Source organism: Dietzia aurantiaca, from assembly GCF_021033825.1.
Taxonomy (GTDB): Bacteria; Actinomycetota; Actinomycetes; order Mycobacteriales; family Mycobacteriaceae; genus Dietzia; species Dietzia aurantiaca.
Genome location: NZ_JAIFXZ010000023.1, coordinates 1 through 48,652 on the forward strand (window position 1 = coordinate 1; position 48,652 = coordinate 48,652).

The 48,652-nt window shown below is 64.6% G+C and carries 40 protein-coding genes and 3 pseudogenes; 19 read left to right on the top strand and 24 right to left on the bottom strand.

What is annotated here, in order from left to right; translation table 11 throughout:
- The 9 genes from K3888_RS16870 to K3888_RS16910 all read right to left on the bottom strand — a co-directional run.
- The coding region (locus tag K3888_RS16870; protein ID WP_230931450.1) for a DsbA family protein at nucleotides 1-593 on the bottom strand (593 nt) is incomplete at its 3' end.
- 125 nt (nucleotides 594-718) lie between these two features.
- Nucleotides 719-2,686 (bottom strand): heavy metal translocating P-type ATPase, encoded by a 1,968-nt coding sequence (locus K3888_RS16875; RefSeq protein WP_230931451.1) that lies wholly within the window; start codon nucleotides 2,684-2,686, stop codon nucleotides 719-721.
- Nucleotides 2,686-3,048 carry a Cd(II)/Pb(II)-sensing metalloregulatory transcriptional regulator CmtR gene (cmtR, locus tag K3888_RS16880; protein ID WP_230931452.1) on the bottom strand — a complete coding sequence of 121 codons (363 nt, stop codon included), beginning with the start codon at nucleotides 3,046-3,048 and terminating at the stop codon, nucleotides 2,686-2,688. The genes K3888_RS16875 and cmtR overlap by 1 nt, the downstream gene beginning before the upstream one ends.
- 177 nt (nucleotides 3,049-3,225) lie before the next feature.
- Complete coding sequence (locus K3888_RS16885) at nucleotides 3,226-4,083, bottom strand: cytochrome c biogenesis CcdA family protein (protein ID WP_308282014.1); 858 nt, start codon at nucleotides 4,081-4,083, stop codon at nucleotides 3,226-3,228.
- Nucleotides 4,080-4,652 (bottom strand): TlpA disulfide reductase family protein, encoded by a 573-nt coding sequence (locus K3888_RS16890; protein ID WP_230931453.1) that lies wholly within the window; start codon nucleotides 4,650-4,652, stop codon nucleotides 4,080-4,082. Before K3888_RS16890 ends, K3888_RS16885 begins: the two co-directional genes overlap by 4 nt.
- A 416-nt stretch (nucleotides 4,653-5,068) precedes the next feature.
- A complete protein-coding gene (ccsB, locus tag K3888_RS16895; protein ID WP_230931454.1) occupies nucleotides 5,069-6,073 on the bottom strand; it encodes a c-type cytochrome biogenesis protein CcsB in 1,005 nt (334 codons plus the stop codon).
- Entirely contained in the window at nucleotides 6,070-7,761 is a 1,692-nt protein-coding gene (resB, locus tag K3888_RS16900; protein WP_230931455.1) for a cytochrome c biogenesis protein ResB, read from the bottom strand. The genes ccsB and resB overlap by 4 nt, the downstream gene beginning before the upstream one ends.
- 513 nt (nucleotides 7,762-8,274) lie before the next feature.
- Nucleotides 8,275-9,210: a cation diffusion facilitator family transporter gene (locus K3888_RS16905; RefSeq protein ID WP_230931456.1), complete on the bottom strand. Its 936-nt coding sequence runs from the start codon at nucleotides 9,208-9,210 to the stop codon at nucleotides 8,275-8,277.
- Nucleotides 9,211-9,263: 53 nt separating this feature from the next.
- Entirely contained in the window at nucleotides 9,264-9,665 is a 402-nt protein-coding gene (locus K3888_RS16910; protein ID WP_230931457.1) for an ArsR/SmtB family transcription factor, read from the bottom strand.
- A gap of 800 nt (nucleotides 9,666-10,465) precedes the next feature.
- Between K3888_RS16910 and K3888_RS16915 the strand changes: the two are divergent.
- Nucleotides 10,466-10,860: pseudogene (locus K3888_RS16915) on the top strand (PaaI family thioesterase); the annotation flags it as partial.
- A 90-nt stretch (nucleotides 10,861-10,950) separates the two neighbouring features.
- Here the strand turns inward: K3888_RS16915 and K3888_RS16920 are convergent.
- The gene (locus K3888_RS16920) at nucleotides 10,951-11,640 is read right to left on the bottom strand and encodes a TetR/AcrR family transcriptional regulator (RefSeq protein ID WP_204719062.1); all 690 of its coding nucleotides are present in this window, start codon (nucleotides 11,638-11,640) and stop codon (nucleotides 10,951-10,953) included.
- Between the two features lie 117 nt (nucleotides 11,641-11,757).
- On the opposite strand from K3888_RS16920, the gene K3888_RS16925 reads away from it, so the two are divergent.
- Nucleotides 11,758-13,329, top strand: coding sequence for an MFS transporter (locus K3888_RS16925; RefSeq protein ID WP_204719063.1), 1,572 nt, complete (start codon nucleotides 11,758-11,760; stop codon nucleotides 13,327-13,329).
- Between the two features lie 131 nt (nucleotides 13,330-13,460).
- Here K3888_RS16925 and K3888_RS16930 read toward each other — a convergent pair whose 3' ends face one another.
- The 3 genes from K3888_RS16930 to K3888_RS16940 all read right to left on the bottom strand — a co-directional run bounded on the left by K3888_RS16930 (nucleotide 13,461) and on the right by K3888_RS16940 (nucleotide 15,719).
- Complete coding sequence (locus tag K3888_RS16930; RefSeq protein ID WP_230931458.1) at nucleotides 13,461-14,273, bottom strand: recombinase family protein; 813 nt, start codon at nucleotides 14,271-14,273, stop codon at nucleotides 13,461-13,463.
- A 495-nt stretch (nucleotides 14,274-14,768) separates the two neighbouring features.
- Nucleotides 14,769-15,449, bottom strand: a complete 681-nt coding sequence (locus tag K3888_RS16935) for a hypothetical protein (RefSeq protein WP_230931459.1) — start codon at nucleotides 15,447-15,449, stop codon at nucleotides 14,769-14,771.
- A 114-nt stretch (nucleotides 15,450-15,563) separates the two neighbouring features.
- The gene (locus tag K3888_RS16940) at nucleotides 15,564-15,719 is read right to left on the bottom strand and encodes a hypothetical protein (protein ID WP_159981229.1); all 156 of its coding nucleotides are present in this window, start codon (nucleotides 15,717-15,719) and stop codon (nucleotides 15,564-15,566) included.
- A 356-nt stretch (nucleotides 15,720-16,075) separates the two neighbouring features.
- Here K3888_RS16940 and K3888_RS17955 point away from each other — a divergent pair, with 356 nt between their 5' ends.
- Nucleotides 16,076-17,617 carry an N-6 DNA methylase gene (locus tag K3888_RS17955; protein ID WP_230931460.1) on the top strand — a complete coding sequence of 514 codons (1,542 nt, stop codon included), beginning with the start codon at nucleotides 16,076-16,078 and terminating at the stop codon, nucleotides 17,615-17,617.
- Nucleotides 17,618-18,064, top strand: a pseudogene (locus tag K3888_RS16950) (transposase); the annotation flags it as partial.
- A 271-nt stretch (nucleotides 18,065-18,335) separates the two neighbouring features.
- On the opposite strand, the gene cydB reads toward K3888_RS16950, so the two are convergent.
- Nucleotides 18,336-19,385, bottom strand: coding sequence for a cytochrome d ubiquinol oxidase subunit II (gene cydB / locus K3888_RS16955; protein ID WP_096907666.1), 1,050 nt, complete (start codon nucleotides 19,383-19,385; stop codon nucleotides 18,336-18,338).
- A 20-nt stretch (nucleotides 19,386-19,405) separates the two neighbouring features.
- Nucleotides 19,406-20,986: a cytochrome ubiquinol oxidase subunit I gene (locus tag K3888_RS16960; RefSeq protein WP_096907664.1), complete on the bottom strand. Its 1,581-nt coding sequence runs from the start codon at nucleotides 20,984-20,986 to the stop codon at nucleotides 19,406-19,408.
- Between the two features lie 143 nt (nucleotides 20,987-21,129).
- Between K3888_RS16960 and K3888_RS16965 the strand changes: the two genes are divergently transcribed.
- Both K3888_RS16965 and K3888_RS16970 read left to right on the top strand, forming a co-directional pair.
- Nucleotides 21,130-21,489 (top strand): BlaI/MecI/CopY family transcriptional regulator, encoded by a 360-nt coding sequence (locus tag K3888_RS16965; RefSeq protein ID WP_070719688.1) that lies wholly within the window; start codon nucleotides 21,130-21,132, stop codon nucleotides 21,487-21,489.
- A 14-nt stretch (nucleotides 21,490-21,503) separates the two neighbouring features.
- Complete coding sequence (locus tag K3888_RS16970) at nucleotides 21,504-22,295, top strand: M56 family metallopeptidase (RefSeq protein WP_096907662.1); 792 nt, start codon at nucleotides 21,504-21,506, stop codon at nucleotides 22,293-22,295.
- A 33-nt stretch (nucleotides 22,296-22,328) separates the two neighbouring features.
- On the opposite strand, the gene cydC is transcribed toward K3888_RS16970, so the two are convergent.
- Together cydC and K3888_RS16980 are read right to left on the bottom strand one after the other, a co-directional pair.
- Nucleotides 22,329-25,763: a thiol reductant ABC exporter subunit CydC gene (gene cydC, locus K3888_RS16975; protein ID WP_230931462.1), complete on the bottom strand. Its 3,435-nt coding sequence runs from the start codon at nucleotides 25,761-25,763 to the stop codon at nucleotides 22,329-22,331.
- Between the two features lie 266 nt (nucleotides 25,764-26,029).
- A pseudogene (locus tag K3888_RS16980) lies at nucleotides 26,030-26,726 on the bottom strand (IS3 family transposase); the annotation flags it as partial.
- Nucleotides 26,727-27,479: 753 nt separating this feature from the next.
- Here K3888_RS16980 and K3888_RS16985 point away from each other — a divergent pair.
- From K3888_RS16985 to K3888_RS16995, 3 genes are all read left to right on the top strand, one after another.
- The gene (locus K3888_RS16985) at nucleotides 27,480-28,262 is read left to right on the top strand and encodes a ParA family protein (protein WP_230931463.1); all 783 of its coding nucleotides are present in this window, start codon (nucleotides 27,480-27,482) and stop codon (nucleotides 28,260-28,262) included.
- Between the two features lie 614 nt (nucleotides 28,263-28,876).
- Entirely contained in the window at nucleotides 28,877-29,038 is a 162-nt protein-coding gene (locus K3888_RS16990) for a toxin-antitoxin system HicB family antitoxin (protein WP_182657746.1), read from the top strand.
- 990 nt (nucleotides 29,039-30,028) lie between these two features.
- Complete coding sequence (locus K3888_RS16995) at nucleotides 30,029-31,183, top strand: hypothetical protein (RefSeq protein ID WP_230931464.1); 1,155 nt, start codon at nucleotides 30,029-30,031, stop codon at nucleotides 31,181-31,183.
- A 256-nt stretch (nucleotides 31,184-31,439) separates the two neighbouring features.
- Here K3888_RS16995 and K3888_RS17000 read toward each other — a convergent pair whose 3' ends face one another.
- Nucleotides 31,440-31,679 carry a helix-turn-helix domain-containing protein gene (locus tag K3888_RS17000; RefSeq protein WP_182657748.1) on the bottom strand — a complete coding sequence of 80 codons (240 nt, stop codon included), beginning with the start codon at nucleotides 31,677-31,679 and terminating at the stop codon, nucleotides 31,440-31,442.
- A 224-nt stretch (nucleotides 31,680-31,903) separates the two neighbouring features.
- On the opposite strand from K3888_RS17000, the gene K3888_RS17005 reads away from it, so the two are divergent.
- Nucleotides 31,904-32,167: a hypothetical protein gene (locus K3888_RS17005; RefSeq protein WP_230931465.1), complete on the top strand. Its 264-nt coding sequence runs from the start codon at nucleotides 31,904-31,906 to the stop codon at nucleotides 32,165-32,167.
- Between the two features lie 86 nt (nucleotides 32,168-32,253).
- Here the strand turns inward: K3888_RS17005 and mobF are convergent, their stop codons facing one another.
- The gene (gene mobF / locus K3888_RS17010) at nucleotides 32,254-35,874 is read right to left on the bottom strand and encodes a MobF family relaxase (protein WP_308282015.1); all 3,621 of its coding nucleotides are present in this window, start codon (nucleotides 35,872-35,874) and stop codon (nucleotides 32,254-32,256) included.
- A gap of 303 nt (nucleotides 35,875-36,177) precedes the next feature.
- Between mobF and K3888_RS17015 the strand changes: the two genes are divergently transcribed.
- Nucleotides 36,178-36,486: a hypothetical protein gene (locus tag K3888_RS17015; protein WP_230931466.1), complete on the top strand. Its 309-nt coding sequence runs from the start codon at nucleotides 36,178-36,180 to the stop codon at nucleotides 36,484-36,486.
- Nucleotides 36,470-37,042: a hypothetical protein gene (locus K3888_RS17020; RefSeq protein WP_230931467.1), complete on the top strand. Its 573-nt coding sequence runs from the start codon at nucleotides 36,470-36,472 to the stop codon at nucleotides 37,040-37,042. The genes K3888_RS17015 and K3888_RS17020 overlap by 17 nt, the downstream gene beginning before the upstream one ends.
- A gap of 77 nt (nucleotides 37,043-37,119) precedes the next feature.
- Here the strand turns inward: K3888_RS17020 and K3888_RS17025 are convergent, their stop codons facing one another.
- Together K3888_RS17025 and K3888_RS17030 are read right to left on the bottom strand one after the other, a co-directional pair.
- Nucleotides 37,120-37,443: a hypothetical protein gene (locus K3888_RS17025; RefSeq protein WP_230931468.1), complete on the bottom strand. Its 324-nt coding sequence runs from the start codon at nucleotides 37,441-37,443 to the stop codon at nucleotides 37,120-37,122.
- A 141-nt stretch (nucleotides 37,444-37,584) separates the two neighbouring features.
- Nucleotides 37,585-38,145, bottom strand: coding sequence for an ATP synthase subunit B family protein (locus K3888_RS17030; RefSeq protein WP_230931469.1), 561 nt, complete (start codon nucleotides 38,143-38,145; stop codon nucleotides 37,585-37,587).
- A 220-nt stretch (nucleotides 38,146-38,365) separates the two neighbouring features.
- On the opposite strand from K3888_RS17030, the gene K3888_RS17035 reads away from it, so the two are divergent.
- From K3888_RS17035 to K3888_RS17065, 7 genes are all read left to right on the top strand, one after another.
- Nucleotides 38,366-38,647, top strand: a complete 282-nt coding sequence (locus K3888_RS17035) for a hypothetical protein (RefSeq protein ID WP_230931470.1) — start codon at nucleotides 38,366-38,368, stop codon at nucleotides 38,645-38,647.
- Between the two features lie 101 nt (nucleotides 38,648-38,748).
- Nucleotides 38,749-39,795, top strand: coding sequence for a PDDEXK nuclease domain-containing protein (locus K3888_RS17040; RefSeq protein ID WP_230931471.1), 1,047 nt, complete (start codon nucleotides 38,749-38,751; stop codon nucleotides 39,793-39,795).
- Nucleotides 39,796-39,940: 145 nt separating this feature from the next.
- On the top strand, nucleotides 39,941-40,207 hold the full coding sequence (locus tag K3888_RS17045) for a helix-turn-helix domain-containing protein (RefSeq protein WP_230931472.1): 267 nt from the start codon (nucleotides 39,941-39,943) through the stop codon (nucleotides 40,205-40,207).
- 436 nt (nucleotides 40,208-40,643) lie between these two features.
- Entirely contained in the window at nucleotides 40,644-41,408 is a 765-nt protein-coding gene (locus K3888_RS17050; protein ID WP_230931473.1) for a M23 family metallopeptidase, read from the top strand.
- 82 nt (nucleotides 41,409-41,490) lie between these two features.
- Entirely contained in the window at nucleotides 41,491-42,450 is a 960-nt protein-coding gene (locus K3888_RS17055; RefSeq protein ID WP_230931474.1) for an SURF1 family cytochrome oxidase biogenesis protein, read from the top strand.
- Between the two features lie 252 nt (nucleotides 42,451-42,702).
- The gene (locus K3888_RS17060) at nucleotides 42,703-44,697 is read left to right on the top strand and encodes a bifunctional copper resistance protein CopD/cytochrome c oxidase assembly protein (protein WP_230931475.1); all 1,995 of its coding nucleotides are present in this window, start codon (nucleotides 42,703-42,705) and stop codon (nucleotides 44,695-44,697) included.
- Nucleotides 44,698-45,237: 540 nt separating this feature from the next.
- Nucleotides 45,238-45,729, top strand: coding sequence for a M23 family metallopeptidase (locus tag K3888_RS17065; RefSeq protein ID WP_230931476.1), 492 nt, complete (start codon nucleotides 45,238-45,240; stop codon nucleotides 45,727-45,729).
- A gap of 97 nt (nucleotides 45,730-45,826) precedes the next feature.
- Here K3888_RS17065 and K3888_RS17070 read toward each other — a convergent pair whose 3' ends face one another.
- The 3 genes from K3888_RS17070 to K3888_RS17080 form a co-directional block, all read right to left on the bottom strand.
- On the bottom strand, nucleotides 45,827-47,065 hold the full coding sequence (locus K3888_RS17070) for a Dyp-type peroxidase (RefSeq protein ID WP_230931477.1): 1,239 nt from the start codon (nucleotides 47,063-47,065) through the stop codon (nucleotides 45,827-45,829).
- Between the two features lie 6 nt (nucleotides 47,066-47,071).
- Nucleotides 47,072-47,632: a copper chaperone PCu(A)C gene (locus K3888_RS17075; protein WP_230931481.1), complete on the bottom strand. Its 561-nt coding sequence runs from the start codon at nucleotides 47,630-47,632 to the stop codon at nucleotides 47,072-47,074.
- Between the two features lie 260 nt (nucleotides 47,633-47,892).
- On the bottom strand, nucleotides 47,893-48,534 hold the full coding sequence (locus K3888_RS17080; protein WP_230931478.1) for a vitamin K epoxide reductase family protein: 642 nt from the start codon (nucleotides 48,532-48,534) through the stop codon (nucleotides 47,893-47,895).
- Between the last annotated feature and the right edge of the window lie 118 nt (nucleotides 48,535-48,652).

The window sequence follows — 48,652 nt, forward strand, 5'->3', positions numbered from 1 at the left end:
GTCGGCTCGAGGCGTTGGCCATCCAGAAACAGCGTCGGCGTGCCGGTTACTCCGAAGGCTTGCGCGTCTTGTCTGCTCTGTTCGACCCTGGCCAAGGTGGCCGGGTCGTTGACATCTGCGCGGAATTGGTCGGTATCTAATCCCAGTTCATCGGCGTAGCCGACGAAAGTGTCCGCCTGGGAGGTGGATTGGTGGCCCCACTGGTCAACGGAGTCGAACAGTCGCCGATACATGGCCTCGAACTCACCCTGTTCGGCCGCAGCTTCGGCCGCTAGTGCTGCATTGACCGAGTTGTCGTGCAACGGCATGTAACGCACCACGAAGGCAACCCGGTCCCCGTACTTCTCCCGGAGGTCCTCGATCACTGGGTACAGCGCCAAGCACCCTTCACATTCAAAATCGAGGTACTCGACGAACACTGCTTCCTCGCCCTCGGACAATCGGGGGCTGTCCTCACGCATTAGTTGCGCGGTCGGCTCGTCCCCGACTGCCTCAGGGGACGAGTCGTCTTGACTGTTCAAGACCAGCATGCCGGCCAGGACGAGCCCAACAATGCCGATCAGGGCCAAGGACAGTGCCAGGTTTCTACTCACGTGACTTCTCTACTTTCAGAGGCTATGCGACCAGACGACCGGACACCGTCTTACGCAGAACTCTTGGGCTTGCTGTAGGCGTACCAGAGGCTCGCGACCGACTTGTGGCGACGCAGATTGCGCGGTCAGGTATGGGCAGCAGTAGTGGACGGCATCGACGTAGACAGTGTGCCAGCGGGGGCCTGGGACGCGGTAACCCCGGTACGGGCAGCCCGGAGACCGTTGGCGATAACGATGACCTCGGCCACCTCGTGGACCAGGACGACCACAGCCAGCCCCAGCACACCGGTGATCGCCAGCGGGAGCAAGACGATGATGATCGCCAGCGACAGGACGATGTTCTGCATGATGATCGCCCGCCCTCTGCGGGCGTGCTGCAGGGCCCGGGGGATCAGGCTCAGATCATCACCGGTGAAAGCGATGTCCGCGGACTCCACCGCAGCGTCAGAACCCGTGGCCCCCATGGCGATACCGATATCGGCCGAAGCCAAAGCGGGAGCATCGTTGATGCCGTCCCCGATCATCGCCACCGGACCGCGATCGCGCAGTGCGATCACGGCCGCGGCTTTGTCGGCCGGACGTAGCTGCGCCCGGACATCCGTGATGCCAGCCTCATCGGCCAACGCCTTAGCGGTGCGAGCATTATCTCCGGTGAGCATGGTGACGCCGAACCCCTTGGCGGTCAGGGACTCAACGACGGAGAAGGCCTCTGGTCGTAATTCGTCGCGCACACCGATGGCGCCGACTGGCTGGCCGTTTTGGTGGACGATGACGACGGTTTCGCCCCGACTCTCCAGATTCTCGACCTGGGAAGCCAGTGGTCCGGGGGTCAACCAACGGGGGCTGCCGACCGCGATTCGGTCGTCACCAATCACGCCGGTGATGCCCTGGCCCGCAACTTCCGATACCTGCCGGGCCACTGGGGCGTGCGGGGCGGCGGCGGTGATCGCCGAAGCCAGCGGGTGAGTGCTGTGCCCCTCCAGTGATGCAGCCCAGCCAAGGATCTCTGCGTTGCTGGCGTCGCCGACAACGAGCACGCTCGTGACGGTGGGCCGGTTCCTGGTCAGGGTGCCTGTCTTGTCCAGGGCCACATGGCGGATACCTCCGAGGCGTTCGAACGCGGCACCAGATTTGATGACGACACCGAACTTGCTGGCAGCCCCGATCGCCGAGACCACCGTGACCGGCACCGAAATGCCCAACGCGCACGGTGAGGCCGCGACTAGGACGACCAGGGCTCGCTCGATCCACACGCCGGGGTCACCGAGCACAGAGCCGATGACGGCCACCAGGACGGCCAAGATGAGTACGCCGGGCACCAGCGGACGAGCCAAGCGATCTGCGATACGTGCCCGCTCCCCCTTGTCATGCTGCGCCTGCTCAACGAGTGCAACGACAGTGGTCAGTGAGTTATCGGTTCCAGCGGCAGTAGCCTCGACCTCCAAGGAACCGGAAATATTGATAGACCCAGCCCTCACCTGATCGCCAGGGCCGACCTCAACTGGGATGGATTCTCCGGTGATCGCCGAGACGTCCAGACTGCTGCGACCGGCTCGGACGGTGCCGTCTGTGGCCAGTCGCTCACCGGCGACCAGGCGCAACACGTCACCGGGAAGGAGATCCTCCACCGGGACGGACCGGGTTCCGCCGCCAGCGGTGATGATGGTTGCGGTCGAGGGGATCAATGCCAGCAAAGCACGCAGGCCCGATTGCGCCTTGGTCATCGCCCGGTGTTCCAGCGCCTCGGCGATCGAGTAGAGGAAGGCCAGGGCGGCGGCTTCTTCGATAAAGCCGAGCAGGACTGCACCGATCGCGCTGATCGTCATCAGCAGTCCAATACTCAGACGCCCCGATGTGACAAGGCCCCGAAGGGATGAGAGCACGAACTGGGAGGCACCGAGAAGCAGGGACGCCCAGAACACCGCGGTGACGAGCGGGCCTGAGACTGGAGTCAGCCATTCCAGCGCCAGGCCGATCAGTAGGGCCAGACCGGATGCCGCCGGGATGAGGATGGCCGAGTCTTGCCACCACTGGCCGGGATCGTGGTGGTCGGCGGCCTTCGGCGAGGACGTGGGGGAACAGCAGGCATCCATCAGCTGTGCCCATCCTGGTTGTTGCAGCAGCCGGGCACGCCGCATTGCGGGTCGAGACACGCTGCGTTGCCATCGACGGCGAGTGTGGTTTCCACCAAGCCATTGAGCGCGTGCGCGAGGTGGGCATCAGCGATCTCGTAACGGGTGCGGCGCCCCTCGTGCTCGGCGACGATGATTCCGCAGCCCCGCAAGCAAGACAAATGATTGGAGACATTCGTCCGGGTCAGACCAAGATCTCGGGCTAGTTCAGCGGGATAACCCGGCCCGCTGAGAAGGGTAAGAAGTATTCGCGATCTGGTCGAGTCCGCCATGGCGCGGCCCAACCGATTCATCACATCGAGACGGGAAGCAATAGTCAGCATGCACTGACCATACAGTGAACAATGACCAATCGGCCACCGCTCCCCTCGCAGCTCTCACCTCACAGGGCAAGGCCGCTCTCCGAGCTCGCCGGCCAGCCAGCGTTCCCCGTCACTAGAGAGGCCTGCGGCGCACCTGCTCGTAGGATTCCCCCGGGCCGCTAAGCACACGCCTCTGGCTCAGATCGGCAGCGTGGTATCCGAGATGGCAAAGTCGCGGAGCCAGTACACGAACTGAGTCCAGATACCACTGAGCAGCAGCAAGCCCACGATGATGAGCATGACGCCGCCAATGATCTGGATCTTCCGGGTGTGCCGTTGCAGCCACCCCACCGTACGAATGGCCCTCGTCGACCCGAACGCCACCACAATGAAGGGCAGTCCCAGGCCCAGGCAGTACGCCACGATAAGGAGCACCCCGCGTGCCGCATCGATTCCGGTCCCGGCGGCCACCGACAACGCCGCTGCCAGCGTAGGGCCGAGGCACGGGGTCCAACCCAAGGCGAACACTGCGCCGAGCAATGGTGCGCCCGCCCAGGTCGACAGCGCTTTCGGCTGCATACGGGTGTCCCGCTGAAGCACGGGTACGACCCCGATGAACACCAGCCCCATCAGGATCGTGACCACCCCGCCGAGCCGCTGCAATAGTTCCTGTTGGGGGGCGAGATACTGCACAGCGCCCAGCACCATCGCCGATAGCAACACGAACACCACTGTGAAGCCTGCGACGAACAGGATCGCGGCGAGAACAACTCGCCGCCGAGAGGAAACCTGTTGCTGCTTCTCCTCGAGAGTGAGCGTGCCCGATTCGGCGCGACGTTGTTCTGCCGCTTGCACTGTGGCCGCCGGGCGCTCTGCGCCGACGACGCTTGCGAGATAGGCCAAGTAGCCGGGCACGAGCGGAACCACGCAGGGTGAGGCGAACGACACGAGCCCCGCAAGAAGGCAGGCACCTAGCGCGAGCAAAAGTGGGCCGGAGGCCGCTGTTTGCTGAAAGGTTTCGCCGATGGATTGCGCGAGCAACACCGTAGTCGTCAAGCTTCGCTCCCGGTCGGCTCCGCGAGGAGCATTTCAATGAGCGGCTCCAACTGATAGTCGGTGACCTCCGCCAGAAACACCGCAGCCACCCGATGTTGCTTGTCGAGAATCAGTGTCGCCGGCACCACCGACGTGGGAAAACCGTGGAGTGCCGCCACAGCGGCCTGGGACGGATCCCAGATCGAGGGATACGTGACGCCGTTGTCCTTGATGAAGTCAACCGGCTTGTCCCGATTCGGATCACGTAGATTGACGCCGATATTGGTGAACCCTCGGGGTTCGTATTTCTCCTGCAGTCGCTGCAGATCGTCGATCTCGGCTCGGCACGGCCCACACCACTGGCCCCACAGGTTGATCAGTACCACCTCGCCGGGATAGTCAGCGACGGCCACGTTCACCTCGGGGTCGAGCACGTTTGGCCCAGACATCGGAGCAATCTTCTCACGCTCCTCGGGAGGGTCATAGAAAATCTGCAGCTTTCCGTCTGGACTGACGAAATTGAACGTCTCACCGGTAGCGACGGCATCAGTGCCGGTCGCGCAGCCTGTCAGCGCCAGCATGCCGGCCATGACCGCGGCGACTGCTCCGATGGACCTGCGGGCAGGGCGGCTTCGACGATCCCGCACTGCTCTACGCCTTATGGAAACTCTCGCCATGCCAACATCTCTCCGCTTCGAAGACCCCCACCTCGGCTGACCATACTGACCCGATCGATGCTCACCGAACTCGGGCAGCCGGAGTGCTCAACGTCGCCCAGATCGATGTGATGGTCACTGTCCCTCCCCTGGCGGACGAATCCGGTGACCGCCGGGTATAAGGCGGGTCATTCCCATAACAACAAGGGGCCCGAGCTCCCGAACTGATGCTAAACGCGCGCACCGCTCAGGTACTCGCTACCGAACTCCGCATGGCAACGTGAGCGCCTGCTGCGAGTTCTCGCGTGTGGTGTGAGGAGGCAGTGGCGTCTGGGGACGGACAGCGCACGTCAGTTCAGGCCCGCGTACGAGTGCAGGCCTGAGATCACAATGTTGATGAAGAACAGGTTGAAAAGCAGCACCGCGAAGCCGGCGAGGTTGATCCACGCCGCCTTCTTGGGACCCCAGCCCGAGGTTGCGCGCGCGTGCAGGTAACCGGCGTAGAGAACCCATGACACGAAAGACGCCGTCTCCTTGGGATCCCAGCCCCAGAACCGGCCCCAGGCGCTCTCGGCCCAGACGGCGCCAAGCAGGATGCCCACACCGAAGATCGGGAACGCGATGACCGTGGTGCGGTAGGCCAGCCGGTCGAGGGTCTCAGCAGCGGGAAGAGGCCGCGCGATCCTGGCGCCCCAGCCCTTCTCCCGGCCCTGCGGCTGCCACACACGGATGAGGTACATGATCGACGCGACACCCGCGATGAGCAGGATGCCCGAACCCAGCGAGATGATCGAGACGTGAATCGGCAACCAGTACGAACGGAGCGCCGGCACGACCGGGGCGGCCTCGGAGTACAGGTGCGTGCCGCCGAAGAACAGCAGTGCCAGCACCGGCACCAGTACGTACGGCCAGGCCACCGCCATCGCGGGCTTGCGCAGGAAGATCAGTCCGGCACCGACGCCCAGCAGCGTGGTGGCCAGGATGAACTCGTACATGTTGCCCCACGGGAAACGGCTGGTAGCCACCCCGCGCAGTATCAACGATGCCGCTTGGAACAACCACGCGATGATGACGAACAGCTGCGCGATCCGCGCCCACCGCAGACTGCCCGCCGACGAGCGGTCCTCGTCGCCGTTGTCGGTGAGCGAGACCGACTCCGTCAGGCCGGGTCCACCGGCCCCGGCCAGCTCGCGGCTCGACTCGGCCACCTTGGCTACGCGGAATCCCGCGTAGTAGATCATCGACGCGAGCAGTGCCAGCGCATACAGCCCGAACGCCGTTCGGAATGCCAAGTCGCTGTAGTTGGAGAGCGTCTCGTTGACAGGCAGCGCCTGCGCGAGAATCAAGGTGTTCACCGGGTGTCGTCCTTCCGCGGACCGTCGGGGTGTGTGCCGCGACTAGATGCAGTGTCGTCCGTGTCAGCGGTTTCGGGCAAGACGGGTGTGACAGTCACCTCGGCGACGAGCCGGTCGCGAAGACTATCGAACTCACTGCCCCAGCCCGAACGGTCCGTCCGGGCCAGGCCACCCAGGTCGACGCGGGTCACGCCGTCGTCGTCGACACTCACCCGCGCCCAGATCCGTCGGCGGCGCACCATCAGGCTGAGCACCAGGCCGCCCATCATGACCGCCGCGAACACTCCCACCCAGATCTGGGTGGGATCCTCCGAGATCTGGATGTTGATGAACTCCTCGGCGCCGTCGAACCGGACCTCGGTACCGTCGGCCAGCGTCGTGGATTCGCCGGGGAACAGGTTGACTCGGGCCTCGCGGTTGAGCACCCCGGATTCGATGAGGTCCGGCTCCAGCGAGAAGATCGACTGCGGGCGGCCCGTGTCCAGTCCGGCGTCGCCGCGGTAGACGTCGATCGCCACCGCCGGATCGTCCATGCGCGGGAACCGCGAGCTCAGGATGGTGCCGTCGAACTGTGCCGTCGGCGCGAACAGCCCCTGGATGGCGATCTGCTGCGTGCGCCGCTCCGCCAGATCGGGGTACAGACCTGCCGGCGGGTCGAATCGCATGATCCCCGAGGACAGGAACGTCTGCAGCTCCGTCGGCGTCCAGTGCTGGGTGCCCGTGCGGGTCTCACCGTTCGGGAACGTCACGGTGAACGTGGGCGCGAAACCGTGTCCCTGCAAGTACACGCGGGTGGAACCGACACGCAGCGGGTGGTTGACCCGCATCTCGTAGGGCTCCCACGTGTCGGGGTCGGTCGTTGCGATCTCGTCCGTGTAGCGCGCGTTGGAGGTGAACATCTCGGCCTGGCCGTTCTCCAGATAGTCGGCGCGGAAGTCCTCGATCTTGATGCAGAACTGCTCGAGGTCCGTGCCGTCGACCAGGATCCCTGCGCGGAACGAGTCGTAGGCGCTGGGGGTGGTGTTGCAGAACGCGGGCGATTCCTCGTTGGCCACGATCACGCGCATGCCCTCGGCGTACACGAACTTGCCGGCCGCGAACATGATCAGCAGTGCGAGCAGTGCGAAGTGGAAGACGATGTTGCCGACCTCGCGCACGTAACCGCGCTCGGATGAGATCTCGATGGTGCCGGCCACCCGACCGTCGCCGTTATTGCGGCGTACCCGCCAGCCCCGCAGGGACTTCTGCACCTGATCCGCCGCCTGCTCCGGCGTTGCGGTGGTGCGGTAGGCCGCGTGGTGCGGCAGTCGACCGAGGTTGCGGGGGGTGAGCGGCGGCGCCGTGCGTAGCTGCTTAAGCAGCTCAAAGCAGCGCGGAGTCAGGCAGCCGACGAGCGAGATGAACAGCAGCACGTAGACGGCCGTGAACCACCAGCTGGAGAACACATCGAACAGCTGGAGCTTGTCGTAGGCCTCGCCCAGCCAGCCGTTCTCGGCAATGTACTCATTGACGTTGCCCTCGTTGAGGCTGCGCTGCGGCAGAAGCGCGCCGGGGATGGCGGCCACTGCGAGGAGGAAAAGCAGGATGAGCGCCGTGCGCATCGCGGTGAGAGTGCGCCAGGAGTTCCGGAGGAACGCGATGACTGCACCCAACGATGAGCAGGCAGCAGTTGTTCTGAGCTCTGACATGAGGTCCATCTGCGGATCGCGGTGCGCCGACCAGGTGCAGACAGTGCATGTGACGTGGTCGCGCCCCTGATGTGAATCCGGGGCACACCTGGTAGAGCGCTGATTTTGTAACAGACTAGACGGGCGCGCACCAGCAGCTTCATTGAGGTCCCGGAAGTTGGCGACGGCAAGCGGTGCGCAGACCTGAGCGGACCCACCGCTACCTCAAGAACCCGTCCGCACTTCGGTCATAAGTCTTGAGGGGAGGTTCCGCCCTCGCTCGAAGCAGTCGTGACGACCGGCACCGAGTACTTGACGAAACCGTGCGACAAGTGGGTGGGACCACTAGCTCCGCACTTGGCGCGGTCGCTGGCCTTGGCGGAGGTCGCTCTCGCGGTCAATGAGCCCGCCCGACGAGAAGTACACGGCGCCACTCCGCTGACCACTTCGATGGCGACAGCCTGGGAGTCGAACTTCTCGCGCCTCATTGCCGCCAATTCCCCTGAAATTGCGGCAAGACCACGGGTCGTGGATTCAAGGGTGCCGTATGTCCGGGGGCTCATGATCTCGGTGGAACCCGGTCTCGAGCTGGAAGGTGGCGTGCTCGATATGGAAATGCTCGGCGACACAATGACGCACTGTCTCGAGGATTTGCGGGGCATGACCGTCCTCGAAGCACTCATCGTCAAGGACGATATGGGCGGACAGCGTGGGAAGCCCGGTCGCGACGGTCGAAGCGTGGAGGTCGTGGACCTCCCGTACATGGTCGATCGCAAGGATGTGGGCTCGGACCTGGTCGAGGTCAAGACCGGCAGGCGTGAACTCCATCAGGACGTGGGTGGTCTCCCGGATCAGCAGGACCGCCCGGGGAATGATCATCAGTGCGATCGCGACAGCAGCGATAGTATCGGCACGCTGGAACCCAGTGGTCATGATGAGCACGGCTGAGACGATCACCGCCAGCGTTCCCAGCGCATCCATGAGAACCTCCAGGAACGCGGCACGCATGTTGAAGTTCGCACCGCGGCTCGACGCGAGCACGAGCGCGGCGGCGACATTGAGGGCCAACGCGACGACACCGAAGATCAGCAGCTCTGCGCCCGCGACCTCTGGCGGATTGGACCAACGCTGGACAGCTTCGACCAGGGCGTAGACGCTGACGCCGGCCAGCAGCAGCGCCTGGCCGAGGGCCGCTAGCACTTCGATGCGGCGAAAACCCCAGGTTCGCCGCTTGTCGGAGGGACGAACCATCAGGATCGCCGCGACGAGTGCGACGAGCAACCCGATGGAATCGGTCAACGAGTGGACGACGTCGACGAGCAGTGCGAGGCTGCCGGTGATCCAGGCGCCGACGCCCTGGGCGAGGACGATGGAGAATACGAGCGCGAAGGCGATGCCGAGCTTTCGGCGAAAATCCGGTGCCGTCGCGGCTTCGTCGGCACTCGGTCCGTGACTGTGTCCAGCACTCATGATGGGCTCAACCTCTTCTCCACTGGTGAATGACTGCAGCGATCGGGGCACACTCATGTCAGTTCCAGGCCGCTCAGCTCGTCGCGATCATGGCGATCGCGGTGCTCACGCAGCGAAAGCGAGACACCCGATGCACTCAGCAGCACCGCCGCGGACTCGACCAGGGCCTCCAACCGAGTTGGATCGGCCAACGCGAACCAGGACGCTCTACCTTCGGTCCGGAGCGTCACAAGTCCGCAGTCCCGAAGGCAGGCAAGATGCTTACTCACCGTGGACTGCGCCAAGTGCATATGGTCGACCAAATCCCTCACCCGGTGTTCGCCACTAACTAGATGTTCGAGTATCGCCAACCGGGTCGGCTCCGCCAGGGCATGGAACAGTGCCGCGTACACACTGCGATCTTCTAGCTGGAGAGATTCGTTGGTCGACGCATCAGAGTTCATCAGAATCGCCATATGGCGATATTATCACCATATGGCGTTGTTCGCGTCCGGGGCGGCATGCCGCCGCACTGGGCAGGGAGAAACTATGCAGTCGCCACTTCAATCACGCCGAAGGTGCCGACCCTTGCCACTCTCATCCAGATATCTTCATCACCCGTCAGGAACGAGATCACTCTCGAACCCCGCCCACCCAATCTCATCTGACGATCCTCCACTGCGACACACTTGGGCACGCTCCGATCAATGCTTCCCCCTGTCGGAGCGTTGCGCAGACGTGTCGCACCAGCAAGTCGCACGAAGTACGACCACGTGCGACACACGAATCCGGTGCGCTCTCCCGCCAACTCGCCCCGGGCCGGCGATGATGCCCTCCAACAAGCGGCCCCCGACGGGCTCTCGAGCAGCGCCGAGAACCAGACGTTATGACAAGTAAAAGGTGTCGAGGTGTCGATTGTGCGAACTCGACACCTCCCCGAATGGCTCGCAGCTCGTTCGAACTCGGGCTGCGCCTGACCTGCGAGCAGGTGCGCATCGCGCAGATGATCCGAGGTCTGTCCGACATGGCGAACCCGGGCCGCAGACAGTATGCGAACTACTGCTCTGACCTGCGGTCCTTCATCAGGATTCGCATTTCCTGCGACACATTCGCAAATTCTGCGAAGCACATAAAAATCAGCCGGAACCCAAACCCGCCCCCACTCCCAGGGTCGGCGTAAAGGAAGCCGTGCGCCATGGCGTCTTGGCCGGGCCACAGCCGGGAACTCGACACCTCGCAACCCGGCACTTGATCAGTAGGCGTGGTGGGCGCGACTGGACCAGAGAACCCGAATGGACATTTCCTCTCGGTACGGCGTGACGGAGACGGCGTCGTCGCACACCACCAGTTCGACCAGCGTCACGTTGGGGCACCCGGCATTGCACACGGCGGCGCGGTAGCGACCGTGATTGACGACCTATTCGGCTTCTTGCTGTATTCGGTCGGCGAGCTCGCCGTGACGCGCCGTCTCGCGCTCGACTATCTTGCGCCAGCATTACTCGACACCCCGTACATCCTGCGCGTGCAGTTCGGTCTCGCGATGGCCGGAAATTGGACCTTAGGTCCACGATGGAGGATGCAGAGGGCCGGACTGTTATTACTGCCACTGCCCTGTTCATCGCGGTCGAGGTTGAACACTTTTTGCAGTCACAGAGAAACTCGAGGACTTAGGCCAAACTCACCGCCGCGGGAGGCCACCTCCGAGTCGGCGACCTCGGCGGCGAGCGGTCCCACCTATCGAACAACAAGGACCGCCTTGATTCAGCAAGGTCCGCCGACGGCGCCTGGGCGGTTCAGATCGTGGCCGAACTCGGCCGGGATGGGTTTGTCTCCCTGCTTGCGGGCAGCAAGAAAATCATCAACAAGTTGCACGCATCCGTCGTGGTCGACCGTGCAGAGCCCAGTAAGGCGAGCGAACACGACGGGGCCCAGGAGTTGAACGATCGCGAAGGTGGTGTCGATGTTGCCGAGCTGTGCCTGTACGTCAGGCTGTGTGAGGATGCGGTCAAAGGGCTGCCGGTACTCCTCGATGACTCGACTGCGCAGTGAGGTGATCGCGGCCGAATCGGCAGGATCGCCGCCGACTGATCCGATTGACAGCCAAGCCAGAGTCGTAATGTTCAGCGGCGCCTGGTCAATCAGGTCGGCTTGGGCCGTGAGAAGCGCGATGAGTTGGTCTCGTACCGACCCACTGTCGGCAGAGACCTCGACGCGAGGCAACAGCCGCTCGAAGGTCGCCGCAAGCAACTGGGCGGTCCCGCCGAAATGCCGATAGAGCGTGGCCCGCGCAACCTTTGACATTCGAGTGACCGCCTCGACGGTAACCGCCTCTACACCACCAGTGCTCAGGAGATGCGTGGCAGCGTCGAGCAATCGTTTTCGTGAGCGCAGCAGTCGCGGATCGAGCTGATCGTCGTCCGTAGCGGGCCGGTCAGCACTCCAGTCGTTCACGCTCTCCCCTTCGGCCGACGGTCACTTCTCGTCCAAGCTAACCTGTCCAGCCAGCCGGATACTGTGATACTACTTGTCTCAGACCAAGACCGATCATCTCACAGCAAGGGGCCGGCGATGCACTCACCCCAACAGACCATCACCGAGTCATCCCGGTGGACCCGAGCCGAATGGTGGATGCTCACGGTGTCGTGCCTAGCCGTGGCGTTGGTGGTCGCGGCCATGGCCGCGCTGTATTCGGCATTACCGGAGATTGCGGTAGAGACTGGAGCGACGCAAGCCCAGCTGACCTGGATCGTCGACGGCTACACGCTGGTACTGGCGTGCCTGGTCCTGCCCGCTGGAGCGATCGGTGACCGCTATGGCAGACGCGCAGTTCTCGTAATAGGCCTGGCGATATTCACCATGGCATCCGCACTTCCCCTGCTGCTGTCTGACCCGGCCTGGTTGATCGCTGCGCGAGCGATTGCCGGGGCGGGCGCTGCACTGGTAATGCCCTCGACGCTATCGATTCTGACTGCTGGTTTCGCCGCCGTTCATCGCGGCCGAGCAGTAGGTGTGTGGGCTGGAGTCGCCGGCTCCGGAGCAGTGTTAGGCATCCTCGGCGCCGGGGTGCTGCTTGAGCGCTGGTCGTGGGTGTCGGTATTTGTCGGACTGACCGCAGCGGGAGCCCTACTGGCCGCGCTGGCATGCACGATCGCTGAGTCCAGCCAGCATGATCACCCTCCCGTGGACTGGGTGGGCGCGGCGGCAGCTGCAGTCGCGGTTGCGGGAATCGTATTCGCCACGATCGAGTTTCCCGCGCGGGGCTGGGCCGACCCGATCGTTCTCGCCAGCGCCGGGGCCGGCATGTTGGCGACAGCCTTTTTTATCCTGATTGAGCTGCGATCCTCGGCCCCCTTGTTGGATGTTCGGTTGTTCGCCAAGCGCGGCTTCAGCGCCGGCTCGTTGTCGGTGGCCATCCAATTCTTGGTCACTTTCGGGGTATTCCTACTCCTGGTGCAGTACCTGCAACTGATCCTGGGATACGGACCGCTGGCCTCGGCGTTGGGATTGGTGCCGATGACGGTCCCCCTGATCGTGATCTCTGTGATCGCCCCCCGACTGTCACAGCGATTTGGACTACGAGTGATGACCGTCGCCGGTCTGGTGACCATCGCAGTTGGCCTGATGCTGGTCAGCCGGATGACCGTCGACGCACGTTACCTCGACCTGCTATGGCCGCTGTTGATCATGAGCGCAGGGCTCGGACTATGCACAGCCCCAGCGACCTACGCGATCATCGCCGAAACTCCGGAGAGCAAACACGGGGTCGCCGCCGCAGTCAACGATGCGGCCCGCGAGATCGGCGCTGCGATGGGGATCGCAGTGGCCGGCAGTGTGCTGGCCGCCGGATACACCCGCCACATCCAACCCGCCCTGCCTCAGTTACCCGAACCTGCCCGCGGTCCGGTCTCCGACTCCCTGGCCGCCGCCCTAGAGATCGCCGCACAAGCCGGACCAATGGCGCAACCATTGGTCGACTACGCCAAAGAGGCATTTGTCAACGGCAGCAGTCAGGCCACACTTACGTTGGCAATCCTCACCGCCGCAGCCGCAGTCTTGCTAGCGATCCTTGCCCCTGGCACTGCTCCGCGTGACCACAAGACCAGTTCCACAGCACCGGCACACCGGGACAGCGTCGGATAGGTGGCCCGTCCGGCTTCCGGCTGCACTGACTCGTGCCTGGAGAAACTGCGCAAGGTCAGCAAGAACCGCGGTCCCTCCCGAGTGCCGAATCTCGGCGGTCGAGCCGCTGTGGCTAGCGATACCCACCATCTTCAGGGCGGGGGCCAGTGGCTGGTGCGTCCACGCCCGCCCGCTTCAACGCGCTGTAGTGCGCGGTAGAGCGTGGATCGGCCAACTCCGAGATTGCGGGCGATCACTGATGGCCCCTCCCCTGCCTCGATGCGGGCCCGGGCTTTGTCGACCTGCTCGGCGGTCAGGACTCGCTTACGACCCTTGTACTTGCCCTTCGCCTTAGCGATGGCAATGCCCTCGGCCTGACGTTCACGAATGATGGCCCGCTCGAACTCGGCGAACGCCCCGAGCAGCGAGAGCATCAGATCGGCTCGAGGATCTTGGGCGCCGGCGGCGTAGGTAGCCCGTTCATGGACAAACTCCACACTCGCGCCCTTGGCAGTGACCTCACCAACGATCTGCTTGAGATCGACCAGGGAACGAGCGAGTCTGTCCATTGACGCGACCACCAGCTCGTCACCGTCCCGGAGATACCTAATGCACTCTTCGAGCTTCACGCGATCGGCACGCGAGCGAGCGGACTGTTTCTCGACGTAGACCCGGTCGCACTCCCCCACCGCCTCGAGCTGACGCGCCTCATTCTGATCCGCAGCCGACACCCGCACATACGCCACCCTCTGCCCGCGCGGACGCGAGGCCCGGCGAACCGACGTCGGATCCGGCTTCGGCTTCTCCTCGACGATGTTCTCCGAGTCCGTTGACTCCACCCGAAGGCTCCAGTCCAACTCGTCTCGGCGACGGAACCGAGTCCGCATCTTCCCGCGGCTGACGATGAGCACCTCCTCGCCACCGTCACCCGAACGGTCAAGCAATGTCCCGATCCGATCAGCCACCAGAAGACCCTTTCGCCGAGCAGATGTATCAATACACCCTAGACCCAACGGGACGACGTTTCATAAATAGCAAAACACACCCTGCGACACAGCGCCGATGGCGGCCTCTCGGCCGTCCCGCACGGGTGTACCCAAAAGGGACGAGGCGGAGCCTCACGTGCCGACGATGTGAACCGAACCGCTATCTGGCGGATGTCTCCGGCGCCAGGTGGCGGTGGAGTGCTCCGGAAGCTCACACTTTCCGCACAAACGCCGATAGGTCCCGCCAGATGCGCGACTCCGGCGGACGCACGGGAACTGAGGTAGTTCCTCAGTAGTGAACGCCGGACGCAACTGGCTCAGGAGTGCGTGCGAACGACGACGTGACAATGCTCCGCAGTTTGGATAACATACAGGTGAGCAATGAGTCGGCCCTCTGGGCTTACGCCCCGACAGTCGGCCAGGCCCCTAGGTGTAGCTACGGCAGCCAGGGGCTGCTCTTTTTTTACACCTCATCTAGTCCCCGGCCTCAAGAAAATGCACTTGAGGCTTCACGATCTCGAAGAGCTCGTCGGTTCCGTCTGTGTGAGTGATGGTTCGGCGGAACGCGGATGACACGAGATCTGGAAGCCACAGCAGCCGCTCGGCACTTGGAGAGGTCTGCAGGAGTCGCGTGTTTCGTGGGACTCGATTTTCGCGGATCAGTTCTTTGTGGTTCTTGTCATCCTTATTCCGGAAGTTGCTCTGGTTGCGCTCTTCGAGGATGAGCAACTCTATAGGGCTCCAACTGCCGGCTCGGCCAGCGGCGAGTTCTTCCGCTAACGATCGATAGCAGGCGCGACGAGCGTCTTCTGCATCATGGTCGACAGGGTCTACGGACACCTGATGGGCAATCACGCAGGTCTCCTTCCCGTCAGCGAGATACCCGAGCATGTCCTCAGTGGCCCGTCGCCCTCCTGCCGTGAGCAGAGCCTCGGTGGTGTGCCAGTGCGGCGAGCCCGCAATCTCGAGAAGCCCTCCACGCAACTCGTCCATGTCATCTTGAGCAACAACAACCGCGGTGAAGAGGTAGAACGTCTTGCGGTGGTGCTCTATCGGGTCCGGCGCCTGATAGGACTCGTCGAGGTAGGCGACGTGACTCTTCGTTCGGCGGTACGCCTCGGCGACAATCGACGCCTTGCGGTCAGAGAAGCCCATCTGGGGCATCTTAGACGCGCGCCGGCAGCACGCCTTCGACTTGGCCGCAATGTAAACGACGACAACATTAGAACGGCAGACTTCTCCCTACGAGAGTGTTAGGTGCGATTTTTCCTAGTCGTCCTGCTTCTTCTTCGCCTCAATCAGTCGGATGGCGCGTGCGTTAACGCGATCCGAGATCAAGGGAAGGAGGCGGAGCACAAAGTGCCCGGCCCCAAGGAGCAGGACGGCCGCGAGGTCCAGCTTGTCGACGATGTCGAGAACCTGCATATCGCAACCTCCCCTCATGGTGGAGAGATGCCACACCTGGCCGATTGCCAGGCTGAGTGCCGCGGCCAGGTATTGGCCAGCGACCTGAATTGCGCCTAGGCGCGGGCTGCCAGCGTCATGGCCAGCAGGTTGCGGCGGGCGAAATGACGAAAACCCGGTCTGTGACCGGGTTTTTGAGCGCACGAATCCGCAACAAGAGAAATATAGCATTTTCGACTGTCAGGCTCGGCGAATACTCTAAGCCCAGTCGTTGCGCGAGAATAGGCAGTCTCTAGCGGTGCGTCCACGAACTTCCCGACGGGGAATGAAGGACAATCGGAGCAACCCCACCGCTTGCATCCTGAAAGGTTGCTCACGTGTCATCGCCTTGGCTCACTACTGCTGTTTCGGAGTTCGGGCAGCGTTGCAAAGCCAAGTTGGCCGGTCCGGGTGAGGCAGAAGCAGCGATCCGGGCTCCGATCGAACAGCTACTCGCCGCCGCTGGCGAGCACCTTTCCTTGGATGTGGTCCCACACGACGAGGTCCGCGACGACGACCGTGGAGTTCGTCCCGACTACGCGATCAGCGTCGGCGGTGCGACCACTGGGTACGTCGAAGTCAAGAAGCCTGGTGCCAACTTGGACCCGGACTCCATGCGAGGCCACAACCTCAGACAGTGGACGAGGCAGAAGGACCTGCCGAACCTGATCTACACCAATGGCACGGAATGGCGGCTCTACCGAGATAGCGAGCCGGTCGGAGATCCGATACACCTTGCCGGCGGGCCGCTCCGCACGGCTGGAGCGGAGCTTTCCGCGCCCGCAGAGTTCGAGCAGTTCCTGACCGACTTCCTGCGGTGGGAGCCAGCGCCCATCACCAGCGTGATCGCTCTTGTTCGGGCTATCGCGCCGCTGACTCGACTTCTGCGCGGTGAAGTCTTGGACCAGCTCGCCACCGAGCAGCGCAAGATCAAGGCAGGAGCTCGACGCGAAGATCAGCCATTCCATGGACTCGCCAGGGACTGGCGACACCTGCTATTTCCGACCGCTGACGACGCGACCTTCGCCGACGGCTACGCGCAGACCGTCACGTTTGCCCTCCTCCTTGCCCGAACCGAAGGCATCACACTCGCCGATGCCGGCGGCCTGCACGCAGTGGGCACGAAATTGGCGGGACAGCACTCCCTCATGGCCCGGGCGCTTCAGCTGCTGACTGACTACGTCGCAGCTGACTTCAAGGTCACCATCGACCTCCTGGTGCGTGTCATCGACGCCGTGCAGTGGCCGAAGGTCCGCGCCGGCCGCCGCGACACCTATCTCCACCTGTACGAAACCTTCCTCGACGTCTACGACCCGCAGCTGCGGCAAAAATCCGGCTCGTACTACACACCACGTGAAGTGGTCGAGCAAATGGTCCGCCTCACCGAAGAAGTACTCGAAACACGATTGGGTAGAACCGCAGGATTCGCAGACCCGGATGTGGTCGTGGCCGACCCCGCGATGGGCACGGGCACATTCCTACACACGATCATCGAGCACGTCGCGGCCCGAGTGGCCGAGCGAGACGGGCAGGGAGCCGTTGCGGGGGCAGTAAGCCAGCTCGCCGAGCGGATTGTGGGATTCGAGCTCCAGACGGGCCCATTCGCCGTCGCCGAACTACGAGCCACCGACCTACTCGCCGATCTTGGAGCCAGCCTCCCACCGGCAGGCCTGGGAATGTACGTCACCGACACCCTCGACGATCCCCACGCCGAGCAGACCCAGCTCGGATCCGGTCTTGAGTTGATCAGTCGGTCTAGGTCAAGGGCTGCCCGTATCAAGGCCAAGTCCAAAGTCACTGTGGTGATCGGCAACCCGCGGGTTCGCAGACGAGCTGACCACCCCGGGCATCCGAGGGCCGGTGACCAGTGCGATCTGTGAAGCTGTCGTCACCGGGTTGCCATCGCCGACGGTCTCGTGGTTAAGGACTCGCTTCGCACGATCGCGGCACGAATCGGCAAAAACGTCTCCACGGTCTCGAGGGAGGTCCGCCGGCACAGCAGCACCGGCCGGCATCTGCCGTACCAGGCCGATCGAGCTGCTGCCGTGGCCAGGTCACGGCCCAAGCAGGCCAAACTGGTGACGAACGCGGTCCTGAGGGCAGCGGTCGAGGAAGGTCTGTTCCGAAAGCTGTCCCCGGAACAGGTCTCCAATCGTCTGCGCCGGGATCACCCCGACGACGAAAGCATGCGGGTGAGCCACGAAACGATCTACCAAGCGCTGTACTTCCAAGCCCGGGGCGGCCTCAAACGTGAGGTGAAACTGGCACTGCGGACCGGTCGCACCAGGCGGAAACCGCAGCGCAAAGAAGGTGAACGGTATCAGCGGTGATAGTGCCCCATAGAGTGGGACCTTATAGGAGCTTGTGCAGCGGCCCCATCACTGTCTTGTCCACCTCGTGGTCTGGAGTGTTCCCGCTACCGAGTGCTATTGCCAGCCTCAGCAGCCGCGCCCTGATCTCACCAACCCGCCCGCACTACCGGAGAACCTCAAGTGGACGAGCCGGACCCGACCGGCCGATCCCGCACGCCCAAAACCCCTCGACCGGCAGACCGAGAGTCACACCGCCCTCACGCTCGACATCGGTGGAACGAGTCTCTTAGCGCCCGCCGGTCTCGGCCCGCAGAATCGCCGGCAGAACCACGTGTGGCTCGGGGATCATCCCGGGTGTGACGCGGTGCCGGAATACCCAGTAGCTCCATGCCTGGTAACAGAGGATCACGGGCAGCGCCACGACCGTGATGGCGGTCAACACGCCGAGGGTATACGTACTGTGCGCCGCGGACTGCACCGTGATGTCGAAGGCACTGTCGATTGTGGACGGCAGCAGAACCGGGAACATGGCCAGGAAGATCGCGGCCAGCCCGAACAGGCCGGTGCCGGCATAGCCGGTAAACGCGAGCCCTTCCCGGCCCGCGCGTGCCTGAGCCCATCCGACGCCACCGGAGACCACGGCGAGAAGGGCGACCGTCCACCCCGCCGGTCCGGCACCGTGCTCGAATTGCACCATCGCAATCCAGACGAGCAGCGGCAGCAGGCAGAGGGGAGCCCACCGGACGGCGAAACCGGATGCGCGCCGCCGCACTGGGCCGTCGGCCTTGAGCGCCAGGAACGTGGCGGAGTGGGCCAGGGCAAATCCCACCACGGCGAGGCCACCGACGAGGGCGGGCCACGAGAGCCAGGCAAAGGGACCGCCGACGCGGTCGCCGTTGCCGTCGATAGGCAGTCCGATCGAGGTGAGCGCGAGCAGCGCGCCGATGAAGAACGCGACGGCCGCGGAACCGAGGCCGATCATGTACGTCCAGAACGTCGCCCAGACCCTTGTGCCGACCTTGCCCCGGTACTCGATACCGACGGCCCGCACGATGAGTCCGAGCAACGCGAGGGTCAGCGGCACGTAGAGGGCGGACAGTAGCGCGGCGTACCAGGGCGAGAACGCGGCGAAGAGGGCAGCGACGGCGGTGATGAGCCACACCTCGTTGCCGTCCCAGACGGGGCCGATGGTGTTGAGCATGACGCGGCGGTCGCGTTCGCTGCGGGTCGAGAAGATCATGTGCATGCCCACGCCCAGATCGAATCCCTCGAGCAGGAGGTACCCGGTCCACAGGAGGGCGATGGCGACAAACCAGATGATTGCAAGGGGTTCCATGGTTGTTCCTCGTCTCGTGGTCAGTAGGCAAACGACAGCACGTCGTCGTGCTCGCCGTCCGGGTCGTCGACGTCGTCGTCGTCCTGACCAACGAGTTCGGGCATCGCACTGGCGACTCCACCGCGCGTATACCGCACCAGCAGGTACACCTCGACGACCAGCAGAACCCCGTAGACGGAGCCCAGGGAGATGAGGGAGAACAGCAGCTCCCCGGCGGTCACACCGGGAGATACGGCGGCCTGGGTGTACATGTACACGGAGTCGGCTCCGGTCACGGCGGGGTTCGGGGCCACGACGAACGGCTGTCGGCCCATCTCGGTGAAGATCCATCCGGCGATGTTCGCGGCGAACGGTGCGAGGATTCCGGCGAGCGCGAGTCGCATGAGCCCGCGGGATCCGGGGACGGTGCCGCGCCGGGTGAGCCACAGGGCAACCGCTCCGGCGGCGGCGACTATCCCGCCGAGGCCGATCATGAGGCGAAAGCCCCAGTAGGTCACCCACATGACGGGGACGTACTCGATCTGCGCGCCCGCCCGGTCGCCGTACAGGGCGTCGTCCGGAATCGTCTCGCCGTAACGGTCCACGTACTCGGGTTCGAGGTCGCGAATACCCGGCATGTCGACGCCCCACTCCCCGGTGGCGAGGAAGCCGAGAACGCCGGGGACCTCGATGAGAGTGGTGACGTCGCGGCAGTCCGTGGATCCCGGGTTGCCCAGCGAGAGCACCGAGAAGGAGGAGCCGGAGTGGCAGGCGGCCTCGGCGGCAGCCATCTTCATGGGCTGCTGCTCGTACATGAGTTTGCCCTGGATGTCGCCGGTGACGACTGTGCCGAGGAACCCCACCATGGCGACTATCGCGCCGAATCGCAGGGACCAGATCCAGACGCCGTGGTCGGTGCGGTCGCGTCCTGGTATGTCCTGGGCCTGCCCCACGATCACGTGCCCGCGCTCGTCGACGGTGTCGATCCCGTCATGCCGGCGGCGCCACAGGTGGTACCAGGCGATCCCGAGCAGGAACATCCCTCCCACCACGAGCGCACCAAAGACGGCGTGGGTGAACGCTGCCAGTGCGGTGTTGTTGGTGAGCACGGCCCACACGTCAGTCATGACCGGCCGGCCGTCCTCGCCGAGCTCGACGCCCACGGGGTGCTGCATCCACGAGTTGGCGACGATGATGAAGTACGCCGAGACCCAGGATCCGATCACCGCGCACCACAGGGCCGCGAGGTGCACGCCCTTGCGCAGCCTGCCCCAGCCGAAGATCCAGATACCGAGGAAGGTCGATTCGAGGAAGAAGGCGAGCAGACCCTCGAGCGCGAGCGGGGCACCGAACACGTCCCCGACGAACCGGGAGTACTCGCTCCAGGCCATTCCGAACTGGAACTCCTGGACCAGGCCCGTGGCCACGCCGAGGATGAAGTTGATGAGGTAGAGCTTTCCCCAGAATTTGGTCATCCGGAGAAATTTCTCCTGGCCGCTGCGCACCCAGGCGGTGTGCATCACGGCAACCATCGCCCCGAGTCCGATAGTGAGCGGGACCATGAGGAAGTGGTAGACGGTCGTGATGCCGAACTGCCAGCGTGCGATCTCGACAACGTCCATAGGACGCCAACCCCTTTCACCGGATCGGGTGTCGTGTTCACCCGCCATCGGCATTCTACATAGCGTAGAAATATTTCTACCGAGAGTCGAATTTCTTTCGCCACTGATAGAATCCGGCTACAAAGCAGGAGGAGAGGATCACCGTGGCGACCCTGGGCGAGTTGGAGCGTGCCGTTATGGACGTAATCTGGGACCACAGTGGGCCGGTGACGGCGTACGACGTCAAGGGCGTGCTCGACAGCTCCCGGGAGCGCCCACCCGCCGTGACCACCCTGCTCACGGTCTTGAGCCGCCTTGCACGCAAAGGTCTGGTCGTCTCGGATCGCACCGCGCGCCCCCACCGCTACCGCGCTGTGGCCTCGCGGGAGGAGTACACCGCGGAACTCATGCACGAAGTCCTTGGAGACTCCCGGGACCGGCACGCGGTACTTGCACGGTTCGTCGGCGGGGTCTCCAACGATGAGGCGGCGGCGTTACGCACGCTACTGAAGGGAAACGGCTGATCCCCCAGTCGGCGATGTCCACCGGCGCCGTGGGGCTCCTGTTGGCCGGGGTCGCCCTGGCCCTGGCCTGGCCGGTGCCGGTTCTGTTGGCTCGCGCGCGCTGGCCGATGCACGCCCCGGCCCGCGCGCTCCTTCTCTGGCAGGCCATCGGCCTGGCCGGCGGGGTCTCGATGATCGGGGCACTCGCGCTGATCGGCCGCGCGGTCGCGCCGGAGCATCCCCTGGCCGCGGTGATCCCTGCGATCCTGCTGGGCTGTTATCTTCTCGCTCACCTCGGTGCGACCGTCGTCCAGGTCACGCGGCAACGGCGCCGACATCTGACGCTGCTCCAACTACTCACGGCGCCCCATCCGACCCGCGCGCGAACGCGCGTGATCGACGAGGCCGCACCGGTGGCATATTGCATCCCCCGTGGCGCCGGTTCCGTCACGGTGCTCTCCCAGGGGCTGCTCGACAACCTGGATCCCGACGAGCTCGCGGCCGTGATTGCCCACGAACGCGCGCACGTGGAGCAGCGGCACGACATCCTGCAATTGGCGTTCCGGGCCTGGCGGTCCGCACTACCGGGACTTCCCACCGCGGTCCTCGCGGAGACGGAGGTCGCCGCGATGGTGGAGATGTTGGCCGACGACCGAGCCCGCCGAGAGGTACGGGACGAAGTGGTGGCCCGCGCGATCCTGAGGGTTGGTGCGGCCGACGGTAGCGGCTATGGCGACCACGACGACCACGACGACTACGACGACGGCGGCCGCATGAGCGATCGACTCCGCCGTCTCGGCGCGCCGGCTCCCGGCCACGAGTCATGAACAGGGCGGGCCAAGCGGCTCGCTCCGGCCCGTTCAGCTGAGTCGGCCCGCCTGGTCCTCGGGCCGCCGGTCATCGTGGCGGTGCGAGACCAGGATCACCACCTTGTCATCGGCGGCGGTGCGGAGGTCGCTCATCATGGCGTCGGCTGTCGGCGTGTCCAGGTGCGCAGTCGGCTCGTCGAGCAGGAGGACGTCGGCGCGAGTGAGCAGTGCTCGCGCCACCGCCAACCGTTGACGCTCCCCTCCCGACAACGCCCGACCACCGGCTCCGACCCGGGTGCCCAGACCGTCCGGGAGCGCGTCGAGCAGCGGGGTCAGGCCGACCTGCTCGAGGACCCGTCGCATCGCGGCGTCGTCGGGGGCCTGCGCGGACGGCCTGGACAGGAGAAGATTGCCGCGCAGGGTGGAGTCGAAGACATAGGCGTCCTGTGGACACCAGGCCACACGGGATCGCCATGCCTTTTCGGCGAACGTCGTGATCGGAGAGGTGTCGGCCCGGATCGTTCCGCCGCTGAGGGGCAGTGCCCCCATCACGGCGGACAGGAGTGTGGACTTTCCCGATCCGGACGGCCCGTCGAGGAACAACCAGCGCCCCGTGCGCGCAACAGCATCCACACCCGCCACGGCCGGGCGCGCAGTGTGCGGATACCGAACACTCACTTGCTCCAGCGTCACCGAATTTACGGGCCCGTTCGGCGCACCAACGCCCCACGTGGCCTGCGGGAAGGGTCCCAGTACGGAGCCGAGGCTGTGCAGCAGTGAGCGCACGGACGGCACACGGTGCACTGCCGCGACCCACGCGGCGAGAGGCTCGCCCAGCGCCAGGCACAGTAGAGCAATCACACTGGCTCGTTCCGCGTCCACCGCCGGATCGGTCACTGCCACGAGCACCGCCAGGATGCCCGTGCCTGCTGTCACCGCCGCCGTGCCGAGCCCGGCGCCGCGGGTCGCGCGCCGTTCGTCGGCGGACTGCTTCCGGTTTATCTCGTCGAGTCGGGCGACCGCCGCCGCTGCCACCCCGTTACCGCGCAGGTCCGCAGCCGCTGCACTCAATGACGCCGATCCCCGCACCAGACGAGACCGACCCGCGACCCTGGCTACGTCACCCCCACGTTCGACCGTTGCCACCAGGCCCGCTCCGAGTGCCATGGTCGTGACCAAGCCCGCCCCCACCAGCACGGTGAACTCAGGAGTGACCAACCAGGTGGTGAGCGTGGCCCCCAGCAGTACGGCCACTCCGGAGATCAGGGGCGTAACGACCCGGGGGAGTTGATCCCGCAGTTCATCGGCCTGGGTCACGAGGTAGTCCAGCGGCGCCCCACCTTCGAGCAGTCGCCGGGACCCGGTACCTCGTGCTGCGATCGCCCGCCAGAGCCGCAGTCGGAGATCGTCGATGGTCCGGAAGGCGGCGTGGTGGGTGAGCAACTGCTCAGCGTATGTGGCCACCGAGCGTCCGATCCCGAACGCTCGGACTCCGACGATCGCCACCAGGAGATACATGATGTATTCCTCGACGCTCGATCGGACGATCAACCATCCCGAAAGCGCCGTGAGAGCCAAGCCCAGGGAGGTGGCGAGCACCGAGAGTCCTACCGCCCCCGCCCAGAGCCCGCCGTGGGCACCGATCAGCGCACCGAGCGACAGACGCCCGGTGCCGCCTACCCCGCTAGACATCGGATCGCCCGCCCCCTCCCGGACTCCCTGTTCCGGGCTCCGCTCGTGGCGGCCCGGGTCGGCATTGCCGTCCGCAGCGGGGATCCGCGAGACGCCGAGATCACTGCCCGGGACGGCCTCGGGGTCCTGGAACTCGGGGTGCCGGGCCATGGGGAGCGCAGATGCGTCGCCGCCTGCACGGCTGGTCGGGCCACAGATCCGGACGGTGCTCGTGGCGAGGTCGAGTGTCTTCGGTTCGTGGCTCGCAAGCACGATGGTGGCACGCTCGGCTCGGCGCAGGATCGCGCCCCGGACCAGCTCAGCGGCATGGTGGTCGAGGTGGGCGGTCGGCTCGTCGAGCACGAGCAGGCGGGCGCCGGCGTCCACGCGGGCCAGTGCACGCGCCACAGACAGGCGCCGGAGTTCCCCCGGGCTTAGTTCGGCGGCAGCGGACTCGTCGACCCGGGATAGTCCGACCTCGGCGAGCGCGGCCGCGGGATCCGCGCCGTACAACTCGAGTTCCTCCCGCGGGGTGGCACCGAACACCCGCGGCGACTGGGGTGACCACCCCACGAGGTCCGCTTCGATTCCCATGACTCGCCCGCGCACTGTCGCATCGTCCGGCAGCGCCCCGACCAGAGCCGAGAGGAACGTGGACTTACCGGCTCCGCTGGCCCCGGTAACGGCGACGATGCCGCTCAGCTCTGCATCGAGGCCAGTCAATGCCGCGGCCCCACGACCGGAGTATCGGATTTCGAGCTCAGCCACGCGGATCGTAGCGCCGTCAGCGTTCCGCAGGTCGGCCTCAGGCGATGTTTCGAGATGTTCGCGCACACGATGCAGTGAGGCGAGGCCGTCCTGTGAAGCGTGGAACGCCACCCCCACCCGGCGAAGGACCGTAAAGCACTCCGGTGCGAGCAGCAATGCGAGCAGTGCGGGTTGCAGGTCCATCGTCCCGTTGAGCAAACGGAGGCCTAAGAAGACCGCTACCACCGCCACGGAGAGCGTCGCGATGAGCTCGAGCGCCAGGGCGGACAGGAACGCCCATCTCAGCGTCTCCCGAGTGCGACGGCCGTAGTTCCGCTGGATGGCGTCAAGTGAGTCCGTCTGCTCCTCGACGCGGCCGAGCCCGACCAGAACGGGCAGCCCACGAGCCAGTTCGACCAGATGGTCGGACAGCCTGGTCAGCGCACTCAACGCCGCGTCCGTGCGTTGACCGGTGTGCCGGCCGATCAGGACCATGAACAGTGGCACCAGTGGGATCGTCACCACGATCACCAGGGCACTGACCCAGTCGGCGGCGAGGACACGGGCCAGGAGAAGCGGGGGCACCACGATCGCCGCGATAATGGCAGGCACGGACTGCACGTAATACTGGTCCAGATCGTCCAACCCATCTGTGGCGAGCACCGCGGTCCCGCCCCGGGGGTCGTGCGCTCGCACCGTCCGGCGCCACAGCCTGCCCCGCAGGCCGTGCTTGACGGCGGTGGCTACCCTGCGGGCACTCGTCTCGGTCGCCCATTCGGCAGCGGCCCGCAGCAGCGCACCGCCCAGACCGAGTATCAGGATCGCCCGCACCGACCCGGCGGGCAGGGTGCCGGCCGCCAGTCCCGCGATGCCTCGCGCCACAGCCTCCGCCACCAGCACTAGCCCCAGTGCCCGGAGGGCAGCCAGTAGTCCCAGCGCCACGAGGGCGGAACTCGGCGCGGGCCCGAGGTCCGGGCGTGCGGAAGTCCGCTTCACAGTCCGCTCGGCCTCGAGCACCCAGGGGTCGATTCCCTCGGCGGGCCGCGCCGTCGACCTGCGCATCATCATCCACACACGTCCTCACCGGCAGGTTCACCGCAGACGATTCCCGCCTCAGCCGTCTAAATTCTACATACCGTAGAAACACTGGTGTGTGCCCCCGCACGCGGGCGCACCGTTGACTCGGCCACGAACGCTCTACGGCCCGCGTCGTCGGGTGGCAGGTCTCGAAGATCCGGGAAACCGACTTGGCACCGGACGCGTTGAACATGGCGATCTGGCAACGCGCTCACGCCGGTGCCGACTGAATCGCACTGGGTCTGATGGAGGCTCGGCTATTGGATTCCGACCAGGGTCTGGTCGGCCCGTTTCGTAGCGTAGAACGTCTCCTCGAACTCTGCTGGCGGCACGTCATTAAGATAGCCGTGCAGGCGGTCGTTGTTGTGCCAGTGGACCCAGCTCAAGGTGGCCAGCTCGATGTCCTCGACGGTCTTCCACGGCCGTCCCTCGCGGGCAGGGCCGCGGATGAGTTCGGCCTTGTAGTAGCCATTGACCGTCTCAGCGAGCGCATTAATCGTAGGAATCTGCGATGGTGCCGATCGAGGGAGTTGCTCCGATTTCGGCGAGGCGTTCGCCGTAGCGAATCGACGTGAACCGCGACCCGGCATCGCCGTGACACCGCAGGCCGGTCAGCTGGGTGCCGCGTGACCAGCGGGCCATCTCGATCGCGTCGAGGACCATCGTGGTGCGCATGTGCGAGGCGACCCGCCACCCGACGATCGTTCGTGAGAAGGCGTCGATGATGAAGCAGACGTAGGCGACGCCAGTCCAGGTCGGGACGAATGTCAGGTCGGTGACCCACAACTGGTTCGGCGCGGTGGCAGTGAAGTCGCGACGCACGAGGTCAGGGCGGCGCGGCATCCCCGGGTCGGGTTGTGTGGTGCGCACTCGCTTGCTGCGCCGGACGCCCTCGATCCCGCCAGCCCGCATCAGCCGGGCGACCTGGTCCCGGCCGATGTCGTGACCAGCACGCCCGCGGAACGAAGCCCGGAACACTGTCCACGACGACCCCCAACCCGTGGAAACCTGCATCTAATGCAAGGGACCTGCGGCACGCTGCGCCACGACCACACTGACAGTCCCACCAGGACTAGCGCGGCGATTGGCAGGATCCACCGCCCCAGCAGAAAAGCTTGGAGCTGCCACAGCTGCTCGTCACTCAAAAACTGTAGGCCGCTGCCCCGGTCCGCCAGCGACATGTACATCGTCCAGGCACTGGCCGCACTGATCCCCGGTAGCCACATGTGGAGCGACCCGGCCACCAAGAGCACCGCCATCGGGAAGAACACCCAGAACCACGAGAAGCCCTCGCGATTCTGCGCGGCGTGCCGAGGCGGGACGGCAGCTCTGACCAGCACGACCATCAACACGGCGAACGTCCACACCCCCACCATCACGCTGCCGGCAACCGCCATCATCAATGACACCAGACCCAATCAATCGCGGTTAGTGCTGGTATGCGCATTTCCGTGGCCTTCGCCGTGGTGGAGGACTGTCAGTCGAGCCGCAGTTAGCTACTGTAGCAATGCGCGCAATGCTAGCACTGCTAGCTAGCCTGGCACGTATAGTTACGTGCGCTTTGCGAGTTTCCATTGCACAGATAACTATGAGAGGTAACGTAGCTAGAGATGCAGCACTAGCTACCAACGAGTACCTCAGTGCACATACATGGCCAGCCAAACTAGCGGCTACCTCTGGCTGGCATCCACTTCGAGAGGAACGTACATGATCCGAAAGTTAGCGCTCTGTAATCAGAAGGGCGGCGTCGGCAAAACTGCAACGACGCTCGGGCTGGCTAGTGCGCTGAGCGCTCAAGGGCGCAACGTTCTGATTGTGGACGTCGATCCCCAAGGGAACTCCACCACGGGACTCGGTGTCGAAATCACGGACGGCATGATGACCACGTTCGACCTCATGAACCGAACAGCTTCGGGATCTGCGGCCGACGCCGTCATCGCAACTCCATGGGACAGGGTTGACCTCATCCCGTCCAACGAAGCACTAGCCAACATCGAATCAGACGGCGCCAACGATTTGATCTTCCGCCTCGACATCGCATTCGAGGGGCTCGACCTCTCGCCCTACGACGCGGTCCTCTTCGATTGTCCACCGTCACTGGGGAAGTTGCTCTTTGCCGTGCTGTGCGCAGTCGACGGGGTCATTGCTGTGACCGAGCCGACCATCGACAGCGTCCGGGGGATCGAGAACCTTCAGGAAACGATCCGCAATGTTCAGAGACGACCGAACCCCCGGCTCGTAATGGAAAAAATCGTCCTTAGCCGTAAACGGGCCACCGGGGAGCACCAATTCCGCGAACGCGAGTTGCGTAGCACTTACGGAGAACTGGTCGCGAAGACCGCCATTCCGGAACTTACCGCCCGACAGGACGCACATAGCACTCACACGCCGATCCACAAGTTTACTGGCGGCAAGGCATTGGCTCTCCAGGTGGCTTACACAGATCTACTTTCCGAGCTGGCGATCGACATCGAAGGAAACGCAGCATGAGCGTCCAGCGTGAACCCGCAATCCGACGAGCTGCCCACCCCGCAGCAGACTTGCCAGAGCGGCCTACCCCGGCCACCACACCGGCCGCTGCCGTGCCGCTTCCCTCCCCACAGCCAACCCAGCCAGCTGGGCGAGGGGAGGAGCGACTGACGGAGCAGCACAATGTCCGGCTGCGCCCATCAACGAAAGCGCGGCTACTCCGCGCTGTCGACAAGCTTCGCTACGAGACAGGCGACCGCTCTATAAGCATCGCATCTATCACCGACATCGCAATCGTCGAGTACTTGGAGTCTCGAGACTGCTGATCAGGAATCAACAGTCTTGAGCAGCATCGGATCGGGCGCCGGCGCCCACTAGCGCCCTCCGAATGGCGCTGGTTCTGGTCGATGCTCTCAGACCAATGCCAAACTCGAGTTTCAAGCGAGGATGGCGGGCCGCCGACCCACGATCGACTGACTCCTGAACTTCAGCCTGCCGTCCCACGCACTATCTACCGTCATTTTTGACGTCGTGAGCGTGTCGCACCCATTTCTGACGTCAGGCATGCGAATTTTGACGTCATGGCGACCACACGTTCTGGGCCGGGCAGACCAGCCCTAGGGGAGCGGACACGCATGACGGTCCGCGTACCTTCGGATGTTTACGACGCGCTTCGACGTGAAGCCAAAGCACGTGGCATCTCCATGAACCAGTATGTAGCCGAAGTCGCTGCGACACACCTCGGCATGCCCGAAGCCGTGTCGAATTTTGACGACCAGGAGGCGATCCCAGCGTGAAGTAGTCAGATCTGTGACTGACAACTAAAGATCATGCAATCCGCAAAATGACTGATCCCGGCCCACTGACCGGTGGACCGGGATCGAAAGTCAAGAGTTTGAGTTGGCGCTCGAACTCGGGGTTGCTCACCATTTAGGAGAGCTGTGCTTCCAGGCACCTCTCAGGGTAGGTCATACCTTCCGGACGGTCCAGTCGTTCCGGACGGCGTGTCCTATTCTGATACCAGAAAAACCGCATCCCATCAGGCCAACACGTGGTGGGAATCAGTGGCGAGTGCGTGGAGTCCGCGCCCGTATGTGCGTGTCGATCCACGCAAAGCGCACACCTTCTCGACAACTCGACGCTTCACCGACGGCGCCCCCGGCCCGGATGTGCCATATGCGCTGCATTTGACCGATGACGCCGGCCGCTTTCGCCTGCTTGCTCTGGACTTTGACGCCCATCACGCCGGCTCAACCGCCACCGCAGACCTCGCCAACTGCACCTCCGCTTTGACCGCCACCGGGGTCGAACATCTGGTGTGCTCATCCGGGCCCGGTGGGGGGTACCACGTGTGGATCCGCCTCAGTGCCGCGATCTCACCGGCCCGGCTCGCACCACTAGTGGACGCATTCGCCGCCGCCTGGCCTTCACTTGACCGCGGACCTCTGGCAAACCCTCGCACCGGCTGCGTTCGCGCTCCGGGCTCGCCCCACCGCTCCGGCGGAGCCTCGGTCCCTCTCAGTAGCACCGACATTCGCCCCGCATCTCTTCGAGCCTTACATCGGGTTACCGAACACCTCGACACGCGTCCGAGTCCCATTTCAGGGCCGCATCCGCAGGTGACGACCCGGCCGGTGCATGTTGATATCCAGGGGCGTCCGTACCTGGCCGGCCCACGCCGACCGCTCGCCGCCAGGATTCGCGCTCTCGCCGACACCCCGATCGCTGCTGGCACAGATGCTTCAGCGATTGGGTGGTCAATCCTGCTGGCCTGCGCACATGCCCGTATGCAACACCGAGACCTCGCCGAGGCAGCATTCACGGCGCAGTGGCCGGGTCTGGAGTTCCTGCGCACCCGCCGCACAGCAGGCGGCCGGACCCCGCGCCTGGACGCCGAGCAGGAGCTCGCACGTCAGTGGACCAAAGCCGTCACCGCGGCCAGCTACACCGGCCCCGCCACCTGCACCACCAGCCCAGCCCGGCACACCGTGGAACAGACCGTCGCAGACCTGTTAACCCGAATGGACAGCAAACCGCAGCAGTGGCAGGGAAAAACCGGGTCCCAGGCACGCCTGGTCCTGCTCGCCCTAGCCGCCCGCACCCTCGATGCCGCCACGGAAGAAGTCCATTTCTCCGAAAGAGATTGGGCCTTGGCAGCGGGCCTGGCCCGAGACACCGTCGCAGACCGGCTTAAAGACCTGACCGACCGCGGCTGGATCCGGCGCACCCAGCGGGCGGTGGGCCCGTGGGCCGCGACCTGGGGGCTGGTAGCGCACGGGGGCGGGGAGACAAGAAGTGGCGCAGTATTTTCCCCAGCCCTTGAGCAGCGGCTGCGAGCAGAGCTGGAATCCGCCCGCGCGGACATCTGGCATGCCCGTTCGCTAGGGGTGCTCGGCTTGCGGGTGTGGGATCTGCTGCGCACGCAGCGCCTGCCGGTGCGGCAGATCGCCGCTCGTCTTGGGATCTGCGCGGCAACGGTGCGCAGCAAGCTTGGCGCACTCCAGGCGTACGGCTTGTGCACCTCGAACGGGCGCGTCTACCAGGGCCGCTCCCGGTTAGCCCGGGCAGCGGCGCTAGCTGGGGTGACGGGAGCGCATGCAGATCGGATGCGGTTGTACCGGTTGCAGTCGGCGGTATTTGTGTGGTGGTTCACCACCCGCTACCAGCAAGATCAATCCGACGCGCTAGGGGAGTGGGGCCACTTCCCGACTCCCGGTGAGGCCGAGCAGGTCCACCCGGTCGACATTGCGCTGGCCTACGGAGCAACAGCCACCGGCCCGCCGGTGGAAGCAACCACGTGGGGGGCCGCAATGGCTGCTCAAGACCGGCATCGGGAGGCTGACCCGGCAAGCTGGTGGGAGCTGGTTGCCGCGGCCCGTGCTGCCCTGCCCGCCCCAGATGTGCTGGCCGCCCCTCACCAGTGGTCGAGCGCCGCAGCCTGATCCTGGCCAGAGGTCGTGGCTCAGAGGGACGCTCACCACAGGGCAGGGGAGAAGACGATGGGTTCCTGTTCCGCGGTGTGGGTGTCGTGTTGGTGTTCTGCGGCTCGGTGGCCAAGGAACAACACAGCGAAGACGCTAGGGGCGTAGTCGGTGCCGGCTGGAGCTTCGGGCGGATCGGAGGTGGCGGTGTCGGTCCGGTGGGAACTGATCACCACTGCCAGCAAAGTCGCCTGAACGCGCGCCAACGCACATGTGGTCAGGGAGCAGGCGGGCGGTGCAGGCCTTCTACTAGGTGGGCGGGATCGACGCGCAGCGCGGCGGCAAGACTGAGCAGGTTCAGCAGTCCGACATTGCGTTCACCGCGTTCGACCGAGCCAACGTAGGTGCGGTGTAGACCGCACGCTTCCGCCAACGCCTCTTGTGACAGTCCGGTACCTGCGCGTGCGGTGCGGACACGAGTGCCGAACTGGGTGAGCAGGTCGGCATCGCAAAGCATGCCTTCACAGTCACCCGATGAACACTATCGGTCTACAGACTATAAGTAGCATCGAAGGGGAGTGATTACGATAACCACCGATAAGGGAGCACATGCCTAAATCGAAAGGCAGAAAGACCAAGAACACTCGGTCCCGAAACCGGGTGGACCCCCGAGCGTCAACAACGTCGACGGTGGCGCCATCTCAGGCGCTGTACCTGCCGTTGCCATACCCTGCCTGGCAGATGTCCGAGGTCGTGGCGACGATCCAAAAGGTGGTGCCGTCCCTGACTGAGGAGGTGCTGCTGCAGATGCTGCTATCGCACCCGCTGCATCTGCGTGATGTTGACGGAGCCGCGCACTCGATCACGCCGCTCGATCTCGTTGGCGATGACCAAGCCAGTGCTAGCGAAGTGCTGGCGTCCCTGAAGGTGCTGCACGAGCTGGGAATGTTGACCTGGGACGCCACCTCGCGCACCCATCAGCTCGCCGAACCTGGCCACTCCTAACCCTCAACGAGAGGCTCGCGCCGTCACGAGAGGCTGGTCCAGCCCCTTGGTGGGAGCGCAGCAGTGCCCTGCCGACCTGCAACCTTCTACAGTTCTGGCCCCTGTGTCGGTTCCTCAACCGGCCCCGGGGTCTCGTAGTGCCCGAACTCGGCCGTATCAGGTGAACGGGAGGGGGAGAAAGCGTCTGCGGCGAACGGGTCGGAGACATCGAATGGGTCCGGCCCGCCGAAAGGGTCCGTAGCGGAGGCAAACACGTTCCCGCGGTGGCTGAGGTAGGACGCGAGGAAGTCGTCAACGTCCGTGGTGGCAGGAGCGTCGACCGGCGCGGTGGTGAGCGTGTGGCGAGTGTCGGTCAGCCACTTGGCCAGTTCGGGGTCACCGGTGGTGGTTTCTGGCGGGGGAGTGGGCAGTTCGAGCTTCTGACCGGCCTCGCGGGTCACGTGTCGTATCCGGTGGGCGATGACTGCGCCAGCGGATTTCGCGGTGTCGAGGGTGTCGGTGGCCTCGGACCACATTTCTCGGGGGTCCAGACCTGCCAGTGCCGCTTCGGTCCAGGCGTGCGCAATCTCGGTGCGCAGCTCGGGGTCAGCATCAATCTGGTGGGCGTAGGCACGAGGGAGGGTGTCGATGTACTCGGGCAGGGTGGCTGCGGTGAAGGCGGTGGCGGCAAGGTCTGCGCCGTGGCGGTACAGCGCTTCCAGGCGCTGCGGGTCGGTGGCGTCGGTGTATTCCTGCCGCAGGGTTTCTACCGCTGAGGTGTGCCGGGTGTCGCGGGCCAGAACGGAGGACAGCACCTCGAGTGCGGTGGGTGCGGGACTATCGCCGGCCGAGTGCATGTGCCCATCCTCGGCAGCCAGATCCAGGTCAGGCTCGCACACAGCGTAGACGCGGTTCTCTTTCTTGCCTCGGGTCATGGCGACGTACAGGCCGGCCCGATCGACAGCGGAGTCAATGACAGCGTGAGTGGTGTCGACGGTCGCGCCTTGGGAGCGGTGGATGGTGGACGCGTACCCCAGGTGGATGCTGTCTTTGGCGTACTTCGAGGGGATCAGCATGTTCTGCCCGTTATTGATGTCCCGCACCGCCAGCGACCCGTCGTCGGCAAGGCCAGTCACGGTGAACAGCTGACCGTTGATGACCCTGCCCAGGTACTTGCAGTCGTCGGTGTAGAGCTTGGAGTTCTTGCGGGCGAGCACAGTGTCTCCCACTCCCACGGTGTCCCCGCGGGAGACGGTCGTGGTGCGCACGTCATCGACCAGACCCTCTGCCACTCGGCCTGCCCGGATGACTTCGTTGAGGGTGTCGACGTCCTCATTGCGGGAGGCGATGATCAGCGACTTGCGGCCTGCCTCACGGTCGGCGATGTAGGCCTGCACTGCATCGGTGAGCATGGACTCGCGGTGCCCACCGGTCACCCAGCCGCGATCTTCGTATAGCTGGAGGGCATCGGTGTTGCCGACCCGAACGCCCAGTGTTGCCTGCGCTTGCTCGGTGTCTGCGCCCATGCGCATCACTTGCTCGAGTTCCACGGTTCCAGGGGTGCGGCACACGTCGGCAAACACTCCACCGGAGTTCACTGCCGACAGCTGGTACGGGTCACCGATGAGGCGAACAACGGCCCCGGCCTCACGAGCGATTTCGGTCAGCGCGGCGAGGTTCTCGGTGCTGGCCATGCCGGCTTCATCGACCAGGAGCATGTCGCCGGGGTTGATCTGAACTGGCAGTGCCGACAGGGTTTTACCGGGCTCGGTCGGGTGGAGTCCGCGCCAGGTGAACGTCAGTGAGTCGATGGTGTGCGCGGGGGCGTCGATGTCTTCGGACAAGACGCTCGCGGCAGCAGCTGAGGGGGCCAGACCGATGACGTTTCGGCCAGTGGCCTGCCAGGTTCTCGCGACGATGGTCATGGAGGCGGTCTTGCCGGTGCCGGCCGGTCCCACCCCGGCGGCGACCAGTGTTCCTGCGCTCACCAGGTGCTGCGCGAGGGCGTGCTGGCCGGCGTTCAAGCTCCACCCCGACGCGGCTTCATGGGCCTTCTCGGCGGCGGCGAGGTCTGCCTCGGTCGCGAACACTGTGACCGGGTTTCGTGCCCCGTCCAGCACAGTTGTTTCGGCGTCCAGGACGGCGTGGGTGGTGAACTTCTCGGAGTTCGCGGGACGGTCGATTCCTCTGCCACTTGTGGCCGTCAGCGTGGTTGGAAGGGTAAGCGGCTCCGGTGGTGTCAGGGGTACAGCAATGGCTGTCATCGCATGGTCTAGCACCGCCGTGTGGGCGGCAGCCAGCTCGTCGGACGTAGTGAACCGGTAGCCCTTGAGCGCGGTCGATACGGCGGTGTCGACGTGAGAGGCCCGGAAGTGTGCGCGCGTCTGGGTGACCTGGCCGATGGCCTGTTCGGCGACGAGCTGGACGTGTTCGTCTGCGACGAACACCGGGCGCTGGGTCTCGGGATCATTGACTGTCACTGCCGCAATCATCTGCTCGATGGCCTCGGCTCCGACGCGCTGCTCGGCGCTCTGCCGCCATGCCGTGCGGTGAGCATCCAGGGACTGTGCGGGCTTCTTCCCGTCGCGGGTGTCGAGGATGGCTTTCTGCCACAACGCATACGCCGCCCGCTGTGAGGGCTGCCGGCTGTACTTGGCGACATAGTCGTCCACCAGCTGGTTGAAAACCGGGCGTGCCAGGGTGCGCCGGGAGGAAAACATCTCGATCAAACGTCGGTCGATTCCGGCGATCTCCCAGATCGGAGCCTTGTCCGGGTGCGGGTAGTTCGCGGTGAACTCCAGGCCCATCTGCCGGGTCATTTTGTCGTGCAGAATCGCGTCATACCGGGCCGATATCGTCTGCTTCATCTGGAAGATCGAACGCCCGTCCAGGGACAGCCAGCGCCCGTCCGGACCCTGGACCTTGTTGGAGATCAGCACGTGCGAGTGCAGGTCCGGGTCGCCACCACGAGTGTCGAAGTGGGTGAACTCGGAGGCGAGGATTCCACGAGTTGTGACCTGCTCGATCCCGTTCGTCCCAACCCGTGTGTAGATCGCGTTCTCCTCCGCCCACGCCAGTGCTTCGGCCACAGCTTCGTGGTGCAACGCGGCGATCTTCGACGATGTTTGCTCGTCCGCGAGTGCCCACAGAACGCTGACACTTTTCACTGGGGAGAACGTGAAATCAAACCCAGCGACGGCTTGCTGAACCTGATTGCGCTCCCGGTTCACCCACGCAATGACGTCTTTTCCCGAGGCGTGCTCGTAGCCGAACTTGGCGGTGTAGAACGGGCGACCGACCTGCTCGGCAATCTCGCCACGCTCGAGGGTGGTGGGGCGTCGGAGCTCGGCCTTCTGGAAGTCCCGCTCCGCGGCGGCGATAGCCTCCAGGACGTCGACACCACCGGAGTAGACGCGGAACGCTCGGCCCAGTTTGCAGTCCTTCAGCGGTGTTCCGGCGAGCATCTTGGCGTCGGTGTCCGGGTGCAGACCTTCGCCATACAGAGCGGCCATCTGAGCTTCGGTGACGACCGCCCCGGCGGTGGCTGACTCCGAGTCCAGGCCTTCTAGACCGGAGCCGATCCAGCGTCCTGGTGGGGTGCCCTTGGCGGCGTAGTAGTCCGACAGTGACTGCCCCTGGGGGTCGGCGTCGTGGGTAGCCACCGAGCGCAGCAGGTACTGGTATCCAGTACCCGCGTGTACCGCCCGAAGACTCATCACACACGTCATCGTAAGCGCCCAAGGTCGGCGCGTCTACGCGCCGCAGTGCGCAGCGCTGTGACCAGCAGTTTCCCAGTGTCATTCACAATGCACCCTGTGTGTGGCAGTTTGTGACGAGCGACAGCGAGGATGAAATAGCGCGGTACGTGCTGGGCGTGGAGCGGCGATCGGGGACCAGGACGGGGAGACGATGACGGCGGCATGGTGGTTGGGGATTGCGGCACGATGGGTGGGGCAATAGGGTCGGGTGCCATGGCGGCTACCAAGACTGATTCACGTTCACAAACCGCACGCGCGAGGGCTCGTCAGGCGATGGCCGACGAGCTGGAGCGGGCACGCAAGCGTGAGGCCAAGCTGGTCGCGGTGTTCTCGGCGATCGACGCCCGCAATGACGCGCAGATCGCCCTCGGCCAGGCGCTCATCGAGCTTCGGGACCTGGGTGTGGCGCAGGCCGACCTGGCGGAGATGACCGGACTGTCCGCCCGCGAGGTCGGGGCGGCGATCCGCGCCGCCAAGGACAACACCACCGACACCGACGACACGGTCAACGATGCCGACGGCGGTGACACGCCAGCGGCGGATCAGACCTCGGCGGACACCAACGGTGACCAACAGCACTGAGCCCGTCCCCGGCGGATGGTTCGAGGACATCCCGCTGCCGGGAATGGACGCCTGCCCCCGGCCCCGGCCTGCCCCGAGGCGGTCCAGGCCGTACGACTCATCACTGCCTCCGACCGAGGCGGCGGTCGCCGCGTTTGGCTCCCGTGTCGTGCGCGCCCCGGGCAACGGGTGCCACATCTGGACCGGCGCCATCTCCGACGGGTACGGACGGATCACCTGGCGACAAGGCGGCGTCAGCAGAACCGAGTACGCGCACCGCTTCGCCCTCCTAGTCGCCGGCCAGCTGACCGCCGAGGCGATCGGTGAGCACCGCTGCAACGAACCCTTGTGCGTGCGCGTAGACCCGGACCATCTCATCGCCTCAACCCAATCAGCGAACCTGCTCTACGCGGTCGCCTGCGGACGGACCGGCATCATCCGCAACACCACCGAACGCCACGACCGGCACGCCCGCTCCCTCGCGGTCCGCGACGCGGTCGCCGGCGGCTGGAACCCCAAGGCCTACGCCCAAGCTTGCGGCAACACCGCGCCGCTAGAAGAGCCGCCACTGTTCTAGAATCGTCTCCAAACACCTACAGCTATGGCCCCACCGCTTCGGTGGGGCCATAGCTGTATCGGTCGGGGTGGGAAGTGTCAGCGGGCGGCCGCCATGCGTCTCTGGCGGCGCAACTGCCAGTAACGCGGAATCGTCCACCGCAACGGCGTCCTATCGATCACCACCAGCGCCAGACGGGACCGGTAATGCACATCGTTGCGCACGGCGAACGACCAGTGACCGACGAACCACGCCACCAATCCCAACGCCATCACCGTCGGCGCCCAGGAGCTCGACTGCACCACCCCACAGAAGCCGATCACGGCGCAGATGCCTCCGATGCCGCGCGCCAACGGCGGCACCAAAAGCGAGGCCACAGCGACCACCGCCACGGCCTGTACCGCGGTCTGCAGGTCCCACATGACACCCCTCCCGTGTTGGCGTTCCGGCTGTTACGACCCGAACTCAACCGGCGGAGCTCCGAGCCGCTTGTTCATTGCCTGTCCTGCTCTGTCAGTGTGCTCGCCCGGTCCGACACGACAAGACCATCACGGTGCGGATCGCTACTTGTCCTCGGCGGCCTGCCCGGAGGAACGAAACGCGTCCAGCAGTTCACGCAAGGTGTCCGAGGTGGCCTCGGCCCGCACCCGGGCACGGTCGGCCTCCTCGGCCTGCACGCGCGCTTGCTCCGCCTCACGCTGGACCGTCTCGAGTTGCTGGCGAACCTGGGTGAGTTCGGAGCGTAGCTGTTCGGCGTCCCGGACCGCCTCGTCTCTGGCTGCGTCGGCGTCTGCTTGCTGCGCCATGGCTTCCTCCGCCGTGGCGAGGGCGTCGGCCTCGCCCGCGCGGGCGGCATCGAGCGCCACCGCGGTGGCCTCGTCTGCCTGCTCGGCGGCGCGCTTCCACGCCGCCGCCCACACCGAGGCCACCATCGCCGACATCGGCTCAGACAAGTCCGGGGCCTCGGGAACCTCGCCTGCTGCGCCCGTGGCGTGCTCGCGCATCCACGCCGCTACCTCGCCGATCCGCACCCCCGCCTGTTTCTGCACCGCCCGCACGGTGACCTTGTCCCCCCGCGCGACGAGTACGCCGTAGGCGTGAGCGATCTTCTCCGACGTCGACATGGCAGCCCTTCCAGATTCAGCGTCCGGTAACCGGTAATCGGTAACGTGTTTTGTTTCCTACGTTACCCATTCTAGGTGACGCCCGCGCCCATGTCGAGGATCGAGCGCTGACCGCTGCTAAGGCGCCCGGCGTCCGGCGGCGAGCACACCGGCGGCGACATGAGCCGGGTGGACAATTCCACGTACCAACGACTGAACGGAGAAGATTGTGGATGCAACAATGCTCGCGCTCACTCTGAGCGTGTGCGCGTACTGCGCGATCGCGGTGACCGTGATGGTCGCCGTGCCCGCCGGTCGCGGACATCACATTGGCCGTCCGGGGACGTTCGTCGGCATCGCCTCCGGCGTGACAGGCCTGGGACTGTCCGGAGTCGCCGTCCTGGCGTCGTCGGCGGTCCTGCCCATGGTCGCCGGAGGCGCCATCGGCGCCAGCCTCATCGGAGCTGGCCTCGGCTTGGCCCTGAGTGAGGCGGTGAAGGCTCTTCCCGCCGGCAGGGATTGAACTTTGAGGGCCCGGCCCCGGCGAGTCGCCATTGACGGGCCTGGCACATCTGCAGCCGGTTGCTATCCAGCGTGCCGGGGTAAACCTGTCAGGATAGACGGGTGACCTCCCGGGACCTGGACCTGCCATCCAACTATGGGCGCCTCGTCGAGGATCTCAAGGACAGGGTCCGACGAGCACAGGCCACCGCGCAGCGAAGGGTCAACACCCAGCTGATCGAGCTGTACTGGTCCATCGGACAGGCTGTGCGCGAGGAGAGCGCCCGGCAGGGGTGGGGTAGCGGTGTGATTCGCAGGCTCGCCGAGGATCTTCGGGCCGAGTTCCCCCAGATGAAGGGCTTTTCTGCCCGAAACCTGCAGTACATGGCGACCTTCGCCGGCGCCTGGACTGCCGGACCAATCGCGCAACAGCCTGTTGCGTACTTGCCCTGGGGGCACGTGACTGTCCTGCTGGACAAGCTCAGCGCTCAGGACGATCGAGACAAGTACGCAGCCGCGGCCGTCGAGCACGGCTGGTCGCGCAACGTGCTGGCCAACATGATCGCCAGCAGCGCCCTCGAACGCCGCGGGGCGGCTCCGTCGAATTTTGCGCAACAGCTTGTTGCGCAAGATTCCGAGCTTGCCCAGCAGATCGCCAAGGACCCGCTGATCCTTGATTTTCTGGACCTGTCCGGCGAGGTCGCCGAGCGTGAGCTCGAGGAGTCCCTGACCGACCGGATCGTCGATACGCTGCGCGAGCTCGGCCCGGGATTCGCTTTCGTGGGAAGACAAGTGCACTTCGACGTCGGGGGCGAGGACTTCTACGCTGACCTACTGTTCTTCCACGTCGAGCAATTGCGGTACGTCGTCATTGAGCTCAAGACCGGCAAGTTCAAGCCAGAACACGCCGGGCAGCTGCAGTTCTACGTCGCCCTGGTCGAGGACCGCTTGCGCCGCGCCTCGCATGCCCCGACTGTCGGGATCCTGGTCTGCGGCAGCCGCAATGATCGTGTCGTCCGCTACGCACTGAACCAAGCCGGCGCACCCCTGGCCGTCTCAACCTTCAGCTATGAGGCCCTACCCGCCGCAGAGCAAGAGGCACTACCCAGCGAAGACGACCTCACCGCAGCCCTGGCCCAAATCACCGAGAACGACCAAGACCACTCGTAAACAACGCTGGAACACACCGTAGCCCCAAAACAGGGCCCGACCAGCCATTACGTTAACGCCGATAACTATTATTATGTAAAGTGGTACTTGTCGATAGCGTTAATTACTACTTGACGTTCCCAGGCATACGCGGACACTGGAGGCCATGGAGACCCCTCGCCTGGTCCAACTCATCGACGCCCACAAACGCGCCTACGGCGTCAGCGAGTCCGAACTGGCCCGCCGAATCGGGATCACCCGCCAGAACCTGCACCTATGGCGCACCCACGGACTACGCGGCCTGCCAGCCCGAACAACGCTCGACGGCGTGGCCGCCGAACTGCGCCTCCCATATGTCCAAGTTCTCGAGGCAGCCCTACGCGATGCCGCCTACCTCGACGCCACCGACAATGTGACCAGCACCGTAGCCTGACCTATCCCCTGAATCGGCCTAAATTCCTGCGCTGATTGCCGCGGCGGTCAATCACCCCGTCGGCGATGATGGCAACTTTCCAGAGGCTGAGGGTATGCCAAAAGCCCAGAGGCGACAGATCCCTGCCCGTGATGTCGAAGTACCGCTCGACAAATTCTTCTCGGGTGGGAAATCCATCGAGTGTGGAAGCGGGGAAGTCACCGTCGGCAAGTGACCCGCGCCCCGCTCCAGGCGGGGCGTTGCCCCTTCGACGGCGACGGCCTGGAAGCCGCACCTCTAGGGACCTGTTGTCGCCAGGTCACCAAAAGTTGCGGCCAGACCGGACGTGGAACACGGACCATCACCCGTTTGACCTGCACTGTTTCAAGTCTCAGGAAACTCTCCACGACAGGCCGATATGAAACTGTTACCGTTTCGAGAGTTATCGGAGACCCCAGTGGGCAGCCGGAAGTTTTACCACGTCGAAGGAATCAGTATGTCGAACTCTTTGCGGGCTGTGCCGTTCGCAGATCTCATGGTCTCGCTCGGTGTCGAGACCCCTGCGTCCTCCGTTGGACGGCATCGAGCCTCCCACACTGCGGGAATCGGCCGCATTGCTGCCATCACACTGGCCGGCGCGGCAATCGCGAGCGGCGCAGCGCTGAGTGCCGCACCTGCCGCCTCCGCGCAGTCGTCTGATCTCGAGCAGATCGGGCAGATGGTCCAAGAGGTTGGCGCTCAGCATGGCATCGGGGCCGAGCAGGTCCGGGAGTACGCCAGCCAGGTTCCCGGGTTAGATCAGCTCGGCCTCGGTTCCGTGGAGCTGCCGGTCAGCGGCAATGCGCACAAGCCGACCGACGGCACTGTCACCTCGAGCTTCGGCCCTCGATGGGGCTCCAATCACAGTGGCACCGACTTTGGTGCCCCTATCGGCACTCCGTTGTACGCCGCCAAGTCTGGCACTGTCGTTGCTTCCGGACCGGTCGCCGGCTACGGGTTGTGGATCCGCATCCAGACTGACGACGGCTACCTCCTGGAGTACGGCCACAACAATGCAAATTACGTGGCCGTGGGCGAGCGTGTCACTGCTGGCCAGGTGATCGGTGAAGTCGGTAATCGCGGTGACTCGACCGGCCCGCATCTGCACCTGGGAGTGCAGAACCCCGCCGGCCAGTGGATCGACTCGGTGTCGTGGCTTGCGGCGAACGGTGTCATCGTCTGACGGATGTGCTCACCGCTGTGATCTCGACAAGCGCGAGATCCCAGATGCTGATCGCCTTGTTCCCAGGTCTACCGTGAACTGGGTGCAGAGGTTCTTTCGTGTGATCACGTCGGGATGGCTGATCGCCTTTATCGCCGTCGCGCTTTTTGCGTACGTATGCTTCACACTGCTCGCGCCGTGGCAGTTGGGTAAGAATGAGGATCTCCAGGCACGCAACTCTCAACTCCGTGAGAGCATTGAGGCCGATCCCGTTCCGCTGGCGGAACTGACAACGGGCGACACTGCGCTGGAGCAGTCCGAGTGGCACCTCGTGACGGCGACTGGCCGTTATCTTCCGGAGGCAGAAGTTCTTCTGCGTCAACGAGCGATCGACGGCCAACCCGTATATCAGGTCTTCGCCGCCTTTCGAACCGAGAACGGCACTGATCTTCTCGTCAATCGCGGATGGATTCCAGTCGGCGAGAACAACTCTGTGCCGGCCTATCCCGCTGTGCCGGCCGATGCCGTGACCATCACCGCCAGGCTCCGTATGGCCACCGATGCGCCAGCCGAGCCCATTGTTCTTCACGGTCGACAGATGGTGCGCAATGTCGAAACTTCGGCAATAGGCCCACTTGTGGGCCTCGAGCTCGCGCCGCACCATCTCGAACTCCCCGGCGACCAGCCAGGGTCACTCGAACCAGTGCCGACCCCGACCATCGAGGCGGGCAGTTACCTGTCCTATGGAATGCAGTGGCTCTCGTTCGGGGTCTTAGCACCAATTGGTCTCGGATACTTCCTGTGGAGTGAAATCCGGGAACGTCGTCGCAGCCGTGCCGACGACAGTGACCTCGAGAACGGCACTGGCGACAACCCCGAGGGGCGGGGTGACGACAGCGGCGATGCTGCCGCCGATTCATCAGGCCGTCCCGGTGCAGCCACCGCTAGCGGGCACATCTCGCATGAGCACCTCATGGAAAAGACCGTTCGTGATCGCTACGGCACCAGGTTCGACGCGGAACGGCGGCGCCATCTGCGACAAGGGAATCGTCTCGATTTTTGAGTGTTGCTGCCCCAATGTGCTGACCGAACCTTTCCTTTCCGTCGCCGTGACCCGCCAGGCGGCTACCCATCGACCTCTCGATTGATCTCGAACGACTCCGGGACCCTCGAGGTGCAACCCGAAGCCTGGTTGGCGACGGCCACGGCGAGCCGCGCTCACTTTCCTGGCCCACGCCGTCAACAGGCCCCCCATTCGTCGCTGCCCCCCTTCGTCCATTCCGGTTCTCGGTACTGAGCTTTCTATGATGAGTCCATGAGTTCCCCTGTGGCGGGCGTGCGCCGACCTGTGTGGCCGGTCATTTTGATCCTGCTCGTCATCGGCGCCGCTCTGGCGGTCATCCTGTCCGGACTATCAACAGCGCAGGCCCTGGTCCTTCTGGGTATTCCCGATCCGGGGATCCTGACCACGGCGGGACTACCCGCGATGCGGGTGATCGCCGAATTGCTCTGCACCGTGGCGGTGGGCACCGCGATGTTCGCGGTGTTTTTCACACCTGCAGCACCCGATGGAACCCTCGACGTGGCCGGGTACCGCGCACAACGAATCTCATCGTGGGCGAATCTGGCATGGGCGGCCTCGGCCGCGCTGCTCGTCTTGCTCACCCTCTCCGACACCTCGGGCAGACCCTTGTCAGCCTCGCTTCCGCCGGAGCAGTGGATTATCGCGGTCGACCAGATCGAGGTCGCCTCCTCGTGGCGGTGGGCTGCTCTGCTGGCTCTAGTTGCTGGCATCGGACAGCGCTTCAGCCTCTCGTGGCGCTGGTCAGCGGTATGGCTCGCCGTCACCGTTTTGTCACTGCTGCCGGTCGCGGCGACGGGACACGCGGCCGGCGCGGTCGCACACGACATCGCCACCAATTCGCTCATCCTCCACCTCTTTGCCGCTGCGGCCTGGGTTGGTGGCCTCATCGCCGTGCTCATACACACCTGGCGAGGAGGCAAGAAGGTCGCGCTCGCACTGCGTCGGTTTTCGGCGGTCGCGACCGTGGCGATCGTGGTGATGGCACTGAGCGGCGTCATCAATCTCTTCACCCGTTTGCATCTGTCCGACCTGCTCACCTCCACATACGGGTTACTCGTCGTCGCCAAGCTTTTCGCTCTGGCTCTGCTGGGCTTGTGTGGCTTGCTGGTGCGCGCCCGCATCATCGCCGATCTGGACAACCTGGACTCCGACGCACCGCTTCGCCGTCGTGATCTGATTCGGATCACCGGCATTGAGGCTGGATTGATGGCCGCGACCATGGCCATTGCTGTATCCCTGGGCCGCACCCCACCCCCGGCACCTCGCTACCTTCCGAGCGTCCATGAATCGCTGATCGGCTTCCAACTCCCCGGGCCGATCACGATGGCCACGATCGCCGGACAATGGCGATTTGATCTGCTCTTGGGAACTATGGCTGTCGTCGCGCTCGGTCTTTACCTCTGGGGCCTGAGAACGCTGCGGAGGCGAGGAATCGAGTGGCCGGTCGGTCGCACCCTCTCGTGGGTGGCCGGTTGTGTGTTCCTATTTCTGACCACCAGCTCGGGCTTTGGCATGTACGCACGGGCCGAGTTCTCCGCCCACATGACCGCACATATATCGCTGTCCATCGTCGTGCCGCTCTTCCTCGTCATGGGGGGGCCGATAACCCTCGCCCTCCGTGCTCTACCTGCCGCTGCACCCGCAGATCCGGCCGGCCCGCGCGAATGGCTGCTCGAGTTCATCAACAACCCGATCTCCCGGTTTCTCACCCACCCGGTCGTCGTCGCAGCACAGTTCGTAGCGGGCTTCTACCTCTTCTACCTCGCCGGCATGTACGACGAACTGATCTCTGAGCACATGGGCCACATGTTCATGAACGGGTTCTTCCTGCTCAGCGGCTACCTGTTCTTCTGGGTGATCATCGGCGCGGACGAGACGCCAAAGCCTGTGACTCCTCGCACCAAGTTCTTCGTGCTCCTGGGTTCAATGCCATTTCACATCCTCTTCGGGATCATGCTGATCACCTCGCAAACGATCCTCGCCGAGTCCTGGTACAGCGATCTCAACCTGCCGTGGATCCCTGACCTTCTTCACGCCCAGCAAGTCAGTAGTGCCCTCGCCCTGGCCGCGGGCGAGTCGATGCTGTTCGTCGTACTCCTCATCCTCGGCCGCAGATGGCATTCCAGCAGCAGACAAACGCGACAACATGCCCACCGCGCCACGGCAGACGAGGGTGCCGAACTGCGCGCCGAGAAGGCACTACAGCAGGGGCCAAGCACCAACTGACATCGCACTCACCGAGGTAGAGCCGCGTGCCTGCGGGCCAGCGGGCGAATGACCCTCGCACGGGGTGGGCACCGCTCCCCCGATGGTTGCAGGGGCCGGATCGGCTCGACTACTTTGGTACCGGGTAAGATCACGAAAGTATCACGGTGCAGCGACAGAGGGGACACGGCGGCAGTGGAGAGAAGGCGCGCTCGCCGCAACGGAGACTCGCTCACAGTCGATCACTGGGGGCTTGTCGGCCCGGCTCGGCACCGCGGCGAACATCGCCGCCTCTCTCATCCAACGGCAGTCCGAGATCGGGTCATCGTGGTCGCAGTTGCTGCAGGAGCAATCACCTCCTCGGGCAGCGCTCTGGCCATCCAGCATGAAGACGCCTCCGGTGAACACATCGACCTGATCGCACACCAATCCACAATCAGTCCGAGCGTGCCCGACGCGCCACCCACTGCCTCGGTCCAGCCTCAGGCGCCCGTGCCACTTCCTAGCACCCCTGAGCCCGTCACTCCACGGGACGAGGCCACGGCAGACGAGGCCAACTCCATGGTCACCTCGTTGATGACCGGCACGGCCATCGATACGCAACGACAGATCATCGAGGAGACCGCGCGGCGTCCGCAGGCAGCGATGCCGACGAGCGGTTCGCTGACCTCCGGATTCGGTCAGCGCTGGGGCACCCTCCACGGCGGCGCCGATATCGCCAACGCTATCGGCACACCCATCTTGGCGGCCAGCGACGGCATCGTTATCGATGCCGGGCCAGCGCAAGGATTCGGCAACTGGGTTCGCATCATGTCCGATGAGGGCACGATGACCGTTTACGGCCACATGGAAGAAGTCCTGGTGTCCACGGGTCAACGCGTACAGGCAGGACAAACCATCGCCCTGATGGGAAACCGCGGATTCTCCACCGGCCCTCACCTGCATTTCGAGGTCTGGACCAATCAGGGACGAGATCGCGCGGATCCCCTGGAGTGGCTCCGCCAAAAGGGCGTCGACCCGGACTCCAGCACTTCGCTTTCCGTTCAAAGCTAACGGTGAACTCTTTTCGAGGCACGGACGCCCGCCAGTGCGGTGCACCGCCTCGGGATTTCAACTGACTGTCGATGCCACTGGCCAGTACCTCGGGCGGTTATCCCTCCAACGCTCCTTGGCCGATATAGCCACCCTCCTGGCATCCGGGCGGAATGGCGAAGACCGCTGATCCGATCGGCACCGTCCAGGTATTGAGCATGTCCTGCTCGGCTAGTCGTTGCTGGATCGGGAGGTATTGCCGGACCGGATCGGCTTGGTAGGCGGCGAATAGCAGTCCGGAGTTGCTGATCTGACCCGGCTGCGGGGTGTCGTCGTAGTTGTACGGTCGACGCAGGATCGTCTCGCTGCGGTTACTCGAATGCGCACGGGCTATATGCGATTCGGCGGGAATGACGGTCAGTCCGACCTCGTTCATCGCCGTGAAGTCGGCGGGGTCGTGCTCGACCGTGCCAGTGAGCGGCGCACCCGAGTCCAGTTTCCGTCCCACCGACAGCTCGCGGCTGTTTCGATCGATCTCCTCCCACGTATTCATCGTCATCCGGATGCGGCGCAACACCAGCGACGTCCCCCCACGCATCCATGGCCGGTCAGCGCCGTCTGAAAACAACAGCGCCTCGAAATCGGACTCCTCTGGGGCAGGGTTGACGGTGCCGTCGAGCTGACCGAACAGATTCCGCTGCGTCCGGCCGGACGGGTCGGTGCCAACTGCCCGCCGGAATCCACGCTGGGCCCACCGCTGAGTGACGACACCACGGACACCAGAAGCCAGGACGCGGGCGGCGTGAGCCACCGTGAGGGGGTCATCCGCGCAGATCTGCAGCAACAGGTCTCCACCCGACCACCGGTCCTCGAGACGGTCGATCTGCGGGAAAGCAGGTAGCGGCCGAAGCCACTGCGGGTTGCGGTCACCGAGTCCGACCTTGTCGAGCAGGTCGGGGCCGAAACCGATGGTCACTGTCAGTCGGGCCGGACTCTCGGCCAACTCGGGCTGGAGGTCGGCAAGTCCACTTCGGCCCCGCGCCAACCGGGCGGCGTCGTGGCTCCAGGTGCGCAGCACTCCCGTGAGATTATCGCGGTGCGCATCTTTACTGAGGTCGAAGGCGAGGAACACCGCGTGTGCCTGCGGCGCTGTGGTCACTCCGGCCTGTCGGTCGCCATAGAACGGCTCCGTCGCGTCTCCGACTGCGCGGGAATCGGCGAGGGCCGCTCTGTCGGGGGAGCTGGAACTGGCGGTCCTGTCGCTGACACCGAATCCCACGACGCCGCCGGCCAGGGCAGCGCCACCGGTCAGAAAGCCCCGACGGCCCAGTGGTGAACCACGGTTCGATGTAGCCACGTTCGCTCACTCCCCGCCCTGATATTCTTCGTTTCCCCCCTCAAAGGATCGCCCTGGGACGACCATCTCGGCGGTGCTGCCGCCCTCGAATTCAAGGGTGATCGTCACCTGTTGGCCTGTGGTGATTGGATCACGCAGCCCGATGAGCATGATGTGATTGCCTCCCGGTGCCAGAACGAGTTCACCGCCTGGGGGGATCGCAAACCCTCCCTCGCGCTTCTGCATCGTCGCCGCGCCGGCCGGGCCCGGCACTGTCTCGTGCAGCTCGGCCTGCTCGGACACTTCGGAGGACGCACCGACCAGCCGGAGGTCGGCGTCGGACTGATTTCGCAGGGTGCCGAACACCGGCGTCATCACCTCGGTCTGGCGATTCATCTCGCCACCGGAGTGCTCAGCTTCGGCGCCATTCGTGTCAGCGGCTTTGACCCAGACGTCCTCTGGTACCACCGGGACCACCTCAGCCGGTGCCGATGACGTCGTCGAAGCGTCGCCTGGGGAGTCGGCAGTGCAGCCGGACAGCAGCAAAGTACCGGCGGTGATCGCCGCAGCGAATACCGATTTACGCATTGTGCTCACTCGAACTCTCCCCCTCCACAACACAGAGGGTTGGGTCCACCGTCGGCGTCTGGCAAACACCTCGCACTCACATGAAGGACCAAGTTGAGGCAATTCAAACGGCGGAACGTTACTACCAGTGTATGATCCGCTGCTTTTCCACATGCAAGGGGGCGGTCGAAGACCTGTGCGTAGCCCCGCGAGCGATGATCCGCGGCGCGGGCGGGGCGCTCAGACCGCGCAAGAGGGGGCCCGGGAGGTAGGGCTGGCGGTTACATCAAGCTGATCCAGTAGTCCCAGAATCGGGCCGCGATCAGTGCGATGACGGCGAGAATCCAGGCGGTGAGAATGACGCCGTGGTACCCCGTGGCGAACTCGATGCACTGTCGCGCCCAGCGTGGCGGGGGCCCTTGGAAGTGCTGGAGGTTGAACACGGTGGTGTACCAGAATATCGGGATCGTCACCGCCCACACGATCATGCAGTACGGGCACAACGCGCCGATCACGTAGAGACTCTGAAAGATCAACCAGTGGACGAACACCACCGCAAAAGTGACACCCACTTGGGTGCCAACCCAAAACCAGAGGCGAAATCCGCTGCCGGCCAGGACTGCTCCACCGACGACAGCGACGGCGGCGAAGCCGGCGATTCCGATAATCGGGTTCGGGATGCCGAAGGCCTCAGCCTGGGGTGTGGTCATGACCGAGCCACACGAGAGAATCGGACTGACGTTGCAGGTGGGTATGTAGTCAGGGTTGACCAGTAGTTCGAGTTTCTCGACCAGCAGCACGATCGCTGCGGCAAGTCCAACGAGCCCTGCTCCGATCAGCAGTGCGCCGAGCCGACGAGCGGAAAGGGCACCGGCCTGCGAGTGTGCGGAGTTCGCCTCTCGCCGTGGGGCGGTTTCAGTCATTCAGGGCTGCCTCGATGCTGGCTTCCAGGTCGGCAACGGTAGTCGGCTCGAGGCGTTGGCCATCCAGAAACAGCGTCGGCGTGCCGGTTACTCCGAAGGCTTGCGCGTCTTGTCTGCT

Coding starts and splice junctions, on each gene's coding strand:
- cydC (WP_230931462.1), bottom strand. CDS start 25,763: ATGATGATGCGCAGGTCGACGGCGCGGCCCGCCGAGGGAATCGACCCC.
- cmtR (WP_230931452.1), bottom strand. CDS start 3,048: ATGCTGACTATTGCTTCCCGTCTCGATGTGATGAATCGGTTGGGCCGC.
- K3888_RS17075 (WP_230931481.1), bottom strand. CDS start 47,632: ATGCGTAAATCGGTATTCGCTGCGGCGATCACCGCCGGTACTTTGCTG.
- mobF (WP_308282015.1), bottom strand. CDS start 35,874: ATGACGTGTGTGATGAGTCTTCGGGCGGTACACGCGGGTACTGGATAC.
- K3888_RS16910 (WP_230931457.1), bottom strand. CDS start 9,665: ATGGCGATTCTGATGAACTCTGATGCGTCGACCAACGAATCTCTCCAG.
- K3888_RS17080 (WP_230931478.1), bottom strand. CDS start 48,534: ATGACTGAAACCGCCCCACGGCGAGAGGCGAACTCCGCACACTCGCAG.
- K3888_RS17000 (WP_182657748.1), bottom strand. CDS start 31,679: ATGCTTTGCGATGCCGACCTGCTCACCCAGTTCGGCACTCGTGTCCGC.
- K3888_RS17045 (WP_230931472.1), top strand. CDS start 39,941: ATGGAGACCCCTCGCCTGGTCCAACTCATCGACGCCCACAAACGCGCC.
- K3888_RS17060 (WP_230931475.1), top strand. CDS start 42,703: ATGAGTTCCCCTGTGGCGGGCGTGCGCCGACCTGTGTGGCCGGTCATT.
- K3888_RS17035 (WP_230931470.1), top strand. CDS start 38,366: ATGCTCGCGCTCACTCTGAGCGTGTGCGCGTACTGCGCGATCGCGGTG.
- K3888_RS17030 (WP_230931469.1), bottom strand. CDS start 38,145: ATGTCGACGTCGGAGAAGATCGCTCACGCCTACGGCGTACTCGTCGCG.
- K3888_RS16905 (WP_230931456.1), bottom strand. CDS start 9,210: ATGAGTGCTGGACACAGTCACGGACCGAGTGCCGACGAAGCCGCGACG.
- K3888_RS16935 (WP_230931459.1), bottom strand. CDS start 15,449: ATGGGCTTCTCTGACCGCAAGGCGTCGATTGTCGCCGAGGCGTACCGC.
- K3888_RS16970 (WP_096907662.1), top strand. CDS start 21,504: ATGTCCACCGGCGCCGTGGGGCTCCTGTTGGCCGGGGTCGCCCTGGCC.
- K3888_RS16940 (WP_159981229.1), bottom strand. CDS start 15,719: ATGCAGGTTCTCGACATCGTCGACAAGCTGGACCTCGCGGCCGTCCTG.
- K3888_RS16925 (WP_204719063.1), top strand. CDS start 11,758: ATGCACTCACCCCAACAGACCATCACCGAGTCATCCCGGTGGACCCGA.
- K3888_RS16960 (WP_096907664.1), bottom strand. CDS start 20,986: ATGGACGTTGTCGAGATCGCACGCTGGCAGTTCGGCATCACGACCGTC.
- cydB (WP_096907666.1), bottom strand. CDS start 19,385: ATGGAACCCCTTGCAATCATCTGGTTTGTCGCCATCGCCCTCCTGTGG.
- K3888_RS16985 (WP_230931463.1), top strand. CDS start 27,480: ATGATCCGAAAGTTAGCGCTCTGTAATCAGAAGGGCGGCGTCGGCAAA.
- K3888_RS16995 (WP_230931464.1), top strand. CDS start 30,029: ATGCAACACCGAGACCTCGCCGAGGCAGCATTCACGGCGCAGTGGCCG.
- resB (WP_230931455.1), bottom strand. CDS start 7,761: ATGTCAGAGCTCAGAACAACTGCTGCCTGCTCATCGTTGGGTGCAGTC.
- K3888_RS16875 (WP_230931451.1), bottom strand. CDS start 2,686: ATGGATGCCTGCTGTTCCCCCACGTCCTCGCCGAAGGCCGCCGACCAC.
- K3888_RS16890 (WP_230931453.1), bottom strand. CDS start 4,652: ATGGCCGGCATGCTGGCGCTGACAGGCTGCGCGACCGGCACTGATGCC.
- K3888_RS17015 (WP_230931466.1), top strand. CDS start 36,178: ATGGCCGACGAGCTGGAGCGGGCACGCAAGCGTGAGGCCAAGCTGGTC.
- K3888_RS17065 (WP_230931476.1), top strand. CDS start 45,238: ATGGTCACCTCGTTGATGACCGGCACGGCCATCGATACGCAACGACAG.
- K3888_RS16990 (WP_182657746.1), top strand. CDS start 28,877: ATGACGGTCCGCGTACCTTCGGATGTTTACGACGCGCTTCGACGTGAA.
- K3888_RS17025 (WP_230931468.1), bottom strand. CDS start 37,443: ATGTGGGACCTGCAGACCGCGGTACAGGCCGTGGCGGTGGTCGCTGTG.
- K3888_RS17005 (WP_230931465.1), top strand. CDS start 31,904: ATGTCCGAGGTCGTGGCGACGATCCAAAAGGTGGTGCCGTCCCTGACT.